General features: G+C 36.8%; 53 protein-coding genes and 1 tRNA gene (1 of these 54 running past the window's edge). 38 read left to right on the forward strand and 16 right to left on the reverse strand.

Annotation, left to right across the window (positions count from 1 at the left end; genetic code table 11):
- From BLW28_RS12460 to BLW28_RS12470, 3 genes are all read left to right on the forward strand, one after another.
- The coding region (locus BLW28_RS12460) for an integrase core domain-containing protein (RefSeq protein ID WP_143036878.1) at positions 1–228 on the forward strand (228 nt) is incomplete at its 5' end.
- An 87-nt stretch (positions 229–315) separates the two neighbouring features.
- Entirely contained in the window at positions 316–1,362 is a 1,047-nt protein-coding gene (locus BLW28_RS12465; RefSeq protein WP_083540804.1) for a nuclease domain-containing protein, read from the forward strand.
- Positions 1,355–1,591: a hypothetical protein gene (locus BLW28_RS12470; protein WP_073220741.1), complete on the forward strand. Its 237-nt coding sequence runs from the start codon at positions 1,355–1,357 to the stop codon at positions 1,589–1,591. Before BLW28_RS12465 ends, BLW28_RS12470 begins: the two co-directional genes overlap by 8 nt.
- A 123-nt stretch (positions 1,592–1,714) precedes the next feature.
- Here the strand turns inward: BLW28_RS12470 and BLW28_RS12475 are convergent, their stop codons facing one another.
- The 3 genes from BLW28_RS12475 to BLW28_RS12485 form a co-directional block, all read right to left on the reverse strand.
- Complete coding sequence (locus BLW28_RS12475; protein ID WP_073220744.1) at positions 1,715–4,297, reverse strand: T9SS-dependent choice-of-anchor J family protein; 2,583 nt, start codon at positions 4,295–4,297, stop codon at positions 1,715–1,717.
- Positions 4,298–4,327: 30 nt separating this feature from the next.
- The gene (locus BLW28_RS12480) at positions 4,328–5,821 is read right to left on the reverse strand and encodes a T9SS type A sorting domain-containing protein (protein ID WP_073220747.1); all 1,494 of its coding nucleotides are present in this window, start codon (positions 5,819–5,821) and stop codon (positions 4,328–4,330) included.
- 193 nt (positions 5,822–6,014) lie between these two features.
- Positions 6,015–7,673 carry a tetratricopeptide repeat protein gene (locus BLW28_RS12485; RefSeq protein WP_073220750.1) on the reverse strand — a complete coding sequence of 553 codons (1,659 nt, stop codon included), beginning with the start codon at positions 7,671–7,673 and terminating at the stop codon, positions 6,015–6,017.
- A 561-nt stretch (positions 7,674–8,234) separates the two neighbouring features.
- On the opposite strand from BLW28_RS12485, the gene BLW28_RS12490 reads away from it, so the two are divergent.
- Both BLW28_RS12490 and BLW28_RS12495 read left to right on the forward strand, forming a co-directional pair.
- The gene (locus tag BLW28_RS12490; RefSeq protein WP_143036879.1) at positions 8,235–8,507 is read left to right on the forward strand and encodes a hypothetical protein; all 273 of its coding nucleotides are present in this window, start codon (positions 8,235–8,237) and stop codon (positions 8,505–8,507) included.
- Positions 8,508–8,920: 413 nt separating this feature from the next.
- Positions 8,921–10,144 carry a Bcr/CflA family multidrug efflux MFS transporter gene (locus BLW28_RS12495; RefSeq protein ID WP_244885848.1) on the forward strand — a complete coding sequence of 408 codons (1,224 nt, stop codon included), beginning with the start codon at positions 8,921–8,923 and terminating at the stop codon, positions 10,142–10,144.
- Positions 10,145–10,251: 107 nt separating this feature from the next.
- Here the strand turns inward: BLW28_RS12495 and BLW28_RS12500 are convergent, their stop codons facing one another.
- A complete protein-coding gene (locus BLW28_RS12500) occupies positions 10,252–10,899 on the reverse strand; it encodes a transposase (protein ID WP_234946498.1) in 648 nt (215 codons plus the stop codon).
- Positions 10,900–11,103: 204 nt separating this feature from the next.
- Positions 11,104–11,880 carry a DUF1206 domain-containing protein gene (locus tag BLW28_RS12505; protein WP_073220760.1) on the reverse strand — a complete coding sequence of 259 codons (777 nt, stop codon included), beginning with the start codon at positions 11,878–11,880 and terminating at the stop codon, positions 11,104–11,106.
- A 249-nt stretch (positions 11,881–12,129) separates the two neighbouring features.
- On the opposite strand from BLW28_RS12505, the gene BLW28_RS12510 reads away from it, so the two are divergent.
- Together BLW28_RS12510 and BLW28_RS12515 are read left to right on the forward strand one after the other, a co-directional pair.
- On the forward strand, positions 12,130–12,903 hold the full coding sequence (locus BLW28_RS12510) for a DUF805 domain-containing protein (RefSeq protein ID WP_073220763.1): 774 nt from the start codon (positions 12,130–12,132) through the stop codon (positions 12,901–12,903).
- A complete protein-coding gene (locus BLW28_RS12515) occupies positions 12,893–15,532 on the forward strand; it encodes a hypothetical protein (RefSeq protein WP_073220766.1) in 2,640 nt (879 codons plus the stop codon). The genes BLW28_RS12510 and BLW28_RS12515 overlap by 11 nt, the downstream gene beginning before the upstream one ends.
- 175 nt (positions 15,533–15,707) lie before the next feature.
- On the opposite strand, the gene BLW28_RS12520 is transcribed toward BLW28_RS12515, so the two are convergent.
- A tRNA-Phe gene (locus BLW28_RS12520) sits at positions 15,708–15,780 on the reverse strand.
- A 146-nt stretch (positions 15,781–15,926) separates the two neighbouring features.
- Between BLW28_RS12520 and BLW28_RS12525 the strand changes: the two genes are divergently transcribed.
- The 18 genes from BLW28_RS12525 to BLW28_RS12610 all read left to right on the forward strand — a co-directional run bounded on the left by BLW28_RS12525 (position 15,927) and on the right by BLW28_RS12610 (position 32,690).
- Positions 15,927–16,655, forward strand: coding sequence for a type III pantothenate kinase (locus BLW28_RS12525; protein WP_073220768.1), 729 nt, complete (start codon positions 15,927–15,929; stop codon positions 16,653–16,655).
- Positions 16,655–17,893 (forward strand): BamG family beta-barrel-assembly machinery protein, encoded by a 1,239-nt coding sequence (locus BLW28_RS12530; RefSeq protein ID WP_073220771.1) that lies wholly within the window; start codon positions 16,655–16,657, stop codon positions 17,891–17,893. The genes BLW28_RS12525 and BLW28_RS12530 overlap by 1 nt, the downstream gene beginning before the upstream one ends.
- Positions 17,894–17,912: 19 nt before the next feature.
- Positions 17,913–19,277 (forward strand): tetratricopeptide repeat protein, encoded by a 1,365-nt coding sequence (locus tag BLW28_RS12535; RefSeq protein WP_073220774.1) that lies wholly within the window; start codon positions 17,913–17,915, stop codon positions 19,275–19,277.
- A gap of 20 nt (positions 19,278–19,297) precedes the next feature.
- A complete protein-coding gene (gene lptC, locus BLW28_RS12540; RefSeq protein WP_234946499.1) occupies positions 19,298–19,858 on the forward strand; it encodes an LPS export ABC transporter periplasmic protein LptC in 561 nt (186 codons plus the stop codon).
- The gene (locus BLW28_RS12545) at positions 19,848–20,045 is read left to right on the forward strand and encodes a hypothetical protein (protein WP_177165892.1); all 198 of its coding nucleotides are present in this window, start codon (positions 19,848–19,850) and stop codon (positions 20,043–20,045) included. The genes lptC and BLW28_RS12545 overlap by 11 nt, the downstream gene beginning before the upstream one ends.
- A 71-nt stretch (positions 20,046–20,116) precedes the next feature.
- Positions 20,117–21,370, forward strand: a complete 1,254-nt coding sequence (locus tag BLW28_RS12550) for a hemolysin family protein (RefSeq protein ID WP_177165893.1) — start codon at positions 20,117–20,119, stop codon at positions 21,368–21,370.
- Positions 21,371–21,567: 197 nt separating this feature from the next.
- Positions 21,568–23,682 (forward strand): peptidylprolyl isomerase, encoded by a 2,115-nt coding sequence (locus BLW28_RS12555; protein ID WP_073220785.1) that lies wholly within the window; start codon positions 21,568–21,570, stop codon positions 23,680–23,682.
- 129 nt (positions 23,683–23,811) lie between these two features.
- Positions 23,812–24,717, forward strand: coding sequence for a tryptophan 2,3-dioxygenase family protein (locus BLW28_RS12560; protein WP_073220788.1), 906 nt, complete (start codon positions 23,812–23,814; stop codon positions 24,715–24,717).
- Positions 24,718–24,751: 34 nt separating this feature from the next.
- Positions 24,752–25,099, forward strand: a complete 348-nt coding sequence (locus BLW28_RS12565; protein ID WP_073220791.1) for a DUF488 domain-containing protein — start codon at positions 24,752–24,754, stop codon at positions 25,097–25,099.
- A 232-nt stretch (positions 25,100–25,331) separates the two neighbouring features.
- The gene (locus tag BLW28_RS12570; protein ID WP_073220794.1) at positions 25,332–26,084 is read left to right on the forward strand and encodes a DUF481 domain-containing protein; all 753 of its coding nucleotides are present in this window, start codon (positions 25,332–25,334) and stop codon (positions 26,082–26,084) included.
- A gap of 97 nt (positions 26,085–26,181) precedes the next feature.
- Positions 26,182–26,520, forward strand: coding sequence for an arsenosugar biosynthesis-associated peroxidase-like protein (locus BLW28_RS12575; RefSeq protein ID WP_073220796.1), 339 nt, complete (start codon positions 26,182–26,184; stop codon positions 26,518–26,520).
- Between the two features lie 92 nt (positions 26,521–26,612).
- The gene (gene arsS / locus BLW28_RS12580) at positions 26,613–27,689 is read left to right on the forward strand and encodes an arsenosugar biosynthesis radical SAM (seleno)protein ArsS (protein WP_073220799.1); all 1,077 of its coding nucleotides are present in this window, start codon (positions 26,613–26,615) and stop codon (positions 27,687–27,689) included.
- A 61-nt stretch (positions 27,690–27,750) separates the two neighbouring features.
- Positions 27,751–28,251, forward strand: coding sequence for a rhodanese-like domain-containing protein (locus BLW28_RS12585; RefSeq protein WP_073220802.1), 501 nt, complete (start codon positions 27,751–27,753; stop codon positions 28,249–28,251).
- Between the two features lie 132 nt (positions 28,252–28,383).
- On the forward strand, positions 28,384–29,070 hold the full coding sequence (locus tag BLW28_RS12590; RefSeq protein ID WP_083540812.1) for a TIGR04282 family arsenosugar biosynthesis glycosyltransferase: 687 nt from the start codon (positions 28,384–28,386) through the stop codon (positions 29,068–29,070).
- Between the two features lie 18 nt (positions 29,071–29,088).
- Positions 29,089–29,898: a purine-nucleoside phosphorylase gene (locus BLW28_RS12595; RefSeq protein WP_073220805.1), complete on the forward strand. Its 810-nt coding sequence runs from the start codon at positions 29,089–29,091 to the stop codon at positions 29,896–29,898.
- A gap of 256 nt (positions 29,899–30,154) precedes the next feature.
- Complete coding sequence (locus BLW28_RS12600) at positions 30,155–31,057, forward strand: sterol desaturase family protein (protein ID WP_073220808.1); 903 nt, start codon at positions 30,155–30,157, stop codon at positions 31,055–31,057.
- A gap of 14 nt (positions 31,058–31,071) precedes the next feature.
- Complete coding sequence (locus tag BLW28_RS12605; RefSeq protein ID WP_073220810.1) at positions 31,072–31,860, forward strand: DUF547 domain-containing protein; 789 nt, start codon at positions 31,072–31,074, stop codon at positions 31,858–31,860.
- Positions 31,861–31,931: 71 nt separating this feature from the next.
- Positions 31,932–32,690 carry a TIGR04283 family arsenosugar biosynthesis glycosyltransferase gene (locus BLW28_RS12610; protein WP_073220813.1) on the forward strand — a complete coding sequence of 253 codons (759 nt, stop codon included), beginning with the start codon at positions 31,932–31,934 and terminating at the stop codon, positions 32,688–32,690.
- 81 nt (positions 32,691–32,771) lie between these two features.
- Here BLW28_RS12610 and BLW28_RS12615 read toward each other — a convergent pair whose 3' ends face one another.
- Positions 32,772–34,376 carry a DUF4139 domain-containing protein gene (locus BLW28_RS12615; protein ID WP_073220816.1) on the reverse strand — a complete coding sequence of 535 codons (1,605 nt, stop codon included), beginning with the start codon at positions 34,374–34,376 and terminating at the stop codon, positions 32,772–32,774.
- 146 nt (positions 34,377–34,522) lie between these two features.
- Between BLW28_RS12615 and BLW28_RS12620 the strand changes: the two genes are divergently transcribed.
- The 3 genes from BLW28_RS12620 to BLW28_RS12630 all read left to right on the forward strand — a co-directional run bounded on the left by BLW28_RS12620 (position 34,523) and on the right by BLW28_RS12630 (position 38,132).
- Positions 34,523–35,830 carry an NAD(P)/FAD-dependent oxidoreductase gene (locus BLW28_RS12620; protein ID WP_073220819.1) on the forward strand — a complete coding sequence of 436 codons (1,308 nt, stop codon included), beginning with the start codon at positions 34,523–34,525 and terminating at the stop codon, positions 35,828–35,830.
- Positions 35,831–35,907: 77 nt separating this feature from the next.
- The gene (locus tag BLW28_RS12625) at positions 35,908–36,468 is read left to right on the forward strand and encodes a transposase (RefSeq protein WP_073220822.1); all 561 of its coding nucleotides are present in this window, start codon (positions 35,908–35,910) and stop codon (positions 36,466–36,468) included.
- Between the two features lie 77 nt (positions 36,469–36,545).
- Positions 36,546–38,132: a 4Fe-4S binding protein gene (locus BLW28_RS12630; RefSeq protein WP_073220825.1), complete on the forward strand. Its 1,587-nt coding sequence runs from the start codon at positions 36,546–36,548 to the stop codon at positions 38,130–38,132.
- Positions 38,133–38,198: 66 nt separating this feature from the next.
- Here BLW28_RS12630 and tyrS read toward each other — a convergent pair whose 3' ends face one another.
- Positions 38,199–39,497: a tyrosine--tRNA ligase gene (tyrS, locus tag BLW28_RS12635; protein WP_073220828.1), complete on the reverse strand. Its 1,299-nt coding sequence runs from the start codon at positions 39,495–39,497 to the stop codon at positions 38,199–38,201.
- A 193-nt stretch (positions 39,498–39,690) separates the two neighbouring features.
- Here tyrS and BLW28_RS12640 point away from each other — a divergent pair, with 193 nt between their 5' ends.
- Positions 39,691–40,701, forward strand: a complete 1,011-nt coding sequence (locus BLW28_RS12640; RefSeq protein WP_073220830.1) for an NAD-dependent epimerase/dehydratase family protein — start codon at positions 39,691–39,693, stop codon at positions 40,699–40,701.
- 28 nt (positions 40,702–40,729) lie between these two features.
- Here BLW28_RS12640 and BLW28_RS12645 read toward each other — a convergent pair whose 3' ends face one another.
- The 3 genes from BLW28_RS12645 to BLW28_RS12655 form a co-directional block, all read right to left on the reverse strand.
- Positions 40,730–41,125: a DUF4296 domain-containing protein gene (locus BLW28_RS12645; protein ID WP_073220834.1), complete on the reverse strand. Its 396-nt coding sequence runs from the start codon at positions 41,123–41,125 to the stop codon at positions 40,730–40,732.
- Positions 41,125–42,465 (reverse strand): dihydroorotase, encoded by a 1,341-nt coding sequence (locus BLW28_RS12650; RefSeq protein ID WP_073220837.1) that lies wholly within the window; start codon positions 42,463–42,465, stop codon positions 41,125–41,127. The genes BLW28_RS12645 and BLW28_RS12650 overlap by 1 nt, the downstream gene beginning before the upstream one ends.
- Positions 42,466–42,556: 91 nt before the next feature.
- Positions 42,557–43,306, reverse strand: coding sequence for a polyprenol monophosphomannose synthase (locus BLW28_RS12655; RefSeq protein WP_073220841.1), 750 nt, complete (start codon positions 43,304–43,306; stop codon positions 42,557–42,559).
- Positions 43,307–43,395: 89 nt separating this feature from the next.
- Here BLW28_RS12655 and BLW28_RS12660 point away from each other — a divergent pair, with 89 nt between their 5' ends.
- Together BLW28_RS12660 and BLW28_RS12665 are read left to right on the forward strand one after the other, a co-directional pair.
- A complete protein-coding gene (locus tag BLW28_RS12660; RefSeq protein ID WP_083540810.1) occupies positions 43,396–44,091 on the forward strand; it encodes a DUF4271 domain-containing protein in 696 nt (231 codons plus the stop codon).
- Positions 44,092–44,106: 15 nt separating this feature from the next.
- Positions 44,107–44,856 carry a uroporphyrinogen-III synthase gene (locus BLW28_RS12665; RefSeq protein WP_073220843.1) on the forward strand — a complete coding sequence of 250 codons (750 nt, stop codon included), beginning with the start codon at positions 44,107–44,109 and terminating at the stop codon, positions 44,854–44,856.
- A gap of 72 nt (positions 44,857–44,928) precedes the next feature.
- On the opposite strand, the gene pckA is transcribed toward BLW28_RS12665, so the two are convergent.
- Positions 44,929–46,530, reverse strand: coding sequence for a phosphoenolpyruvate carboxykinase (ATP) (pckA, locus tag BLW28_RS12670; protein WP_073220846.1), 1,602 nt, complete (start codon positions 46,528–46,530; stop codon positions 44,929–44,931).
- 71 nt (positions 46,531–46,601) lie between these two features.
- Positions 46,602–47,000, reverse strand: coding sequence for a DUF423 domain-containing protein (locus BLW28_RS12675; protein WP_073220849.1), 399 nt, complete (start codon positions 46,998–47,000; stop codon positions 46,602–46,604).
- A gap of 69 nt (positions 47,001–47,069) precedes the next feature.
- Here BLW28_RS12675 and BLW28_RS12680 point away from each other — a divergent pair, with 69 nt between their 5' ends.
- Positions 47,070–48,443: a saccharopine dehydrogenase family protein gene (locus BLW28_RS12680; protein ID WP_073220852.1), complete on the forward strand. Its 1,374-nt coding sequence runs from the start codon at positions 47,070–47,072 to the stop codon at positions 48,441–48,443.
- Positions 48,444–48,541: 98 nt separating this feature from the next.
- On the opposite strand, the gene BLW28_RS12685 is transcribed toward BLW28_RS12680, so the two are convergent.
- Positions 48,542–49,237 (reverse strand): zinc metallopeptidase, encoded by a 696-nt coding sequence (locus tag BLW28_RS12685; protein WP_073220854.1) that lies wholly within the window; start codon positions 49,235–49,237, stop codon positions 48,542–48,544.
- Between the two features lie 120 nt (positions 49,238–49,357).
- A complete protein-coding gene (locus BLW28_RS12690) occupies positions 49,358–52,414 on the reverse strand; it encodes a leucine--tRNA ligase (protein ID WP_073220857.1) in 3,057 nt (1,018 codons plus the stop codon).
- 142 nt (positions 52,415–52,556) lie between these two features.
- Between BLW28_RS12690 and BLW28_RS12695 the strand changes: the two genes are divergently transcribed.
- From BLW28_RS12695 to BLW28_RS12720, 6 genes are all read left to right on the forward strand, one after another.
- A complete protein-coding gene (locus BLW28_RS12695) occupies positions 52,557–53,435 on the forward strand; it encodes a cell division protein FtsX (protein WP_073220860.1) in 879 nt (292 codons plus the stop codon).
- 144 nt (positions 53,436–53,579) lie between these two features.
- A complete protein-coding gene (locus tag BLW28_RS12700) occupies positions 53,580–53,849 on the forward strand; it encodes a DUF3098 domain-containing protein (RefSeq protein WP_073220863.1) in 270 nt (89 codons plus the stop codon).
- Positions 53,849–54,643 (forward strand): undecaprenyl-diphosphate phosphatase, encoded by a 795-nt coding sequence (locus BLW28_RS12705; protein ID WP_073220866.1) that lies wholly within the window; start codon positions 53,849–53,851, stop codon positions 54,641–54,643. Before BLW28_RS12700 ends, BLW28_RS12705 begins: the two co-directional genes overlap by 1 nt.
- Complete coding sequence (gene truB, locus BLW28_RS12710; RefSeq protein WP_073220869.1) at positions 54,644–55,333, forward strand: tRNA pseudouridine(55) synthase TruB; 690 nt, start codon at positions 54,644–54,646, stop codon at positions 55,331–55,333.
- Between the two features lie 71 nt (positions 55,334–55,404).
- Positions 55,405–56,127 (forward strand): hypothetical protein, encoded by a 723-nt coding sequence (locus tag BLW28_RS12715; RefSeq protein ID WP_073220872.1) that lies wholly within the window; start codon positions 55,405–55,407, stop codon positions 56,125–56,127.
- A 28-nt stretch (positions 56,128–56,155) separates the two neighbouring features.
- Positions 56,156–56,725 (forward strand): DNA-3-methyladenine glycosylase I, encoded by a 570-nt coding sequence (locus tag BLW28_RS12720; RefSeq protein ID WP_073220874.1) that lies wholly within the window; start codon positions 56,156–56,158, stop codon positions 56,723–56,725.
- 61 nt (positions 56,726–56,786) lie between these two features.
- Here the strand turns inward: BLW28_RS12720 and BLW28_RS12725 are convergent, their stop codons facing one another.
- Positions 56,787–57,671 carry the 3' end of an OmpA family protein gene (locus BLW28_RS12725; RefSeq protein ID WP_073220877.1) on the reverse strand. Its footprint extends 984 nt past the window's final position, so the window shows 885 of its 1,869 coding nt (coding positions 985–1,869); its start codon lies off the right edge, out of view; the stop codon is at positions 56,787–56,789.

Genomic DNA, 57,671 nt, shown 5'->3' on the forward strand with positions numbered 1-57,671 from the left:
CCAGGAAAACCAACTCAAAATGCTTTTATAGAACGTTTCAACGGCTCATATAGGCGTGGGGTGCTAAACAAATATATTTTTGAAGACCTACACCAAGTGCGTGAACAAACTCAAATTTGGATGGATGATTATAACCATAAAAGACCACACGATAGCTTAGGGAAAATACCACCAGTAAAATATGCTGAAAACAAACGTGTCGCTGCCGCTAGGCTCATTTTAAAATAAAATGGCTTTAAAGAAACGATATGAAGAGAAAGCCATTCTATTTTAAAACGTAAAAAATTATATATTTGGAAAAACTAACAGTTCTAAATAGGGGAAGCTTACAGGTTCAACTATAATCGCTCTTTCTCGGGTAAAAGTAATTATCCTAATGCAGGAAGTTGGACAACTACACTGCGACCTGATTACACACTTTCATTTTGGCCTTTAGGTATTTCGGAGCAAGAAGCCGAAAAGCAAGAATTAATCGTGCATATTCATTTTGATGCCAAGTATAAGATTGCAAATTTCACTCATTTAATAGAAAAGAAATCTGATACGGAACTGGATGATGAGAAAGTAGAAAATCTAAAGGGTATTTACAAAAATGCCGATTTAATGAAAATGCATGCTTATAAAGATGCTATTAGAAGGACAGGCGGTGCATATGTTTTATATCCTGGCGATAAATCTGTAAAACGCAAAGGCTTCCATGAGATTATCCCAGGTTTAGGTGCATTCCCTGTACGTCCTTCGAAGACAGATGATGGTATTACCGATTTAAAAGGCTTTATATTAGAAATAATAGAACACTTCATAAATAGAGCTTCTCAAAGAGAAAAAATAGCATCCAGAACTTATGATATTTTCAAAAGTAAACCAAGTGAAGAAGATTGTGTAAAAGAAGTTCTACCCGAAACTTATGGCAAGAATCGCGGTTTACTTCCTGATGAAACTTTTGTATTAATCGGTTACTGTAAATCTAAAGAACATCTTGATTGGATTAATAGTAGACTACTTTATAATTTCAGAATGAACAATAATCGAGGAGCATTAAAACTCACTCAAGAAACTTTAAACGCAAAGTATTTACTATTACACATGAAAGGTGAAGAATCATCATCAAGATTATATCGTATTCCAAAACCTGAATATAGAGTAACAAATAAAAAAACTTTAGAGCGCTTAAACTACCCAGAACCTCGGCAACAAGCCTACTTAGTACTTAAATTAGAACGATGTACTGACATAGAATTTAAAAATATAACATGGAGTTTTAAGGAGTTAGAAAAATATAAATCAGGAAGAGCCGCTGCAATACCTTATACCGCAAGTCTTTCGGAACTAATGAAAGTAAAAGCAGTTCCAGATGAATAAATTTAACTCCCACACAGATTACATTACCCCCAACAGAACGCTCGAAACCATAAGATTCGATGGGAGCGACACATACTTATATATTTATAATTACAAAGGAGTTCATTTCCGTTTATTTATGGACCTAGTACAATTAGCTCAGTTTTTTCAATTGGGGACAGAGCCTAAATATGATTTTTCGGAGGAGGGGGAGTTGGATTTGTTTATAGAGGAACACGTTTTTGTGTAAACCTATTTTAGGACAAGTTGTTATATACAACGCGCTGAATATGATTAAATAAGAAAGGCCAAAGCAGAGTTTGCTTTGACCTTTTTTATTTAAAAATTGGGGAGGTTTATAGAATCGAGGAAATTATTGTTTTACCAATTTCTGAACTATTTTAGAACCATCTTCAAAAGTCGCATTCATGAAATATATTCCATTGGAAAAGTTTGAAATATTTAATTGAAGAACATTTGCATCTACTGCAACTTCTTTAAGAATTGCTCCATTTATTGCGAAGAATTGAACATTGCTCATCCGTTTATTACTATGTATAATAAAGCTATTTTGAACTGGATTTGGATAGTAGGTAAACGACAGCAAATTTGATTGGTCTACAGACAGTGTGATAGTGCTGAAAGAATGGGGGCCTTCAAAATCACTTTGGGTATTGGCGTCGCATAAAGCGCGCACGAATACATCATAAGCTGAATCTACTTCCAAATCTGTTAATATTTCATTTGGCACTCCATCATTATCAAATACACTTTCTCCATTAACTAATGGGTCAAAACCCGTTGGTCCGTATTTAATTTCCCATTCAGTTTCATCTCCAACAGGAGTCCAATTAACTAAGGCTGTTGTAGCTGTGATATCAGAAACCGAAATATTTGATGGGGTTATACAGTCTACACCATCGTCTTGTACTTCTATACAAAAAGTTCCTTCAAAAGTACCCTCTCCAAAACTTTCAAAGCCGTTAACTTGAATAAAGTAAGTATTCCCTTCAACTAGATTTGTTAAGGTTACGACTGATAAAAAGCCATCGCCTATAATACCTCCATCTTCATCGCAACCTATTTCGGTTCCTAAAGTATCAAGGTTGTTACAATCTGTGGCAGATTCAAAGACTGCTACTTCTGTATCTTCTAATGTTCCTCCTTCAAAATCTGTAGTAACAGTTACATTACCGCTGCTTGGGGCAACAAAACTAAACCATACTGTTTGGCTTCCTGCAGCATCATAGCATGAGCCTTGAGGTTCGTCTCGCTGTAAAGTAGCTCCAACATTGGTATATGAACCATTGACGCATAAGCCATCGACAGTAAGTGCGGTAGCATTACACAAATCGTCATTTATTGGTGTAGTTTTAAGGGTAATTGGTCCAGCAAAAAAACTATTACCATCAGTTCCGCCACAAAGAGATTGAACAAAAACACTGTAAATATTTGCAGGTATTAGGTTTGTAATTGTGGCATTCGGATTACCATTAACTTGCAATGATGAACCTTCAATAATAGGGTTAAAGCCCGGTTCTCCATATTTAATTAACCATTCGGTTTCACTGTTTTCAGGATTCCAACTAATAGTAGCTGTATCTGGTGTGACATTATCTATTTGAAGACTTGTTGGTTTAAGACAGGTTTGACTTTCAGTAATAGAAATATCGTCTACCGATAAATAAAATGGAAAAAAACCTGAGATTAAATGCCCTCTAATACCTATATAAATGACTCCTGAATTGGCTGACATAAAGCTACCGCTTACTTCTTGATAGTCACCATTGGTTATTTCGGTTGTTGGAAATATTTCGTGGATCATATCTTCAGCGTTTTCAGAATTACCATAGCTAGCGGCAATATCTGCTCCTTCTGTATTACTTTGTCTAGCGTGTAAACTTAGTGTGTAGCTTATCCCGCTTTGTACTTCTATAGGGTAAAACATCCACGTATCGCTACCTTTCGGCAAATAAATATTAAAGAGGCCTGTGCGTGGGCCTCTATTTCCAGCGACAATTGAATTATTTACTTTCCAATGTGTATTTGAAATAACTTCTTGGGACCAGCAATTTTCAAGATTGGCTCCATTTAAATAATTTTCTTCAAATCCTTCAAGAAATGGAAGAGTAGCGGGTGTACAAAGTGTTTTAAAAGTAAAAGGTCCTGCCATTTCGCTTTCTCCTTGTGTACCACAAATAGCTTGAATATAAACATCGTAGCTATTTGCTTCTTCTAGGTTATCAATGAATGAGTTAGGAGTTCCAGTAACTGCGATTAGGTCTCCCTGTGTTTCTGGGTTAAATCCTTGGGGTCCATATTTTACACTCCATTCATCTTCGTTACCTCCGAGGTTCCAATTTAAATCGACCGAACTATCTGTTAAGTTCTGTATATTTAAACTTGATGGTTTTGGGCATCTAGGCAAAGCATCTACGGTAAATTCGTCAAGATATAAACGAAATGATCTTGTAGAAGTAGCTACAACAGCAACATACACCTCTTGTCCGTCAAAAGCGGATAGGTTGTAAGCATAGTTTACATAATCTCCTTGGGTATCTACATTGGCAATTGTAGTTTCAGAACCGAGCACTGTATTGAAATCTGAGGGATTAGCACCTGTGGTAGATACTTTCACCTCAAAGGATTCAAGAAAATTAACTCCAGAGCCACCTGCATAGAACGAGATATGGTCTGTAAGACCTGAGGTGACTATAAACTGGGGTGATATGAGGTAATCATCATGCTCAAAATCTTCTTGGTATATCCATAAGCCCCCATCTCCAAGATATCCATTACCGGCGTGGAACTGCCAAGATGTTCCTTGTCCATCATTATCTATAACTGTCCATTCTGATGGTATATTGGTATCAAAGCTTTCAGTGAATTGAGCTTCAGCTTGCCAATAAGATAAGCTAAGCAGGATTGTTATAGTAAGGAATATTGTTTTATTCATTAGTATCAATTTAATTATGAAACTTTTTGATTAGTTTTTAATTATTTTCTTTGATACTGATGAACCGTCTTCGAAATTAATTTCTAAGAAGTACATTCCGTTGCTGTAGTTTGATGTATTTAGGACACTAAAATTAGTATTAAGATTAGTAAATTCTTGTAAAAGTGTGCCATTTACACTGTACACACTGTAAGCAGAAATCATTTTTGAAATACTTTCAATTTTAATATCTGTACGTGTAGGATTTGGATATAACTGAATAAGATTACTATTGATTTCATTATCTGTAACTCCTAATATGTCTGTATTCATAAAGATATAAGCGGCACCAGCATCCCCCATTTCGTTGTCACCATTTGCATCGAAGTCTACCCTCGGAGCTCCAACAATCATTTCATTGTTGAACATGGCAATACTCCATCCATAAAAATCTTCACCTACGGTATCATCACCTTGTATTATTTGATCTTCTATCCACGTTCCATCAGCATCTTTTTTATAGAAATAAACTTCGGCCACTTCATTGCCATAAATATGGGGTGCTGTTACGGCAATATAATCTTCATTAATAGCAGTGGCCCATCCAAATTGCACTCTGTCTGTTGACGGGTTAGCGTTTAGAATTTGTACTTCTTCAAAAGTACCTTCGGTATTCTTTTCAAAAATATATGCTGTTCCTACTTCTAAGTCGGTGCCATAAGCCCCCACTACTATTTTATCATCTTGGATAGTTACTGAACTTCCAAAGTAATCTTCCACTTCTCCATTTGAGGCTGCAATTGTTTGGTTGTATTCCCAAAGGCCGCTTGCATTTTTAATGTATAAATAGGCTACTCCTACACGGTCGTTAACGCCTTGTGCTCCTACTAATAATTGATCGCCTGAGATAGAAACTCCTATTCCAAAAATATCATTTGCTAGCGGGTCTGGGCTCATAATTTTTTGAGTTTCTTCCCATACGCCATCAACCTTTGTAAATACATATACTGAGCCTGTCCAAGAGTCTTCTCCAGGAGCACCTGCAATGATTGTATTCCCTTCTACATCTAGTGAGGTTGGGTTCATCGCTAACTTGGCATCGCCACTTAAATCGGACGCAACTATTTTTGTGCTGAATTCCCAGCTATTATTTTGATAATCGTATACGTATAAGGCACCTGCTCTAATTGTACCATTTACATCTGCTCTACCTGCCGCTACTACTAAATAATCGTCAGAAAATTTTACACCACCACCGTATTCTGCACCTTCGTTCGAATCATCAGCTGACAATGTTTGCGTATAGGCCCAAGTACCTTGAGTGTCTTTACTATATATATATGCAGCACCAGAGGCGCCATTTTCTCTTGAAGCTCCAACTATTGCGAAGTTTTCTTTAAGCGCTACTGAAGTACCATATTCAGCTCGACCTTCTCTATTTTCGCTTACAATTTTTGATGTTTGCGTAAACTGAGCATTTGCAGATGTGATTCCAAATAGGCAAGCAAGAATAAGCATGCTCTTAATAATATTGATTTTTTTCATTTGATAGTTTTTTAGAATTAGTTGTTTTTAAATAAAATAGAATAGAAAGAGAATAGATACAGGTTTTATAACATTCCCTTATACACTTTATGCGCAATAAATGATTCGATAAAAATAGACAGAAGCAGAATTATTGTCCAAAAAAGCAGGTGGACATTATGTGACATGTAGTGTTTAAATACGTGACAGGACTCTAAATACGGGAAAGATAGCTGTGAAGCGGAAGATTTTCAGGAACTTCCATTTTTTTAGAAATACGCTCTTTTCTCTTTCGGCAGGATTGTGGTGTAATATTTAATAGGGATGCAATTTCTTTATAACTTAAATTCATATAAAGGAATGTGATAAACCGAATATCATTGGTTGTTAATTTTGGGTGTTTTGTTTTTAATCTATCTAAAAAACCTTGGTTCAATTCTTCGAAATGCACAAAAAAACTATCCCATTGAGTATCTTTTTTTAAGTACTTTTTTAAATCGTTTATTTGATTTTTTAAAGATGTGTTGGTTGCTATTTGGTTGTTTATTGACAACGATTGAATTACTTCTTCTATAAGCTCATTTTTACTGGCTAGATACATTGCCTTTGCTGTTAATTCTCTGTTTTTACTATCTAGTTCATTTTTAAGTCGCTCTTTTTCCAACAAAACTAAAGCTTCTTTCTCTCGATGTTGTCTTTCCACTAACAGGTGATCGCTTTTCTCTTTAGCCAATTCTAATTCGATAATCTTTTTTCGCTGTTTATGTTTTAAGGAGTTGTTTTTATACACCCAAACTAAAAGTCCCATAAATAGAACGACACAAATAATCAGTGTATAGAAAAACTGTTTTTCTCGCTTGAGTGTTTTTTTGCTTTCTAAAAGTTCGTGTTGGTAATTCTGGATTTGGAATTTCACCTTATCACTTTTAAATAATGCACTATTCTTAATAGAATATAAGGTATCTGTGGCAATGATAACTGAATCTTTATAAGCCATTGCCTTTTGGAATTCGTTTGTATTGCCGTAGAGGTTTGCCAGACTCCCGTAAATAGCTATACGCCCCTCGATATCTTTCTGAGCATCTCGGGCCAGTAGGGCATATTTTTGGGCTGTTTTGTATTGATTTTGCTGTTCATAAATCTTGCTAATAATAAGCAGGAGCGTAATTTTATCATTAACCGTAACGCTTTCCTTTAAGAGGTATAGGTTGTTTATTTCTGGCAAAATTTCTAATGCGAGTTTTTCGGCTTGCAAAAATTTGTTTCGGAGGAGGAGATTTTCAGCTTTTGCAGTTTTTGCGAGTAAAAGAACGTTGGGTTTATCTTTCAATAATGGCAGCGCCTCTTCAATATATTTTTCAGCGAGATCTAAATCGCCCATTCGGTTTAACACCAAGGCCAGATTAATACCGTAAGTACCTATCTGTTCATCTTCGTCAAGCTTTTTAGCAATTTCATATGCTTTAAAAAAAGATTCCATAGACTTTTGTACCTCTTTTTCTTCAATATACAATCCACCTATATTATTGAATACCGCCATCTGTTGGCGTGCACCTAGATGTTTAATCGCAATTTCATAAGCTTGTAGGTAATATTGAAATGCCTCACCATAATCCAACATTAAATAATAGTTGGTTCCTATATTCAAGGTTGCATTAAAAGCTTGTGAATACCATCCATTTCTGACTGCTGCTTCTTTTGCCTCAAGCAACTCTTCAATAGACTTAACATGGTCTTTTTCTGACAAGTATTTTACTCCCAGATTAATACGGTCTATAACGTCTGATTGGGTTTCGGTTTGAGCTAGAAGCTGAAAAGGTAATAATAGAGCTAGCAATAAAGGAACAGCATAATAAATCCTTTTTATTCTCATTAAAAAATTAAATATTAGTAAATAGATATGCTTGCTTTTTAGGGATAGATTAAGATTATGAAGACTATAGCTTATAGCCAGAACTAATTTAAGAATAGACTAACATACTATTGTGTTGGAAATTCTTGTAAATATATTAAATAAAGGATTAAGATTCAATGGTGCTTTGGACTGTAACCTACTACGCTTTGTTATAATTTATTGGGGTTCAGTATTTCTGAAGGGAATTATTTTTGGCAAAATAGATAGTGTACCCTATAGGATTAATATAAATAAATCGAGGTATGGACAGGTCGCGAAGTACCCACCCCAAATGGCGCGCTTTTGAAAAACATGTCTATTTATTGTTGCATTTGTAATGCATATCACATGCTTTTGACACTGAGAATATAATTATTTTTGGTATTACTCATACTTAAACTCTTGCTGTCTGTAGTTTATACAAGGTTTTTTTAACGTTTGATTTATAATGGAAAGAATATCTAAACTATCCTGCACACAAGTGTAAGATAAGCATTGTATGTTTTTTTGAAATGCGAATCTTTATTTGCTTTTTAGGTTTTGAGCACAGCCCACTTGGAGAAGCTTGGGGAGCGTAGAAATGAATTGGGGAGGAATTGGGGAGGAATTGGGGAATTGGGAGAATTGGGGAATTGGGGAATTGGGACAGCTCTCGAGCTGTCCGTACGGGATATCCAAGATTTGGAAATGAAAGATTGGGTGCAAAGGCTTATTTATTCTATCGAAATACAGGATTTTGCACAGGAGATATTGGATAGACTATCTTGTTTAGTATTTGTGAAATTGTGGCTCCCAGCCAGCATTAAATTATAAAAAATAATATCCTTATAATTTTTAAGTGCAAGTAAGAGTTACAATATATTCCCCGATTAATTGATGGAAAGCCGCCTCTATAATTAAACTGAGACGGCTTTTTTCATTTTTATTTAATGGTATTGAGTATTCAAAGCCCTTGTATTCCCAACTACATATCGACCGACCCATTTTTTCTCCTCGCTTAATGTTACAAAATAAGTATTGACAGAAAAGCTTGTATGTCCGCTACAGTCTTTTTGACAATGGTCTTTTTTATTAGTCCTTCGCAGAAATACAGGTGCAATATGAGGCAAGAAATACAAATCTCAACATTAAACCACATACCTTTAAGGAGGCTTGCGACAACATCTTTCCGGAATCTATTTCCCACAATTTCCATACAGCTATATTAATGTGGGGACTTAACAGGAATGGCTTTTGTAGGTTTGCAAACTTTTAAAAATGCAATGCAAAACAATAAACGAACTCTTGTAATCCTCATCCTGGGCCTGCTTTCTGCGCTTGGACCATTTTCTATAGATTTATACTTGCCAGGATTCCCAGAGATAGCACGCGATTTAAATTCTACTACTGGCCGGGTGGCACTTTCCTTATCGAGTTATTTTATAGGTGTGAGCATTGGACAAATGATTTATGGCCCTCTACTAGACCGATTTGGTAGACGGATTCCGCTATTGATTGGCCTGTTTATTTATTTATTTGCTTCTGTGTATATTGTATATGTTACGTCTGTAGATTCCCTGATCCTCGTCCGATTTGTACAAGCACTAGGAGGATGCGCCGGAATGGTGGCTGCCCGAGCTTTGGTTCGCGATCTTTTTCCTGTAACTGAAACAGCAAAAGTATTCAGTCTGCTGATGCTGGTAATTGCTGTTTCGCCAATTGTTGCCCCTACCCTAGGCGGATTTGCAACGGCGCATTGGGGCTGGCATTCTATTTTTATAATTTTAGCCGTGTTGGCGGCAATCAATATTCTTCTGGTCTATTTCTGGCTTCCCCTAGGGGCACAACCAGATACCACAATGTCTTTAAAACCAAGGCCGATCATTACCAAGTTTTGGACTGTGTTTAAAACACCCCAATTCTACACATACACTCTCACGGGATCGTTTGCTGCCAGTGGACTATATGCCTATATCGCCGGATCGCCACATGTGTTTATGGAACTTTATGGGGTTTCTGAAAAACAATATGGATGGATTTTTGGGATTATCGCCTTGGGATTGGTTATTGCTAGCCAAGTAAATACTGTTCTTCTCAAAAAATACACAAGCCAGAAAATTGTAAAAACTACTCTTATCTGCCAAGTTTTCGCTGGTGCACTTTTGTTTTTTGGTACTATACTCAACCTTATTGAAATGTACTCGATGATCGTCCTAGTTTTTCTATTTCTCAGCACTCAAGGTTTCGCTTTTCCAAATACCTCAGCGCTGTCATTAGCACCTTTTGAAAAGAACGCAGGAACAGCTTCTGCACTTATGGGGGCGCTCCAACTTGGAATCGGGGCGATGATTACTGCTTTGGTTTCTATGCTGAGCAATGAAACGGCTCTCCCGATGACAGGGATTATGTTTTTATGTGCGCTCGCGGCTTTTGGTATGCTGTATTGGGGACAACGGAGGGTAAAGGAATGAGGAAAGGGAGGAAGAAATGGCGAAAAAGAGGAGAAAAAGAGGAGAAAGGGAGGAGAAAGGGAGGACAGCTCGCGAGCTGTCCGTACGGGATTCGGCGGGGGAGGCAATTATGATGTGGGGAAAAATTTGTCGGTTTGCCATTTTGATGGATTCTGATCGATGTAATCTGAAATTATTTGATAACTCTTATCACTCCTTATAATATGATCGTGAAATGAGCGATGCCACGCAAAACTTGAAAACCCTGCTTCGTGTATCATTTTTGATGATGTTGTTTTAAAAGCACCTACCAAACTGGATAAGGATTTTATTTTTATCGGCTTGTCAACAACTTTCGAACTGTCAATTTCTATTATCGCATGTACGTGATTGGGCATAACCACATAATTATGCAACACTACATAACGGTATTGTTCTGCCAACCACAGCAATCTGTTTTTAACTATTTCGCCATATTCATTTAACTCATTTATTTGATTTTGGATTTGTGTGGAGGAAGTAGGGCTTGGAAGATGGTGGTTTGAAGAGGAGCTGCTTGGGGAGGAGCTGCTTGGGGAGGAGCTGCTTGGGGAGGAGCTGCTTGGGGAGGAGCTGCTTGGGGAGGAGCTGCTTGGGGACAGGTCGCGACCTGTCCGTACGGAGGGAGTGATATTTCCTAGGCAGCAGAGCATTTTCTTCACGCAGATAGTGATGAAATATAGATCGTCTTGGGAGTAATCATATCCCTTTAATCTATTTCTCTTTCTGTTCTTCATGATAATTCTTATTGGAATTTGTGCTGCTTCTTAGTATCGACAGCTTTCTCTAGTTTTCACTATTTTAGATTTATTCCCCTTATTTTTGACAGCTCTCGAGCAAGCTAGGACAGTTCTGCCTGTGCCTCGTGGATTTATGCCCCTTTATTTTGGACAGCTCTCGAGCTGTACGTACGGGATATAAATATATGAAATTTTGGTATTTTAATCCTCCTCAAAAGACCGATACCGTGAAAGTAGGATAAAGAAAAGTCCGTAGGAAATAAACCCAATAGCCGTTAAAGCCATTAATATCCTTCCTGTTAGCGATTGATCTAAAAATGAAAAAGCATCGGCAATACCTTTAATTTCATGATTACCTGAATAAATACCTGCTCTTAAAAAAAAATAAGCGATTATAAATACGATAAAAGCCCTGGAGTAAAAGCCAAACTTCCCTCCTAACCGAATTAAATGAGAGCCGCTACGCCCCTCTAGATTAAATTGATCCAACACTCCGCCTTTAAAAACACCAATTACTAGGATAACCGCTTGCGCCGCCAAAATAATACCTATTAAAATAAAAAGTATAGATACAGTTACAGGCCCCAAGAAATCTAAATATTGCCCTTGAGAAGCTTCCCCAGAGGGACCAAAAAGATGATAAAAAGCTAAGAGCGCTAAAAAAGTATATACGAGTCCGGTGATAAAAACTCCAATTCGCATCATCACGTCCATGCTATCACCACCCATGTTTTCTGGGTTTTTTATGCTGCGAACAAACATCCAATATGAATAACACAGCAATCCTATTCCGAGGGCAATCAGTAGAAATTGACCGAACATCTGTTTTTTAACAAATAGTAACGCCTGACTGGTTCCAGAACTCTCTCCTCCCAAATTTAGTGCTGCTAATAAAGAAAGAACACCTACTATTACATAAACAAATCCTTTGGCTATAAAACCAATAATAGCGGTTCGTTGCATCGACTTTTTTACCATTCCAAATCAAGGTTTTTATAAATTGTGAAAATACAATTTGTTTTGAAAAAAAGGGTGTGAAATTTGGTGGTTTGGGGTTAGTACGTATTAACAGTGGTTAGAGGTTAGAGGTTAGAGGTCAGGAAAATAAAAATAGTCGATACTAAATTTGAGATTTTGTTTTTTGTTGTTTTATTTGGGAGTTTGGAATTTGTTATTTGGAATTATTTTGGAGGATTGTTTTATATTGCACATTAGTTGTTTTAACAAATGTTTAAAAATCCTTTTTCATTTCGGGGCAGAATTCGCAGGACGGAGTTTGGGGTTAGCTATGTGATAGTGCTGGTGAGCATTTTCAGCATGGTTTTTCTCGTGGATTGGCTAGAAATTACCGGGGTACACCTGTCTATCCACTTGGCTACTATTTATTGGTTCTCGTTTTCTCAAGGAGCTAAGCGCTGTCACGATATGGGAAAAAATGGTTTTTATCAACTTATACCCTTTTACATATTTGTAATGATTTTCTCAAAAGGGGAAAACCGACGAAACAAATATGGCCAAGATCCCATTTTGACCGAACTCCGTGATAAGGAATCCCCACCACCAGTTAAGTCACAAAAAATTATCCTTCCCCAAGGAAAACAAATGCAGGCGCTGGGAAGTGAACTCTTAAGCGGCGTATTGTTGACCGTATTGGCAGTGGCGTTTGTGATTTATTTTTATGACAAAATAGGATGGCTGTATTTCATACTGCAGTCAATATTAATAATGGGAGGCTACTATTTAGTACTTATTTTCAGTTTCCGAACTATAGCGTTTTCGCAATTGACTAAGTTCTTTTTAATCCATCGTGCGCTATTCAGCTTGGGATTTTATCTGTTTCTTAGAAGTTTTGAAAGCTATAGCTATCAAGTTACCGATTTCAATTTTTCAACACTTGCAGGTGATATTAGTAATTTCATTGCCATATTCACCCTCACCTATTTGCCGTATCTAATTTTTAAACCCAAGCAAACACCAAGTCTTATCCCTCTTGAAGCCTAAGTACCACATCCTCATTTCAATTATTGCCTTAGCTTGTTTGCTAGGCTTAGCCTATGCCAAAAAAGCAGAGGTCACTCGCAGTATTCGATGGAGCGAACGGCTTTTAACTTGGGATGATTTCCCTATCGTAGAGAGTATTTCGGGAGATTATAACGCAATGGTGTATTCAGACATACAATTTGAAGGAAACAGGGAGGATAATTCGCTTCGCATCTACGCTCAAATGCTGCCTCACCAATCTGGACGTGTACCCCTGCATGAAACGAAAAGCGAACAATTACTAATACACGAACAGAATCATTTTAACATCACCGAATACCACGCCCGTCTGTTTCGAAAGGAAGCTATTGCAGTAGGAAAAGAGGAGTTAACGAATGACGATTTACAACGACTGGGGAAAAAATATTTAAAAAGGATTGCACTAATGCAAACTATGTATGATAAGGAATCGGACCATAACCTTAATATGCCCAAACAACGCTATTGGGAATTGTACATTGCTGGATTACTTAGAGAAACCGCTTATTATTCTGAAGAAGACATTTATCAATACCAAGAATTTACAAAAGGAAACACTCATTGGTTCCGAAAAGTATATGTAACCCTTCAAGGTGAACTCCTAACCTCCTATCCCGAAAACAACAAGAACAGCATATATGGCGAAGTATATAAAGTAAAAAAATCAAAAGACAGTATTGTAGTCAGCTTTTATAAGAATGGAAAGCCTACCACTGGAGGTTATTTTGAATCGCCAATATGTATAATGACATATCCAAGCGAAAAAGTCCTCGAACAACATTTCTTAGATGCAGACGGAGCTTACTATTTATCCAAAGCAACAGCTCCGATAATTCGCATCCAATGGGATTCGAACGGCAATATCACACATACTTATTTTAACGAAAAAAGAGGGCGAATTTCGCATAAAGGCGTATTCACCAAAAAAGGAAAATGGGACGCAAAACAACAAAGTTATTACTTCAGCTACTACAATGATAGTGAAGAACAGATAACCTATGACAACGCTTTTTACGAATTGCGGGAAATAGGATATAATAAAGTTACAAAAAGAATATCGTATTTTGACAATGAAGGGAAACCTACATACGACAGCAATTTCATTTCTATATACGAATATGAAACCGATAATAATTTTACCATATCACGGGCCAAATATTATGACAAAGAAGGAAAACTCGCGGTATTTAAAGACGGCTATCATACCGTTTATGAATATAACGAAAGGGGGAAAATTGTAAGTGTGAGTTATCACGATAGACGGGGCGACAATATAGCAGATATTAACGGTATTCATAAATACACTTATGCGTATGATATATATGACAACGAAACAGACATGCGGAAATTTAATACCCGAAAGCTTGCTTCAAATGGCGAAGACGAGTATCACCACGCTGTAAACCTATACGATAGCTTGGGCAGAATTCGTTTTGCCGCCAAATATCATCCCGACTATATTTTAAAATTCAGCGAAGAAAAAGAAGGCGCATTGGTGTATGAATATTTAGGAGATTCAATCATAAAGATTAAAAACGAAGATGTATTTGGAATAGAAACCAATAATAATTCTGGGGTTTGCTTAACCAAGAAAAAACTCAATTCAAAAAAAGAAGTACTTACAACACAGTTTTATAATGCCGATGGTTATTGGGCAAAAACACCCGATTCGGTAGCTACCTACGCGTATAAATACGATGAGCGCGGAAACCAAATTGAAATGACTGCTTTAGATTCCTTAGGAAAACCTCAAAACTGGACCGAGGATGTCGCAACAACTAGATGGGAATACGACGAACGGAACAACAAAATAAAAACCACCTATTTTACAAGTGAAAACGAATTAGCCAATGCCACTCAAGGCACAACCTACAATATATTTAAGTACGACAAAAATGACGTCATAATCGAGACATCCTACTATGACAAGGCTATGAAACCCACTCTTTTTGATGGGGCACATAAAAAAATATATTTGTTTAACCAATTTGGAAGGGATTCAATTATTAAAAAGTATGATACTGCAAACCGCTTGATAAAAGGCACTGGGAATACTAAATACCTATACACCTACCATGGATTTGCGATATCCGAAGCTTATTTTGACGAAAACGATACACCTATATTAAACAGCGATGGTGTTCACAAAATAGTTTACAACTACGATAAAAACTGGAGGTATATTGGGGATAGCTTCAAAGGCAAATACGGAGAAAGTGTAAATGACAATCGAGGCATATCAAACATTGTCTTTACTCTAAATCCTTCTGGGTATTTGTGGATTCTTTCATACGGAGACAAAAATAAAAAAGAGGTTATAGGTCCTGAAGGATTTCACTCCATGTACAACCACTATAACGATATGGATGTGGTGCAACGAACTTCATTTTTTGGCGCAGATAAAAAATTAATTAACGATGAAGATGGAATTGCAGATTATGTTTACAGTATTAATAGCAGTGGTCAAACAACCCGTATCTCCTTTTACGACGCCGATTCCAATCTTACTGAAGATTCGGAAGGCGTGGCAGAATATTACTACGATTCTTCTTTGAACGGTTTATACTACTTGGATAAGAAATTAAATGCGCAAGGAGAAGAACTGCCTTAACCTATTTAATAACATATAATTTCTTCTATTTAGGTTAACTACAATTTTTGCAAAAACACAACAATTGTCTTGATTCCCTGATCCTTGATCCTCAGTTCGACAGCGGGTTATTTTAAATAGAATTTGAACCAAAAAAGAAAACCCCGTAAATCTAGGATTTACAGGGTTTCTAAGGTGGTGCCTCCAAGAATCGAACTAGGGACACATGGATTTTCAGTCCATTGCTCTACCAACTGAGCTAAGGCACCTTTTAATGAGACGGCAAATATAAAGCATTTTTCGTTTTCACAAAACAAAATTCGAAAAATATCAATTATTTTTTTTAGTCAATTTAATAACATCTTAACAAAGAGTTAGATAACCAAACAGTAATTTTATCGGCTTAAATAAAAAAATGAATCTCGTAATAGATGTAGGCAACACCTTTATCAAATTCGGTGTTTTTGACGTACAACAATTAAAACATAAGAAAAGCTGCGTAAAGAATGACTTTTTACTCGTTCTCGAGGAGGTATCTCAAAGTTTTCCCGATATAAAAAACACAATTATAGCTTCTGTAGGCAAGCTTGAGAAGGAACACTTAGCAAAACTAGAGCTGTTATACGATGTTTTGCAACTAGATCAACATACAAAAGTACCGTTTTTTAATAAATACAGCACACCCACAACCTTGGGCGTTGATCGCATTGCCGTAATTAGCGCTGCCGCACAACAATTTACCAACAAGAACGTTTTGGTGATTGATGCTGGTACTTGCATTACTTACGATTTTATAAATTCAAAAAACGAATATTTTGGAGGCGCCATTTCACCAGGGATAACACTTCGATATCAAGCACTTAATTCATTTACTGCCAAATTACCTTTATTGGAAGCGCAACATCCACAAAATCTAATAGGCAACAGTACCGTAAGTTCTATTCATTCGGGAGTTGTAAATGGAATTTTATTTGAAATTGATGGCATTATAGAAACCTATAAAAAGGAATTCACCGATTTAACAGTTATTTTAACAGGTGGTGATACACATTTTTTGCGTGATAGTATAAAAAATGACATCTTTGCCAACTCAAATTTTCTATTGGAAGGTTTGAACCAAATATTGGAATATAACATACGTTGATGTTTAGAAAAATAATAGTAGGAGTATTTTTACTGATTTCGGCCAGTTTGTTGGCACAAGAAGGAACCACATCGCCCTATTCTTTTTACGGCATTGGTATTCTCAAGTTTCGTGGAACAGCCGAAAACAGGACAATGGGCGGTGTCGGTGTTTTTTCAGACAGTATCCACCTGAACCTCCAAAACCCAGCCTCTTATGCTGGACTAAAGTTGATTAACTTTTCAATGGGGGCAAGTCATAAAAATACAAAACAGAAAACAGCCACCGATGACCAACGTGTTTCAGCTACTTCGCTAGACTACATTGCTATGGGAATTCCAATGGGCAAACTAGGTTTAGGGTTTGGACTTATGCCCTACACGTCTGTTGGGTATCACTTTTATTCAAACCAAGAGGATGGAGTAACAGAATATTCTGGTAGCGGCGGACTTAACAAGGCTTTCCTTTCGTTGGCATATCAAATTACACCCGAACTATCACTTGGAGTTGAAAGCAATTATAACTTCGGAATGATAGAGAATACCGGTACTTCTAGCAAAGAAAATATAGAATACGGAACACGCGCCTACAATAGCTCAGAACTATATGGTTTCAGTTTTAACATTGGAGCTATTTACAAACGAATGATTACCGAAAAACTAGAGTTATCAGGTTCTGTTACGTATACACCAGGAACAAGTTTTAACTCAAATAACTACAGAAAATTGGCTACTGTTTCTATAAGACCTACTGGGATTTTTACGGTAGATGAACGAGAAATAGATATGCCAAATACAAGCTTTACCTTCCCTTCTCAATTTACAGTAGGTGTAGGCATTACAGAACAAAAATACTGGGGAATTGGGGCAGAATACACCCTACAAGAAACAAGTAATTTTAGCAATAGAGCTTTTGAAACCGAAAACGTAAGTTACTCCAACGCCTCTAAATTTCGGTTAGGAGGATATATAATTCCAAATTACAATTCGTTTGGTGACTACTTTAAACGTATGTCTTACAGAGGAGGAGTGCGATTTGAACAAACAGGCCTAAGGATAGATGGACACGAGATTAACGAGTTTGGCATATCTTTTGGAGTTGGAATGCCAGTAGGCCGATTATTCTCAAACTTTAACTTAGGATTTGAAATTGGTCAACGCGGAACAACGGATTCTGGATTAATTCAAGAAAACTTTTTCAATACTTTCTTAAGCTTTTCTCTAAACGACCGTTGGTTCGAAAAAAGATTATACGATTAATACCACTAACATTACTATTATGAAATTTAGAACCCTAGTATTCCTTTCAACTTTATTCCTTTCTTTTTCAGGAAGTACATTTGCTCAGGCGCCAGACGACTGTGCAATTACTCTATCTTACTTTATTGAGCCTGCAAAATCGAAGAATTATGAAGCAGCACTTCCTCATTATGAAAAGGTAATAAAAGAATGTCCTAAGGCTAGTTTGGCTACCTACCAGTATGCTGTTAGAATGTTCGAGTATTTTATCGACGAAAAGAAAGACACTTCTAAAATCAATGATTTAATTGAGGTTTGGAACCTTCGTTTAGAAAACTTCCCTGAAAAAACTTCAGAAGGTGAAGTGTTAATGACTATTGCTCAATTAAAATACGACCACAATATGGGCACCAAAGATGTCCAATACAAAGCTTTTGACGATGCTTTTAAAAAGGATCCAGAGAACTTTACAAGTGGTAAAAGCCTGTACACCTATTTCTCTTTAGCTGTTGATCTTTTTAACGAAGGAAAAATGGAACTTCAGGATATCTTCTCGCTATACGATGTTGTTATTTCTAAAATTGATCAGGAAAAGAACAACCTTGCCGAAAAACTGACTCCTTTAATGGATAAAGAAGAAGCAGGAACAGACCTAAGCAGTAAAGAGCAACGTGCAAAACGCGTTTACGAAAACAACTTAGGAGTTTATTCTACTGTAGAAAGCAGTGTTAACGGAAAGCTAGGACAGCTTGCAGATTGTGAGAACCTTATTCCTTTCTACGAGAAAGATTACGAAAACAAAAAAGATGATATCGATTGGATAAAAAGTGCAAGTAACCGTCTTGACTCTAAAGAATGTGAAACTCCACTTTCATCTAAATTAGCTGTACGACTTCACGAATTAGAGCCTAGTTCTACTTCTGCTTACCTATTAGGAAAGCAAGCCGAAGCTGAAGGAAAAGCATCTAAAGCGTTAGAGTATTTTACACAAGCGGTAGATCTTGAAAAAGACAACTCTAAAAAAGCAAGAATCTATTACAGTCTTGCCGAAAACTACCGTAAAAAAGGAAGCTACGGAACTGCTAGAACGTACTACAACAGAATGCTAGAAGTAAAACCTTCTGCCGGGATGGCTTATTACAAAATAGGAACAATGTATGCTGACAGTGCTGACAACTGTGGTAGCACAGTATTTGAAAAAAGAGCAATGTACTGGTTGGCTGCAGATATGATGGATAAAGCAGCTCGGGTTGATGGCACATTATCATCAAGCGCAAAAGCAGCAGCAAATAGCTACAGGCAACGTGCTCCACAAAAAAGTGATATCTTTAGCGAAGGAATGGCCGGCAAAACCATTAAATTTAACTGTTGGGTTGGCGGAAGCGTTCGAGTACCTAATCTATAATAATGCATAACACATTAAACATGTATAAAAGCGTGATGGCCCTGTTTTTAGCCGTCACGTTTTTTGCATGTGAAAGCAATTACCAAAATGTAAAAAAGTTAAATCTTTCAGACGGTGCGCCCATTGCAGTAGGCAAGAATGTTAATTTTAAATATACAGATTCGGGCAGATTGGTAACCAATCTTTTAACCGAAAAATTATTAGACTACTCCAATCTTGAGTTTCCGTACAAGGAATTTCCCAACGGAATAGAAGTCCATTTTTGGGACGAAAAAAACAAAGAAAACATAGTTACTGCCGATTACGCAATCCAATTTGACGGCACTGGATTAGTGGACCTTCAACAGAATGTAGTTGTAACAACCTCGGATAGCGTAATTTTAAAAGCCGATCAACTATACTGGGATCAAAAAAACGCTTGGATATTCACCGACCAACCGTATCAAATTATTTTTAAAGACGGCTCCTATAACCGCGGCGCCGTAGGGTTTGACAGCAATCAAGACTTCACCTTCTTTTTATCGCGACGAAACCAAGGAGTGCAATTAATAGATCAAAAAATAACAGAAAATGATAAATAAAATATATAAAGTTGTAGAATACTTATATTTGGTAATGGCAGTTTTCTTTGCTTATGAAGCTATAAACAACTGGTCCGAAAACCCTACTAGAGCCTATCTATTTCTTGCCTTTGTAGGAGTTTCTATCTTTATGTTTTTCTTCAGAAGAAATTTTAGAAAGAAAATGGAAGAACGAAATAAAAAATAGTCCAACGCAAAGCGTTAAAATAAAAACTAGAACAATTCATAACGCAGACCTAATAACTAGAAACTTCAAAATTGGATTACAGTATATTAATAATAGTAAGCATGCTTATCCTCTCCGCATTTTTCTCGGGGATGGAAATTGCTTACGTTTCCTCTAACAAAATCCATATCGAGATTGAAAAGAAACAAAATAGTTTCTTAGCTGGCATTCTCAAAAAAATAACCAGACGCCCTTCAAAATTTATTGCCACAATGCTCGTGGGAAATAATATTGCGCTGGTGATCTACGGATTCTTTATGGGCGATTTACTCATGAAATTCGTGCCATTAGTCGGATTTAGCGGGTTATTAGTTCAGACTATTATTTCTACTTTAATAATACTACTAACGGCAGAATTTCTTCCAAAGGTATTTTTTCAGATATATGCCAATAGCCTATTCAAAGTCTTTGCCGTTCCAGCATATTTCTTTTATGTATTGTTTTCGTTTATTTCTGAATTCATAATTTGGATTTCAGACCTTTTACTTAAAGTTGTATTTAAATCGGAAGGCGATACGGTACAATTAACTTTCAGCAAATTGGAGTTGGGGAATTACATTTCTGAACAAATGGACATTGTTGAAACTAAAGAAGAAATAGATTCCGAAATACAGATATTTCAAAATGCATTAGACTTTTCAGAAATTAAAAGTCGCGAGGCAATGATTCCCCGAACTGAAGTAGTAGCTGTCGACATTGAAACCAGTACCAAAGAACTGGTAAAAATATTTACAGAAACAGGACTTTCAAAATTATTGGTCTATAACGACAATATTGATGATATCTTGGGATACATCCATTCGTTTGAGCTTTTTAAAAAACCTGCGTGCATCAAAGACATATTGATGCCTGTTATTTTTGTGCCCGAAACCATGCTCGCAAAAGATGTCTTGAACATTTTAAGTAAAAAAAGAAAAAGTATTGCCGTGGTAATTGATGAATACGGAGGTACAAGCGGCATTATTACCGTTGAAGATATTATTGAAGAGCTGTTTGGCGAAATTGAAGACGAACACGACAGCATAGCCTTAGTAGAAGAAGAGCTTGGTGAAGGCCATTATAAGTTTTCTGCCCGTTTAGAGGTCGATTATCTAAACGAAGAATACGATTTAGACCTAGAAGAAAGTGAAAATTATGAAACGCTCGGTGGGCTTATCGTTAACCATACCGAAGAAATTCCAAACAAAGGAGAGACAGTAAAAATAGACGATTACATCTTTGTTATCCTTGAAGTTTCTAGCACAAAAATCGAATTGGTTGAACTAAATATTCCAAACCAAAATTAGTTTTTTAACTCTTGATTGTTTTTTTCCATTATACCTTTTTATTAATGACAGGAAAATGGTATTTTCGCCCCCTGAATAATTGAAAGGAAACTCCTTAGAGCCCTCTTTTCAGTTCTAGGAAAACGAGTGATTCACAACCAAAACCTTTTCCATTTATATGATTTAGATGGGAAAAAGAATAAAAATTCGAACATCAAATGGCAATCTTAAACAGCATTAGACAAAGAGGAATTTTCCTTATCCTTATTATCGCATTGGCACTTTTCGCCTTTATTTTGAGTGATATTTTAACAACTGGGAATACTGGCCCAAAAGGACAGAACAATATTGCCACCATAAACGGCACCGATATTCCTCGCCAAAGTTTCATGGAAGAAGTAGAAATGGTTCAACGAAACTATGGCCCAAATGCATCAACCACCCAAGTAATGAATATGGTTTGGGAGCAAGAATTACGAAGAGTAATTCTTCAAGAGCAAATGGAAAAAGCAGGCATCGCCGTTGAAAAAGCACAACTAGACAATGCACTAAAATCTTCTCTTGCAAACAACCCAACTTTTTTAAACGAAGCGGGTCAAGTTGACGATGGCAAAATCCAAGAATATATTGCTAGTATCAAAACTTCTTCTCCACAAATGTACCAACAATGGATTCAGTTTGAAGAAGGAACTGCCGAAGGTGTAATGCAGAATACTTATTTCAACCTAATTAAAGGTGGTTTAAGAAGCACAATTGCCGAAGGAGAACAAGAATATCATTTCCAAAATGACAATATCGACTTAAGCTATGCTTTAGTTCCTTATTCTTCTATTGAAGATGCAGACATCACAATTACCGACAGCGAAATAGAAAAGTATGTAGCTGCTCATAAAAACCAATATCAAACTGAAGCTAAAGCAGACATTCAATATGTTCTTTTCTCTGAAGAGCCATCAGAAACTGATATTGCAGACGCGAAAGAAGCTACCGCAGTACTTTTAAACCAAAAAGTTGAATTCAACAACCAAACAAAAACCAACGATACTATTTCTGGGTTCAAAAATGTTGAAGATTATGAAGACTTCGTAAACCAACATTCAGACGCGCCTTTCTTTGACCAATGGTTATTTAAAAAAGATTTAACCCCTTCAGTGGCCGATACACTTATCAATCTAAATAAAGGTGATGTTTACGGTCCTTACAAAGTTGACAACACCTTTAACTTGACTAAAGTTATTGATACGAAAAAAATGCCTGATTCGGCTGAATCAAAGCATATCTTAATTCGTTATGTCGGTACTATGCGTGCTCCAGAAACTGTAACGCGCACCAAAGAAGAAGCACAAAAATTAGCCGACAGCCTTTTAACTGTTGTGAAAAAAGACAAGACTAAATTCGCAGATCTTGCAACAGAATTTTCAGACGACGGCTCGAAAGATAACGGCGGTGACCTTGGAAATTCAACTCCAGGTAGAATGGTTCCTCCATTTGATGCATTTATTTTTAACAACCCAACGGGAACCATTGGTTTAGTTGAAACCGATTTCGGATTCCACGTTGTAGAAGTTGGCAAACAATCCGAGCCAAAGAAAGCTATTAAAGTAGCTACAGTTGTTAAAAACATCGAAGCCTCAGAAAAGACTATGAACAACATCTTTTCAGAAGCTTCTAAATTTGAAGTAGCAGTAAGCAAAGCAGATTTTACTGAAACGGCTACAGCGCAAAACCTTGAAATAAAGCCAGTAAACAAAATTGGTATTATGGATGCAACTATTCCGGGTATTGAAAACAACCGTACAATAGTTACTTGGGCTTTTAACGAAGACACTAAGGTTGGAGATACCAAGCGCTTTAACGTTAACAATGGTTACGTTGTTGCACAGTTAACCCGCAAAAACCCAAAAGGTCTTATGCCAGTTTCAGAAGCCTCTGCTACGGTTAAGCCTATTCTTTTAAAAGAGAAAAAAGCTAAGAAAATTCGTGAATCTATTTCGGGAACTACCATTGAAGAAGTTGCAAAAAATCAGAATGTATCTGTAAAACCTGCAAAAGGAATTAACATGGCAAACCCTAGACTTGGTTCTGCATCTGAACCAAAGGTTGTAGGAATGGCTTTTGGAACTAAAGCTGGAGAAACTACGCCACTTATAGATGGTAATGAAGGTGTTTATATGGTAAAGGTAACAGCCTTTAATCCTGCACCTAAAATGGAGTCGTACGTAAACCAAGCGAACCAACTTAATACCAAAGCAGCTCCAGCAGCACAAGGTAAAGTACTTGAAGCACTTAAAAAGAAGGCTGAGATTGAAGATCACCGAGCTAACTTCTACTAAGCCGATATATTAACAATTTTACGAAAACCCTGTTCCTTTTGGATCAGGGTTTTTTGCTTTAAATTTTTTATTCAAATTATGGTTGAATAGAGAATTATAAACTAATTTTAGACATTAATACCCGAAATTATGAATCAAGACGACCTAATAAAATCTATAAACGAGAAGTACAAAGACCTAGGCGAAAACCCAGATACCTATTTTGCAGGGCTTTTACAAACCAAACCCATTACGTATTGGGATTATATTCAAGTGGACACTTTACTCTCCCTTCAAAAAACGCAAACTGAATTTAAGGATGAGAAAATATTTGTGATGTATCATCAGGTTACCGAACTCACCTTAAAAATGATGATTCACGAAATACAACAACTTTCGGAAGGCGAAAACCTCCCTGAAGATGTTTGGATTACAAAATTAGACAGATTGAAAAGATATACCCGTATGCTTATTACTTCGTTCGACATCATGAAAGACGGGATGAGCTATGAGGACTACAATATATTCCGAGCTGCATTAACCCCTGCTAGTGGCTTCCAAAGCGCCCAATTTAGAATCTTAGAGCTCTACACTACCCGCCTAAAAAACCTGATTAATTCGCAAGGAAGAGAACGACTCCCAGAAGACCCAGGATTGGATGACTATTTTGACAATATTTATTGGAAAGATGCTGGATTAAACAGAAAAACGGGTAAAATGTCGTTAACACTTCGTCTGTTTATCGAAAAATATGAAGCCGATTTTAAGCGACTTGCTATAGAGGTTAAAGGAAAAACGCTAGAAGAACGTGTGGAGCAAATGGAAAATCCCTCGGAAGAATTGAAAGAGAAGTTGAAGCAATTTGACCATTTCTACAACGTTGCTTGGCCTATCGTTCACTTAGATACTGCCCAACACTTTTTAGACAGTAAAGGCGAAAACAAAGCCGCTACAGGAGGCTCGGAGTGGAAAAAGTATTTACACCCTAAATACCAACAACGTAAATTTTTTCCAAATCTATGGACAGCTGAGGAAATTCAAAACTGGGGAAGTTAGGTCTTAAAAAAAACCTGACTTTCCATTTAATACTATGGAAATAGAGATTAAACGTGTTTATGAAGATGCCGAAAATGATGATGGCATCAGAATTCTAGTTGACAGGATTTGGCCAAGAGGTTTGAGCAAAGAAGAAGCTCAATTAGATGATTGGATGAAAGAAATCGCCCCTTCCACCGAACTTCGAAAATGGTTTAACCACGAGGAAGATCGTTTTCCTGAATTTTCTAAAAAGTATAAAAAAGAACTCGAAAGTCATAAAGACTTAACCGAAACCTTGCTTAAAGAAGCCAAAAAACACAAACTCACTTTGGTTTATAGCGCTAAGGACGAAGCACATAACCAAGCCGTTGTATTAAAGGAGTTTTTGGAAAAAAGCTAAACTTTTTGCCCCTTACAATCTTAGGTGAGGAACGTTGTCACAAAGTCTCCAATCGTTCTTTATACTTACGATAAGCTTAACAACAGCGCACTCGGTATAATTGTCTGTACAAACCGTTCAAATAGAATGGTCACATTTCGGAAGCGTCCCTATCCCCTATCTTTCTTCTCCAGAATACATTAAATTTGCAAATCATAAATACAAATTATTAAGACCATAAATTTGCATCCTGATGAAGCATTTTGCATTATTTCTTATTCTTTTAACTTCTTTTCAAGCTACCTCTCAAGTCCTCAACGCCGAATCTTTACGAAAAGTAACAGACACCTCTGGTTTTACCGGCTCTGCAAGTTTAGATTTTTCTATTAAAAAAGATGTAAACGACTATTTTGGTTTTCGAAGCAATGTTCATTTACAATATAAAATGAACAATCATTTGGTATTACTGAAAAACGATATTGAATTTCAGAGAATAGAAGGCAACAAATTTTCAAACAGTGGAATAACCCATCTACGCTATAATTACAAAATTTTTCCAAAAGTTCGTTGGGAAATTTTTGGACAAGCGCAGTACAATAAAGTCTCAAAAATTAACTTTAGAGGATTAATAGGCACAGGTCCTAGATTTAAGCTCAGCAATTCGGAAGCTTATAATATTTACCTCGGAACGTTGGTAATGTATGAACAAGAAGAGCTCGACGACGGGGTTACACCACTCCAAAGAGATTTTCGTGGCAGTGCATATTTCTCATTCTCACTATATCCTCGAGAAAACATTACTATTATAAGCACCACCTATTACCAACCACGCATAGATTTAATAAGTGATTACAGAGTTTCAAGTCAGTCGTCATTATTGATAAAAATGTTTGATGATTTTTCCTTCAAAACCACATATACATTTATTTATGATCGGTTTCCAGCGGTTGGTATCCCCAATTCCCAATACAACTTTTCAAGCGGAATTGCCTATATTTTTGATTAATTCGTTAAAACATTCGTAAGTTATCCTAAATCTGTAGACTACCTACCTATATTTACTTATCTAAAAAATAACGCTTTTAAAATATTACAATTCTACTATGGCATCTAAAAACTACTATGACCCAGCTGATTTAAGAAAATTTGGAAATATTACAGAATGGAGCAAAGAGCTCGGTGAAAAATTCTTCGAATACTACAACAGTGTTTTTCAGGAAGGCGCCTTAACAGCCCGTGAAAAATCGTTAATTGCGCTTGCTGTCGCACATACCGAAATGTGCCCGTATTGTATTGATGCCTATTCTAAAGACGGACTACAACGCGGTATTACCAAAGAAGAAATGATGGAAGCGGTTCACGTTGGTGCGGCAATAAAAAGCGGTGCGAGTTTGGTCCACGGAGTTCAAATGATGAATAAAATCAACAAATTAGAAATGTAGATACACAATGCTTTGTGTATCTACATTTCTAGATCATACTAAATAAACGATGCATCGCGTATTCACATTTTCAAAAAAATCAGAAAGATTTTATGTTAAAAGAAAAAAAACCAACATTACAATCACTTCATAAAAGAGAAAGCAATCTCGCCAAAGGAAAAGCTCAGCTAGAATACTTATCCAATGGCATCTTTGCAAATGGAGAGCTCCCTACATTTGCGCAAAAAATAAAGGAAAGCGATGATTTTCCGCTTCGACCTAATTCTTTAGAAATTCTGCAAATTAACTTGGGGTATATGTGCAATCAAGTTTGCGCGCATTGCCACGTGGACGCAGGACCTGACCGAAAAGAGATTATGACCATAGAGACAATGGAGCAATGCTTGGAAGTAATCAAAAACACCTCGGCCCACACGCTTGATTTGACAGGTGGAGCACCCGAAATGAACCCTAATTTTAGATGGTTTGTAGAGGAAGCGAGCAAAGCTGGCATAAAAGATTTTATTGTCCGAAGCAATTTAACCATCATCCGCGCCAACAAAAAAAATTACGATCTCCCCGAATTTTTCAAACAACACAACGTTCATGTAGTAAGCAGCATGCCCCATTGGACACGTGGAAAAACAGATAAACAAAGAGGTTCTGGAGTTTTTGATCAATCTATAAAAGCACTACAAGAATTAAATGCCGTGGGTTATGGCATGCCAGAAAGCAATCTTAAATTAGATTTGGTTTACAATCCGAGTGGCGCATTTTTACCTGGAGATCAAAAAAGCATGGAGCAGGATTTTAAAAAAGCCCTATTAGAAGATTTCGGAATTCATTTTCACGAGCTTTTCGCAATTACCAACCTTCCTATTTCACGGTTTTTAGACTATCTTATCGCTTCAGACAACTATGAAGATTATATGTATCAATTAGTAGAAGCATACAATCAAGCAGCAGTTAAAAATGTAATGTGCCGCAATACACTTTCGGTAAGTTGGGATGGCTTTTTATACGACTGCGATTTTAACCAAATGCTAGAGCTGAAAGTCGCAAGCAAAACGCAACACATTTCAGAATACAACGAAAGTTTATTACAAAACAGAAATATTATAATTTCTCAACACTGCTATGGATGTACGGCAGGGGCAGGAAGCAGTTGCCAAGGGGCAGTGACAAATTAGCACTTACATAAACCTAGATAACCCCATAGGTCTTAAAGACCTTTGGGGTTTAAAACACCTTATGAGACATTTCCTTTTTTTACTAATTTATATCTTCTTCCTCGGAACTGCTTCAGGACAAGAGTCTTTAGAAAAAGTTTTAGACCGTTATAATTCACATAGCATTCCTTATATTTCAGTTGAAGAACTTGTGATGTTTCAAAAGACAAGCAACCTAGTAATTCTGGATGCACGCGAAAAAATTGAGTTTGACGTAAGTCATATTCCATCGGCAATATATATTGGTTTTGATAATTTCACTGTTAATGACAAACATCTACAAAAACTAAATAAAGATTCTCAAATAATTGTTTCTTGTTCCATAGGAATCCGATCTGAGCAGATAGGGGAAAAGCTTAAAAAAGCGGGATTCACTAATGTTAAAAATCTATACGGCGGCATTTTTGAATGGAAGAACAAAGGGCTTCGTGTGGTTGACTCTATAGGGCTGCCAACCGAAAACGTGCACACCTATTCCAAAAAATGGAGTAAATGGTTACGCTCCGGGAATCCTGTTTATTGAAAGACTTAGGATGATGGTCAACAGGTTTTTAAAAACCGATATTTGAAAACTGATTTTAAATAAACACGCTCCTGCAAGGTGTTCCGCGCTTTTTCTGCGAAGCTCCTTGCAGGTGTTACATCAAGAAACAAAATGGCTTTATTAACTTCAAAAGATACCAACAGCGATAAGGAAATGGCATTTGATTTTCATTTCCCGACTTCTAAAAAAGCGTTGATTATCTTCACTAGAAACCCTGAATTGGGAAAGGTAAAAACTCGTTTAGCAAAAACAGTGGGCGATGAAAGTGCCTTGAATATCTATAAATTCCTATTGAAGCATACTGTTAAAATCACCAAGAACTTGCACGTGGATAAGTATGTTTTTTATTCAGATGAAATTCACAAAAACGACATTTGGGATGCTGATATTTTCAGAAAAAGAGTACAGTCTGGGGAGGATCTAGGCGAAAAAATGCACAATGCCTTTATAGAGATTTTTAATATGGGTTACGAAATGGCAATTGTAATTGGGTCTGACATGTTCGAACTAAACTCAGAAGACTTAAACGGTGCTTTTACTGTATTACAAACCAATAATTTTGTTATCGGCCCTGCCCAAGATGGCGGATATTATTTACTTGGAATGAAGAGTCCAATAGAGAAAGTTTTTCAAAAGAAAGATTGGGGCACAGCCACCGTTCTGGAACAGACTTTGAAGGATTTAGAAGGCGAAAAGTTCGTACTTTTAGAGGAACGAAATGACATTGATTATTATGAAGATATTGAAGGAAACAAAGCCTTCGAACAATTTTTACCAGCTATTATAAAAAAGAATTAGATATAAAATTTAAGGTTTATGAAATACACAGAAGAAGCTGCTAGCTACTTAAAACAGCGAGGTTTTGAAAATCCTGAAATAGGAATTATTCTAGGAAGTGGTCTTGGCAGAATGTTAGAATATATGAAAATTGAAAAGGAAGTGAGTTATAACCACATTCCAAATTTCCCAACTGCAACAGTTGAATTTCACCGAGGCAAGTTAATTTACGGCACTTTGGAAGGAAAGAAAGTCGTGGTAATGCAAGGACGTTTTCACCTTTACGAAGGATATTCGCTACAAGATGTTACTTTTCCAGTTCGTGTAATGCGATCGCTTGGTATTAAAAAACTTTTGGTTAGTAATGCGGCAGGAGCAATTAACCCAAATTTTAAAAAAGGGGAATTGATGCTTATTGACGATCATATTAACCTTCAAGGAAGTTCTCCTCTTGCTTTTAAAGGCGTGGAACATCTGGGGGAGCGGTTTGTAGATATGAGTGCACCTTATAACGCTACTATGAATCAGCGATTGCAGCAAATAGCCGATGAAAAGAAAATTAAACTCAATAAAGGGGTGTATGCAAGCGTTGTTGGGCCACAATTAGAAACACGTGCCGAATACCGTTATTTAAAAATTATCGGCGCGGATGCCGTTGGAATGAGCACAGTGCCCGAAATAATCGTTGCCAACCATCTTGGATTGCCAGTTGTGGCCATTTCGGCATTAACTGATGAGTGCGACCCTGACAACCTAAAACCTGTGAACATTGAGGAGATTTTGGAAATGGCAGCCAAGGCCGAACCCAATTTAATTACGTTGTACATGGAATTGTTAAAGGGATTTTAATGAAAATTAGTCGTGTCCGCCTAAGATGTAAGACCGCTGCGCTAAAAGACGTAAGACATAAGACTTGCTTCTTAATAGGTTGATAATTGGGTCAAATTGATTAAGCATACTTTTTAATTCTTAATTTCAATGGTAAACTTAATAACAAGCTTTCGCTTAATAAAAATGTAAAATAACAAAATCTGACAGGTCTCCCCTTGTCTTCCGAAGCTTCTCAGCGTAGGAGGAAGACCTGTTAGGTCTGAGTAAAAATTAAATGGAAAAATACTTCACCATATTCAAAGATTCCTATTATGGATATTTTAATTATCTGTGGAATGAAATAACCCATTTTCATTGGGAAAATTACTTCTACGGATTGATTCTAGTATCTCTATTGGTTTGGGGTTTGGAACTGCTCTTCCCGTGGAGAAAAGATCAAAAAGTGTTTAGAAAAGATTTTTGGTTGGACACTTTTTATATGTTTTTCAATTTCTTTTTGCTGAATTTAATCGTATTGATATTTCTTTCTAATGCAACAGCAGAAATATTTAACGATATTCTTGGTCTTGTAGGAATGAAGCTCTCCGACTTTCAAATTGTAGATTTAAATGCCTTTCCGTTTGGTTTCGGATTATTGATTTTCTTTTTAGTTACCGATTTTGTACAATGGAATACGCATAGGTTATTGCATCGCGTGCCTTTTCTTTGGAATTTCCATAAGGTGCATCATTCAGTCACCGAAATGGGATTTGCCGCACATCTTCGCTATCATTGGATGGAACCCGTAGTATACAAATCTATACTTTACATTCCTTTGGCGATTATTGGCGGATTTAACGTGGAAGCGGTGGCGATTGTCCATTTTAGTTCGCTAACCATCGGACATTTAAACCACGCCAACCTTGGGTGGGATTATGGAATACTGAAGTACATTTTCAACAATCCAAAAATGCACATTTGGCATCACGTTAAAGATTTGCCTAAAGAAGCAAAACACGGAATAAATTACGGAATAAGCCTTAGCATCTGGGATTACATTTTTAGAACAGATTATGTACCCTACGACGGCAGGGATATTGAATTAGGCTTTGACGGAGATGACGAATTTCCTAAAAATTTTGCAAACCAGATTATTTACCCAATTAAATCTAAACCCTCAAAACTGGATAAAGATTGAAAATACATTTCAAAATGATAAAAATCTTTAATATTGGCACTTTGTTTTTAGCCACTTTAATTTTATACAGTTGTAGTCTTTTTTCAGCGGGACACATTCAGCCAATAAAAGAAGTAACAACCGAACTTATATCTACTACCTCAAATTCGACCGTAAATTTGGACCATTCCCAATGGGACAAACTGCTTAAAAAACACGTGAACGAAGAAGGGTTTGTAAATTATGCGGGCTTTAAAAAAGACGTTGCTCTATTGGATTCCTATTTAAATCTACTTTCCAAAAACGAACCTAACAAAACTTGGAGTGTTCAAGAATTGTTAGCCTACTACATAAACCTTTACAATGCTGGTACTGTTAAATTGATAGTTGAAAACTACCCCATAAAAAGCATTAAAGATATAAGTCGGCCCTGGGGGAAAAACAGGATAGCTGTTGGCGACAATACGATTTCTTTAGATACTATTGAACACGATATTCTTCGCAAGATGAACGAACCGAGAATTCATTTTGCCTTAAATTGCGCTTCTATTTCCTGTCCAAAACTTTTGAATGAAGCTTTTACAGCAAGTAAAATAAACGAACAACTGGAGCGCGCAACCAAAGAGTTTATCAACGGCAATAAAAACGATATTTCTGCTTCTAATCCAAAAATCTCTTCACTTTTTGATTGGTATAAAAAGGATTTTAAAGTGAATGAAAAAACGGATGTTATTGGGTTTATAAATCAATATTCCAACGTCAAGATAAGTGCAGAGGCGAAGATTTCGTATATGAAATATGACTGGAATTTGAACGGGGAATAGTTACCGCTACAAACCCTAAAGGTCTTTGAGACCTTTGGGGTTTTAATCAACCAACTGATTAATTTTACCACATGTTATCCATCATTATTCCCATTTTAAACGAATCTGAAACTATTGAGGAAACAATTGGTGCGGTAATAGAAAATCTTTCAGGGGAAATTAAAACTGAAGTGATTTTGGTTGATGGCGGTAGTACTGATGGGACTATTGAGAAAATTGAGGCCATACTATCGAACCGAAAAGGTCCAAAAAAGTCTTTTTCAATTTGTCTTCTTCATTCCCCAAAAGGTCGCGCAAGGCAGATGAACTTGGGAGCTAAAAATGCCAAGTTTGAAGTTCTGTATTTCCTCCACGCAGATTCATTACCGCCGAATAATTTTGACAAATACATTTTAAAAGAAGTCGAAAGTGGAAATCTGGCAGGTTGTTTCCGAATGCGATTTGACAGTACGCATTGGTGGCTACGGCTGGCTGGCTGGCTAACGCAATTCAACTGGAAAATCTCTCGTGGTGGCGACCAAAGCCAGTTTATCACCAAATCTCTTTTTGAAGAAGTTGGTGGTTTTGATGAGAGCTATATTATTTACGAAGACAATATTTTGATAAGCGAACTATATAAACGAAATAAATTCGTTGTAATTCCACATTCCCTAACTACTTCCGCACGACGTTATAGGGAACACGGGGTTTGGAGACTCCAATATCATTTTTGGCGAATTCATTTAAAGAGGCGGTTGGGAGCAGATGCCTGGGAATTATATGAGTATTACTCAAGACATATTAGTAATAAAAACCTCAACAGACTTCACAAAAAACCCCAAAAGTTTTAAAAACCTCTTATGTTTGAAAGTATTAAAACTTTATAAGAAAAAGACCTCACAGGTCTCGAAGACCTGTGGGGTCTGGGAATTTTACATCCCGGAAATAACCTTATCCTTTGGAAGTTTTACTGAATACGAAACCTTCAACTTCTTGGTTTCCCCTGATTTTATGTTAAGGTTCCAACTCAGTTCACCTTTATCATTATCTACTTTCGCATTGGAGGTTTCCAGAAGTTTGATCTCGATATCCTTTTCTGTCGATAATGGGAATTGTTCTTTCACATCTATATCCACCGACTCTTTTCGAGAGTTTCTAATGGAAATCTCATAGGTGTAAACTCGCTTTTGAGAAGTTCCAAAAAAGGAAGTACTCCCCTCTTCATTGATTCGTTCGCGTTTGGTTACAATGCGTTCGTCTCTTCCCAAACTCAGTGTCAACGTATCTTCTGTGGAATTAGGATTTATGTAAGAACTTCCAGCAAAATTATTGTCGATAATCAAATTGGCATTTCCTGGCAGCAGATTGTATTTTGCCCAATCGGAAACCTTTGCAACCAAGAAAGCGGCATCGTCTAACCTAGGAGCCGTGAAGTAAGAATATTTTGCTGGGAGTTGATATTGTTTCAACTGCACCGCTTGGGGTTTTTGATTTGAATAAACATCATAAGGTGTATTTACAACAAAAGAGGTTGTCAATTGATTTTCTTCAACTACTGCCATATCGTTACTTGGAGCAGTGACTACCGCATTTTCGATTTGAACACCCGCAGCTTTGCCTTGCAACATCATTTCCACAGTAACCTCTTGTTCTCGCTGAAAACCAACCCACCAAGGGTTTAACTGTGGTGCATTGTTATTTCGTCTCGGATTTCCACTTGAAAATGCCATTTTTATCTGCTTCCAATCGATTCCTGTATTTTGGGAAACATTGGCTTTATAAACGAGTTGCACTGGTTCGTTCAGATTATCAACTCTAATCTCATAAAAAGGAGTCCAGTACACATTATCTGTAAAGTAATTGATATCAAAATTCGTTTTTACTGCCTCATTTGCGTTTAATCGAACGACTAATTGTCCTGCGTTTTGACCACTTCCGCCAGCTTCTTGCATTTGTTTTTTTAGTTTATCGACAGTTTTTTGTTGCTCTTGTTCAGTGGATTTAAGTTCTACAATATTGGCCGCCAAAATTTTATATTCCGCTCGGTAATATTTTATCATTGCTGCCAAACTGGTTGGCGAAACACCATTTTGTCCTCCGAATTTGCGGTTTTCCTCCAATAACGCCAACGTACTCTCCTCCCCTTTTCTAGCATTAGTCATAGCATCAAGAATTTCTTTTGCATCTTCATATTTCTTCTTTAGTTCCACATATTGCGAGCTCATGTTCTCGCCCTTCACCAAATAATCCCGTTCAAATGAAACAGATAGAATTGTTATCTGATTGCTTTCACTCGTTACACGAATACTCTGTGGATTTACATTTTGCGCGATTTGGTTGATGACCAATTCAGAATTTCCACTTGGAATGGATAGTTGTTTGGCAGTGTGATGCAAGCTGGCACCCCGACTATAAATAGTGGCATCCAATAAGGAAGCGTTGGTTTCTAAAACTGTTTGTGCGGAGGTGAATTGTAAACCAGAAACTAAAAAAAGAATGATTAAAATTGGAGAAATAGACTGCGAAAAGGTTTTCATAAAATAGATGATTTCAAATTATTGAATACGTAAGTCAAATTTTGTGCCGAGTATAAAAGAGCCTAAGTTAACATAACAATTAAAGTACACCACTAGAAAATGCGTACTTTTAAAACTTAGTAAAATTCTTCACATATTTCAAACTTATGGAACATATAGTCATAATCGGAAATGGTATTGCAGGAATAACTGCTGCTCGACACATTCGAAAACTTTCCGACAAAAAAATAACTATTATTTCCGCCGAAACCGATTATTTTTTCTCGCGCACCGCACTTATGTACGTATATATGGGACATATGCGCTGGCAAGACATTAAACCCTATGAAGATTGGTTTTGGAAAAAGAACCGATTGGAATTAAAAAAAGGATATGTAGAATTTGTAGATACCGACAATAAAACGCTTCATTTTAAAGAAGGCGATAAACTTATTTACGACAAACTTATTCTTGCAACTGGCTCCACCACGAACACCTTTGGATGGGAAGGCTTAGCCCTTAACGGAGTACAAGGAATGGTTACCAAGCAGGATTTAGAAATGCTGGAGAAAAACGCACCGAATAATAAGGTTTGTCCTGAAGCAGTAATTATCGGTGGTGGTTTGATCGGGATTGAAATTGCTGAAATGCTTAGAACTCGAGACATTAAAGTTACAATGCTCATTCGGGAACCTGCTTTTTGGGAAAATGTACTTCCTCTTGCAAATGCAGAAATGATTTCCCGACATATAGAATCGCACGAAGTTAACTTAAAACACAACACGCAACTAGACAAAATTCTTGGCGATGAAAACGGAAATGTTCGTGCTGTTCTAACTACTTCGGGAGAAGAAATTCCCTGTCGCGTGGTTGGTATTGCCACAGGTGTAAAACCCAACATTTCGTTTTTAAAAGATTCAAAAATTGAAACGGAGAGAGGGACTTTGGTAAATCGGAAATTGGAAACAAATATTCCAGATGTATATGCCATAGGTGATTGCGCGCAACAACGAGTACCAATTGATCTGCGACCACCTATAGAAGCCGTTTGGTACACGAGTAGAATGATGGGCGAAGCTTTAGCACAGACCATCTGTGGCAATCCGTTTGAATACAATCCCGGCCATTGGTTTAACAGCGCCAAGTTTTTCGACATTGAATACCAAACCTACGGATGGGTATTTTCAAATGAAAGAAGAAAGGAAAACGAAGCGCAGTTTCATTGGAAATGCGATAGTGATTTAAGAGCTATTACCTTTTCATACCATAAAGAAACTGGAGAATTCCTAGGAATAAACACTTTCGGGATAAGGATGAAACACGAAGTTTTTGATATGTGGTTGAGTGAAAAGCGAAGTGTGGACTATGTAGTTGAAAACCTGAAAGAAGCTAATTTTGATCCTGAGTTTTTTAGGAGGTATGAGGGAGAGGTTTTGAAAGAGTATTTATTATTAAAGCAAACGGTTAGATCGTAATGACCTCACAGGTCTCAAAGACCTGTGAGGTCTGGCGAACAGTGATATTTTTATTGTGTGATAAAAAACTATAGATTATGAAATACGAGCCTATAACTTCTGAACAATATTATCATATTTATAATCGGGGAAATAACCGAGAGGATATATTTTTGGAAGAAAAGAATTATTTCTATTTCCTAGACCTGATGAAAAAACACGTCCATCCCATCGCAGATATATTGGCGTATTGCTTATTGAAGAATCATTTCCATCTGCTTATCTGGACAAAACCAGTCGAATCAGACGATATGATTTCCAGAAAATTCTCCAATTTTTTTAATGCTTATGCCAAGGCCATAAACAAGCAATATCAAAGAAGTGGTAGCTTATTTCAAGATCGATTTTCAAGAAAGATTGTTACGGACGAAAAGCAATTGAGAAACTTGATATTGTATATTCACACCAACCCCACACACCACGGATTTGTAGAAGATTTTTCAACTTATAAATACTCTTCGTATCATTCGCATCTGTCCCATCAAAAAACTTTATTAGACAGGGAGTTTGTATTGGATCAATTTGATGGAAGGGAGAATTTTAGATATGTTCATCAATCTAAAAACTTTGATATAAATGAAGACTTGACCTTGGAGTAAGGACGGTAATAAGACCTCACAGGTCTCGAAGACCTGTGAGGTCTTACTAGGAAATTTAGGTCTAAAAACCAACAAAAATGAGTACAGTACAAAGAAACATGTCCCTTACTGGGGAGCCGCCAAAGACGATTAATACACAGCAGAAAATAGCATCTGCTATTGGGTTGTTGGGGTTAACAATATTGGTATTGGCTATTTTTAATGTAGACTTTCCAAATAAAAGTTTGTGGCTTACCGCTTCATTGACCGCTATTGCGGCAGGGACTATCTGGTTTTCCATTGCTGCATACGCCAATAAGCACGAAGGAATTAAAAACGATGGCATCTACTTTAAATCGCTCACCTCGAAAGGATTTTGGGCTTGGATTCTAGGAATTGGACTTACCCTTTTTTACGTGCTCCTATATTGGTTTCCACAATATTTAGGCTTGTCCGGAAATGGTAATAACACGGGACTGGTCGCTCTTTTTGACCCTTTAAGTCAATTTATTAGCGGGAATCCCGCTAGCCAATGGTTTGTTTATGGAACGCTTTATACCTTGGCGATTTTGGCTTTTGGAATAAAATTCCTAATGAAATATCGCCACAGTAGATATCAAAGGCTTCGGACTTTTTCTGTTATGTTTTTCCAACTTGGATTCGCATTTTTAATTCCGGAATTAATGTCGCGTTTAAATAGCGAAACCTTTTCCCTTCCGTATTACGATCTTAAAAACATTTGGCCGCTCAACCATTATAATTTTGAACAATACAGAGTTGATGCGTTTATTTCCGCTGGCAACATAGGAGTTGGTTTATTGATATTTGGAGTTGCTTCCATTTTGATAATAACTCCCATTCTAACGTATAAATACGGCAAGCGATGGTATTGCAGCTGGGTTTGTGGATGTGGAGGCTTAGCCGAAACTGCTGGAGATCCGTTTAGACATTTAAGTGACAAACGGGTTGTGGCTTGGAAAATAGAACGCTGGGTGGTTCACAGTGTTTTGGTGTTTGTGGTCGTAATGACTACAGCAGTTATTTATAGTTATTTAGGTGACGACACTTCAAAGTATTGGTTTACGAAAAACACTTTTTTAATAAGTGTGACAGTATTGCTCACCGCTATTTTTCTATGGATTTGGATTTATAAGCGAGAAGAATTAAAGACAGATGCCAAGATTGGCGCTGTGGGATATTTCGTTATTATTATTGCGCTTATCACGCTACACTACAGCACTGGAAACAAACTATTTCTCTTTGATGCCGAGACATTGCGGTCTTCGTATGGCTTTTTAATTGGAGCTGTATTTAGTGGGGTTATAGGAGTAGGATTTTACCCAATCTTCGGAAATAGAGTTTGGTGCCGATTTGGTTGCCCGATGGCGGCAATATTGGGGATTCAGCAACGACTGTTTTCAAAATTCAGGATAACCACAAATGGAGGACAGTGCATCAGTTGTGGTAATTGCTCCACGCATTGCGAAATGGGAATCGACGTTCGCGCGTATGCCCAAAAAGGAGAGAACATTGTTCGTGCAAGTTGCGTGGGTTGTGGAATATGCTCTGCTGTTTGTCCACGAGGGGTTTTAAAGCTTGAGAATGGTCCTTTGGAAAACCGCATTAATCCCAATGAAGTATTGTTGGGAAATGATGTTGATTTAATGCAATATGTAAACAAATAACCACGAATAAAATCGTGAAAGATTTTACCCGTGGTTATTACCAACTAACGCCTACTAAAACTTTTATTATTTTACGGAAATAATGAAGTAGTTTCGTTTTCCTCTTTGAAGAAGTACAAATTGTCCATTTATTAAATCGTTTTCAGAGATTTGAAAATCGTCTGAAACCTTCTCTTTATTTACTGAAATTGAGTTTTCCTTTAAAGCTCTTCGTGCTTCGCCATTAGATTTCAAAAAGCCGGTCTTTTCTGCTAAAGCACCTATAATATCGAGTCCGTTTACTATTTCTTCTTTTGAAATTTCTGCTTGTGGCACACCATCAAAAACATCCAGAAAAGTTTTTTCGTCTAGCGTTTTTAAATCTTCTGAGGTAGAATTACCAAACAAAATTTGTGAAGCTTTTTCTGCTTTTTCCAATTCTGCTTCGTTATGAACAGTTGTTGTTACTTCTGCTGCCAATCGCCTTTGAAGCAAGCGTTGATGTGGCGCTTCCCTGTGTTCGGAAATTAATTGTTCTATCGTTTCTTGATCTAAAAAAGTAAAGATTTTAATGTATTTTTCGGCATCTTCATCACTACTGTTCAACCAGTATTGGTAAAATTTGTAAGGGGAGGTTTTATTGGCATCTAGCCAAATATTACCGCCTTCGCTCTTTCCAAATTTGCTGCCATCACTTTTTGTAATTAGTGGACAGGTAAGTGCGTATCCTTTTCCACCTTCCATCCTTCTAATCAGTTCAGTTCCCGTGGTGATGTTCCCCCATTGGTCGCTTCCGCCCATTTGAAGACTACAATCTAGACTTCTGTATAAATGAACAAAATCGTACCCTTGAATTAATTGGTAGGTAAATTCAGTAAAGGAAAGCCCATCGGCACTTTCGCCACTCAATCGGGTTTTTACAGAGTCCTTTGCCATCATATAGTTGACAGTAATGTGCTTCCCAACATTTCGAATAAAATCGAGGAAAGAAAACTCCTTCATCCAATCGTAATTATTTACCAATACTGCAGGGTTCTCTATATTGGATGAAAAATCCAGGAATTGAGAAAGCTGATTCCGAACGCCTTCTTGATTTTTTCTCAATGTTTCCTCGTCAAGTAAATTACGCTCACTATTTTTCATTGAAGGATCCCCGATCATTCCCGTAGCGCCCCCAACTAATGCAACTGGTTTATGTCCGCAGCGTTGATAAAATGACAATAACATTATAGGCACTAAATTGCCTATGTGCAACGAATCAGCAGTTGGATCGAACCCAACATATGCAGAACGCATACGCTCCATTAGGTGTTCCTCTGTTTCGGGCATTACATCGTGAATCATGCCTCGCCATTTTAATTCTTCAACGAAATTTTTCAGCTTCATTTTATTGTTATTTTACTTTAGCCATGCTGGCTTTAAATTATGAGGGTGCAAAGATAATGTTCTAAATTAAGAATTAGGACGGATGCTTTCAGATTTGACAGACTTTAGTAATTATTTGGGTTTTTATAATATCTGAGCAATTTCAATAGGAACAATATTTATTTCATCTACCAAAAAGCAGTATTTTCGTCGTATGATTTTAGTTACTGGCGGAACTGGTATAGTTGGCTCACATTTGCTGTATTCTCTTTTAAAAGAAAACAAGCAAGTGCGCGCCATTCATAGGGCAAATAGCGATATTGAAGCGGTAAAAACGGTTTTTAAGTGTTATACTACTAATATTGACGCTTTATACGATAAAATTGAATGGGTTGAAGCCGACATCACGAACATTCCCGACTTAACAGTAGCTTTTGAAAATGTTACACAAGTTTATCACTGTGCCGCGTTTATTAATTTTGATCCTTCAAATTATAAAACATTAAAAAAGATTAATGTTGAGGGCACGGCGAATGTTGTAAACCTCTGCTTAGCCAAAAAAGTTGAAAAAATATGTTACGTTAGTTCTGTTGCTACTTTGGGGAGTGTTCCAAAGGGACAACTGATTAGTGAAGAAACTTTCTGGAACCCTGACAAAAAAAACAATGTTTACGCTATCACGAAATACGGGGCGGAAATGGAAATATGGCGAGGTACACAAGAAGGATTGGACGCGGTAATTGTAAATCCTGGAATTATTTTTGGAATATCCCCCAATGCCGAAGGAAGCGGAATTATAGCCAAGCTTGGAGCCCGAGGCGTTTCATATTATCCTACTGGTGGTATGGGCGTAGTAGACGTTCAAGATGTGGTAAAAGCGATGGTTGCGCTAATGGAATCTTCAATTAAAAATGAAAGATATATTCTTGTAGGCAAAAACGTATCATATCACGAAATACTCACCAAATTTGCTCTTTTATATGATAAAAAGCCACCAACAAAGAAGTTGTCGAAAACAGCAATGTTATTTTTCAGCTTTCTGGATTGGCTTTCAAGTAAAATTTTTAGAACAAAAAGAAGATTAGTAAAAGCCACCGTACGGTCTATGTTTTCTAATTCTATTTATGATTCTTCTAAAATAAAAGAACAATTGGATTTTAAATTTACTCCTGTAGAAGTAACGTTAAAACGAATTTTCAATGCGAGCAAAAAACCGTCGAATTAGGAAGTCGTTTTAGTATCGCGCCTAATTTCTACTTTTCATCTACAGCTCTATTTGGAATGCTGTCGTTTAGTTTAATTCCGGCGTTACGGATACTATCTAAGTGTTTCACTTTATTGTCGAGCCTTGTTTCAACCTCCTTAAAAATATCTATATACATATTTACATCGGCAGCGTAGTAAGCATTACTTTTCGCAAACTGAAGGCTATCAATTCCAAATTTTGAATACAGCAAAGAATCCATTTTAATCCCCTCCTCCAGAATGGAATTGTTGTTTATACTCCGTGCAGCGTTAGTAAGATATGCTTCGGTTAAAACGTCAATCATCTTATCTTTTGCAATAAGATTTTTTGGCTTTTCGGGTTTTTGCACATTCTGGCAAGCCCCGAGACCTATAGCAAATATCAAAATTAACCAGTACTTCATTATCTATTAAATGTTAGTCTTTCTGCTTTGCCCTTGTTTGGGAATTTTGAGTTTTCATAAACCACTGTTCCGTTAATTAACGTATGGGTAACGCGTGATTTGAATGTTATGCCTTCAAAAGGTGACCAACCACATTTATATAAAATATTTTCTTTTTTTACTGTTCGCGGCGAATTCAAATCGACCAAAACTAAATCGGCTTTATACCCTTCTCTAATAAATCCCCTATCTTTTATTTGAAATAGAATAGCTGGATTATGAGCGGTTTTTTCAACTATTTTTTCTAGAGAAATCTTTCCTTTATGATGCATTTCCAGAAGTGCAACCAATGCGTGTTGTACCAATGGACCACCTGAAGGAGCATTACTATAATTATTTGTTTTTTCTTCTAACGTATGGGGAGCGTGATCTGTGGCAATAACGTCTATTCGATCATCCAATAAAGCCTTAAGCAATCCATCTCTATCGTTTTTTGTTTTAACCGCAGGATTCCATTTAATTTTAGACCCTTTCGTTTTATAATCTTCATCCGAAAACCAAAGATGATGAATACATACTTCGGCAGTAATCTTCTTTTCTGCAAGCGGTTTCTTATTTGAGAAAAGATGTGTTTCCTTTTCTGTTGAAACGTGAAAAACGTGAAGTCGAGCCCCGGTTTTTTCAGCTAATTTAATTGCACTAGATGATGATATATAACAAGCTTCCTCGCTTCGGATAATAGGGTGACACTCCATTGGGATATCATCGCCATATTGAGCTTGGTGTGCTGCTAGATTTGTTTTAATGGTTGCTTCGTCTTCACAATGAGCCGAAATTAACAACTTCGTTTTGCTGAAAATATTCTCTAATGTTTTTGGATCGTCAACAAGCATATTTCCGGTAGAGGAGCCTAAAAACAACTTCAATCCAGCTACTTTTTTAGGATCCACCTTTAAAATTTCATCAAGATTATCATTTGTACCTCCAAACATAAAGGAATAGTTTGCCCAAGAGGTTTTTGCTGCAATTTCAAATTTTTCTTCCAACAATTCTATAGTTGTAGCCTGCGGGTTGGTATTGGGCATTTCGATAAACGAGGTTATACCGCCGGCGACCGCAGCTTTTGATTCCGTTTCAATAGTTGCCTTATGAGTAAGTCCTGGCTCTCTAAAGTGAACCTGATCGTCTATCATTCCTGGTAACAAATAGCATTCATCTGCATCAATAATCTTTGTGTCGGCAGATTTCATACTAATGGTGCTAGAAATTTCTGCAATCCGATCTCCTTCTATAAGTACATCACCTTTAATTATTTGTCCTTCATTGACAATTTTTGCATTCTTGATCAAAACTGATTTCATCAGGCTGTTATTTTATTTTATTGGTTGGAATAACCTAAATTCGATATAAAGGTTTGGTGTAAAATTTATTAATCTGAACTTTTATTCAAATTCAATGAAACGATGTTCTGTTGAATTTTCGTTTACGGAATATGCTTTTAAACTTTAAAATGAGTACCCCAAAAATAGCTTCGGAAATAATCCCTGAACTCATTTTAGATTCTCCTTGTGTTCTGTCCCTAAAAATTACTGGAACTTCCTTTATTTTAAAATTACTTAAATGAGCTTTAAACTTCATTTCAATTTGAAAAGCGTATCCCACGAAACGAATGTTATCCAAATTTATTTTTTCGAGCACTTTTCTTTTGTAACAAATAAATCCAGCGGTTGTATCAAAAATATCAATCCGCATTACAAATTGAACGTATTTTGAAGCCAGCCACGACATTAAAACCCTGCTCATTGGCCAATTAACTACGTTTACTCCTTTAACGTATCTCGACCCAATAGCCATGTCATAATCATCTTTGTAGCAGGCATTAAATAGTCGGATTAAATCGTTTGGATTGTGCGAGAAATCGGCGTCCATTTCAAAAACATAATCGTATCCATGCTGCAAAGCCCATTTAAAACCAGCAATATATGCTGTACCGAGCCCTGTTTTTCCCTCTCTATGAATCACGAAAAGTCTGTTGGGGTAATTTTTTATGTTTTCTTCTACACATTGTCCTGTGCCATCGGGAGAGTTATCATCAACAACCAAAATGTGGAACTCGCGTTGCAAAGAAAAAACAGTGCGCAACAAACGTTCTATATTTTCAATTTCATTGTAAGTCGGTACAACTACCACCGCCTTGGACATACTCCCATTTTTGCGCAAATGTACCTATTTCTGAGGAATTAAGTGTAAATGAAAATCCAATTTGAGTAAGAAAAGAAAATATTAATTTGATGTACCTTTACCCCAAAATTGATTCCTTGGACTACACTGAAAGAATAATAGAAACCAATGATTGGGCTACTTACCTATTGGTCGGTTGTTTTCTACTTCTCGCTGTGGCCAAATACTTCTACCCAAAACGCTTTGATGAATTTGTGCTAATGCCATTAAGCAATAAGTATTTGAGCGTTTATGGAAAAGATGACGCTATTTATCACCCTTTTAGCATGATTTTATTTGTAGTTCAGGTGGTATGCGTATCTATTTTTATCTATCTTCTTTTTGAAGCTTTCAACCCTACAGAAGCACAGGAAAACCCTTGGTTATTTGTTCAAATAGCTACAGGGTATGCAACTTTTGTCCTCATTAAACTTTCGATAGAGAAAATAGTTGCTAATATTTTTTCAATGGATGCTATTATAGATCAATATCTGCATCAAAAACTAAGTCATCGGAATTTTTTAGCGCTTTTAATATTTTTAGGAAATCTATTTTTTCTTTATTTCTATCCCGGAACATCGTTTTCATTACTCATTTTTGCGCTCACGATCCTACTGTTTAATACAATTGCGCTAATTTCCAGCTATAAAAAAAACGGAAATTTGGTTGTCTCTAATTTCTTTCATTTTATTGTGTATCTTTGCGCACTTGAAATATCACCGTATATTATCCTTTATAAAGTGTTCTTTACAGAGGTTAGTATCTAAAAATCTGGAATAAATATGAAAGTGAAAACCATTTTGGTTTCCCAGCCAGAACCTAAAGTCGAAAATTCTCCCTATTTCGATCTAATAGAAAAACAAAAAGTTAAGATTGATTTCGTGCCATTCATTCACGTAGAAGGGATGTCTGGAAAAGATGTCCGTTCTCAAAAGATTGACTTGGCACAATACACAGCTATTATCTTAACCAGCAGAAATTCTGTAGATCATTTTTTTAGGATTACAGAGGAGTTACGCTTTAAGGTTCCAGACAGTATGAAGTACTTTTGCTTGAGTGAAGCGGTTGCTTACTATCTTCAAAAGTATGTAGTTTACAGGAAAAGAAAAATCTATGTGGGAAAAAGAACTTTTCCTGAATTAGTGCCGCTTATTAAAAAGTACAAAAGCGAGAAGTTTTTACTTCCTTCTTCTGACAAACTCAAAGCAGATATACCTATTATTCTGAATGAGCTTAAGGTGGATTGGAAAGAAGCTACCTTTTACAAAACAGTAATTAGTGACCTTTCTGGATTACGTGATGTTTACTACGATGTTTTGGTGTTTTTTAGCCCAAGCGGAATTGAATCATTGTTTGAAAATTTCCCAGACTTTAAACAAAACAAAACACGTATTGCCGTATTCGGAAACACTACTGTAAAAGCTGCAACAGAAATGGGGCTTAGAGTTGATATTCAAGCACCCACTCCTGAAACTCCGTCCATGACAATGGCTTTGGAGAAATACATCAAGGAGGTGAATAACAAGAAGTAATTTTATTTTATTAGTAACAAAAAAGGCTCGCTAAATTTATTCAGCGAGCCTTTTTTGTTATTATAATCGAAATTATTCTGAAATAGGAGCTCCAGAAAGTATTTCGTCGTTTGCGTAAGATTCGTATTTAGAAAAATTCTCTTTAAAGGATTTTGCCAATGCTTTTGCCTTCGCATCATATTTATCCTTATCTGCCCAAGTTTCTCTAGGGTTCAACACCTCAGAAGGCACATTAGGACAAGATTTAGGCATCATTAGGTTGAATATAGGATGCTTTTCAAACTCAACATCCTTCAATCCTCCTTCAAGCGCAGCTGCAATCATAGCGCGGGTGTATTTAAGCTTCATTCTGCTTCCTACACCATAAGGACCACCTGTCCATCCAGTGTTCACCAACCATACATTTACTCCAGCATCTTTCATTTTTTTGCTGAGCATCTCTGCATACTTAGTGGGGTGAAGTGGCATAAACGGAGCACCAAAACAAGCTGAGAAGTTTGGAGTTGGTTCGTTTACTCCTTCTTCAGTACCTGCAACTTTAGCTGTATATCCACTTATAAAATGATATGCTGCTTGGCCTGGGGTTAGTTTAGAAATTGGAGGCAATACACCAAAAGCGTCTGCTGTTAGAAAGAATATATTCTTTGGATTATGACCAACTGATGGTTCTTGAATGTTATTTATATGGTAAATTGGATAACTAACTCTTGTGTTTTGTGTTATTGAAGTGTCGGCAAAATCGACATCTCCATTTTTATCTAACACAACATTTTCGAGTATAGCTCCTCGTTTTATTGCATTGTAAATATCTGGTTCGTGTTCTTGAGAAAGGTTAATTACTTTCGCATAACAACCACCTTCAAAATTAAAAACACTGTTTTCGGAAGTCCAACCGTGTTCGTCGTCTCCTATTAACTTACGGTCAGGATCTGCAGAAAGTGTTGTTTTACCTGTTCCTGAAAGGCCAAAGAAAATAGCCGTTTCACCGTTATCTCCCACATTTGCCGAACAGTGCATTGGCAGGGTGTTTTTATCTACTGGCATTATAAAGTTAAGTGCCGAGAATATACCTTTTTTAATTTCGCCTGTATATCCAGTTCCACCAATAAGAACGATTTTTCGGGAAAAGTTTAAAATAGCAAAGTTATGTTGGCGTGTACCGTCTATTTCCGGATCTGCCATAAAGCTAGGAACATTAAGAATTAACCACTCTGGGTCAAAATCTTTTAATTCTTCTTCTGTTGGGCGAAGAAACATATTATGAGCAAACATATTTGCCCAAGGGGTTTCTGTAACCACTCTAATATTCAATCCGCGGGTTCTGTCAGCACACGCATAACTGTCGCGCACAAAAACCTCTTTTCCAGAAATATATTTCGCAACCTTGTCGTAAAGCGCATCAAATTTTTCGGGAGAAAAAGGAATATTAATATTTCCCCACCACACTTTATCTTCAGTAATACTGTCCCTAACGATAAATCTATCCTTCGGACTTCTTCCGGTAAATTCACCAGTATTTACGGCAACAGCACCGTTAGCGGCTTCTACTCCCTGTCCTAATTCAATTGTTTTGTCGTGTAGTTCTTGTGAAGAAAGTTGGTACTGTACCTTTACGTTTTCGATTCCATACTCTTTTAATGAAACCGTTTTTGTAGTCTGATTATTATCCACCATTTCCTTATTTAGATTTTGTAGATCACAAAAATAAGAAATCTAAAACAGATTCAAGAGTTTAAAAAAGACAATTATTCTTTTCTTGATTTTATCATCCCAAAGCCCCAATAGAGCCATCCAACGATAAAAAGCACCCCTCCTATTGGGGTAATAAACCCAATTTTTGCAGCATTAAATGGCAAAACTGAGTTTAAAGAAAGTAAATATATTGACCCCGAAAAGAATAAAATTCCTACTATAAATAACAAAAAGATTGTTTTTTTTAACCTTGACGAAATCCAGGGTGCAAAACCGAGTATTAAAATTGCCAAAGCGTGATACATTTGATATCGCACTCCTACTTCAAAAGTATCCAAAGCTGCTCCATCGACTAATTGCTTTAACCCATGTGCCCCAAAAGCCCCAATTGCAATGGTAAACGCCATGGTAAAGACTCCCGTTGCTACTATATTTCTATCAAAAACCTTCATTAAAACAATGTATAATTAGTAAATTCGCCAATCTTAAAATTATCTTCAAAGTTAACGAAAAACCCCTACATGAGAAACATATTAATAATAGGCGCAGGTCGATCAGCAACAAGTTTAATTCGATACCTATTGGAAAAAAGTCGGCAAGAAAATCTGTTTATTACCATTGGTGATATTTCTGAAGAAGCTGCTCAAAAATTTACAAAAAACCATAGTAACGCTCGTGGAATACAACTAGATGTTTTTAATGAAGCACAACGAAAAGAGGCTGTAAAAAGCAGTGATTTGGTAATCTCTATGTTGCCAGCACGTTTTCATTTTGAAGTTGCAAAAGACTGTATTGAATTTGAAAAACATATGGTAACTGCTTCATATATTAGCAAGGAAATGGAATCCCTTAATAACGATGCAGTAAGAAAGGGACTGGTAATGATGAACGAAATTGGATTAGATCCAGGCGTAGACCATATGAGCGCTATGCAAGTTATAGACCGCATTCGGGCAAAAGGAGGGAAAATGCTTTTATTTGAATCATTTTGCGGCGGATTAATCGCTCCTGAAAGTGATAATAATTTATGGAATTATAAATTCACTTGGAATCCAAGAAACGTGGTTTTGGCCGGTCAAGGCGGAGCAGCTGAATTTATCCAGGAAGGAAAGTTTAAATACATTCCGTACCACAGACTTTTTAGAAGAACCGAATTTATCAATATCGAAGGGTACGGGAAGTTTGAGGTTTTAGCCAACAGAAATTCTTTAAAATACCAATCGGTTTATGGCTTAGAGAATGCACTTACGTTGTATCGCGGTACTATTAGACGTGTAGGCTTCAGCAAAGCTTGGAATATGTTTGTGCAATTAGGAATGACTGATGACACCTATACTATTCCAGATTCTGAAAATCTTAGCTATCGCGAATTTGTAAACTTATTTTTAGCGTATTCGCCCACAGATTCAGTAGAGTTAAAACTTCGGTATGCTCTAAAAATTGACCAAGATGATTTAATGTGGGAAAAACTGGAAGAGTTGGATATATTCAACAACAAAAAAACCATCGGAATCAAAAATGCTACTCCAGCCATGGCACTTCAAAAAATATTAGAAGACAAATGGACATTAGCTCCTGAAGACAAGGATATGATAGTAATGTATCATAAATTTGGGTATGAGTTGGACGGAAAAAAACACCAAATCGACAGTCAAATGGCGTTGATTGGTGAAGACCAAACCCATACTGCAATGGCCAAAACAGTAGGACTTCCCGTGGCCATAGCGGCTTTAAAAATCCTAAATGGAGAAATTACAACCCCTGGCGTACAACTTCCAATTGCTAAAGAAGTATACGAACCAATTTTAGAAGAATTGAAAGAAAACGGAGTAATTTTTACAGAAGAAGAGGTTACGTATTTAGGATATAACCCAGAGAATCTTCATTTGGGATAATTTGCAGCTGGTTATCGGTTGTCGGTTGTCGGTTGTCGGTAAAAATAAAAAAGGTTCGCAAAATTGCGAACCTTTTTTAAAATATCGTAAATGGTACATTAATCATTCCCTCTTCCCAAGAAAATTGAGATAAAGTACAGCAAAGTAGCCAGAGAGCCTAATGCTGCCACGACATAAGTTCTAGCTGCCCATTTCAAGGCATCTTTTGCCCCTTCGTGCTCTTGTGGTGTTACCATATTTTCACTTTCTAACCATACCAAAGCGCGCTTACTAGCATCAAATTCTACTGGAAGGGTAATAAATGCAAAGGCAGTAGTTATTGCAAAAAGCAATATACCGATTCCAAAAATCCAAGTTCCAAAAGCCGATCCTGTAGCAAAAAGAATTATACCCGCCATTATTACAAAGTTTGACAACTTACTAGAAACACTTACCGCTGGAACAATAGTAGATCGAAGTTTCAACCAACTATAAGCTGTAGCGTGTTGCACAGCGTGTCCGCATTCGTGTGCCGCAACGGCAGCCGCGGCAGCATTTCGTTGCATATATACCGCTTCACTCAAGTTTACTGTTTTATCTGCTGGATTGTAATGGTCTGTTAATTGGCCTGGCACAGAAATAACCTTTACATCGTAGATTCCGTTATCAGCCAGCATTTTTTCAGCAATTTCCTTCCCGCTCATTCCATTTTGAAGATGGATTTTGCTGTATTCCTTAAACTTAGATTTTAGCTTGTGGCTTACATACCAACTCACCAAAAAGATAATTCCTGCAATTAAATAATATCCTAACATATTTTATAGTTTCTTTTTTATTTATTTTTAATTGTGCTCTTTTTACCTCTATCAGTCCAATTGGCGGTTTGATACAGACGTTTAAAGCGCAAATTATATTGCAAATAACGTGCAAAATTTTTAACCTACAATATTTACAATTTTCCCTGGCACAACAATAATCTTTTTAGGTGTACGGCCTTCTAAATATTGGGCTGTCTTCGCATGTGACATTACGGCAGATTCTATTTCATCCTTAGTCAAATCTAGTGGTAATTCTAGTGTGAAACGCATTTTTCCGTTAAAGGAAATTGGATATTCCTTATTACTTTCTACCAAATACTTTTCCTCAAATTTTGGATACGGTGCTGTAGATACACTTTCTTTGTTCCCTAAATTTTCCCATAATTCCTCGGCAATATGAGGAGCATAGGGTGCTATAAGGACTATTAAAGGCTCCAATATTTCTCTGGAAGTACATTTTTGCGAAGTCAGTTCATTCACCGCAATCATAAAAGTAGAAACCGAAGTATTAAAACTAAACGCTTCAATATCTTCTTGTACTTTTTTAATTGTTTTATGAAGTGTTTTTAAACCGTCTTTAGATGCTTCTTCTTCGGAAACATAAAAACTATCGTCGGGTCCGGAATGATATAATTTCCAAAGTTTTTTAAGGAAACCGTGAACACCCGTTATACCCGCAGTATTCCAGGGTTTAGCTTGTTCTAGCGGCCCAAGGAACATTTCGTACATTCGTAATGTATCGGCGCCATATTTCTGACAAATTTCATCGGGATTTACAACGTTATATTTCGATTTGGACATTTTTTCAACTTCGCGACCTACAATGTATTTTTCATTATTATCCCTAGTTATTTCCAGACCATTTTCACCAATTAAAACTGCTTTTTCAAATTCTTTTTTGGACTCGAGACTTTGGTATAATTTAAAAACCTCCAATTCATTTGAAACGGTTACAAAGTTTACATCAACGTGAACAGGAACAATTTTTAATCTCAATTTGTCTAGTATATCACTCTTAAACGTCACTTTTCTCTTTACGTGTGCTATAACAATATCTTTTGGAGAATCACTTTTATAAATTTTATGAGAGATAAACAAACTCTTGATTGTATCGAGTAATACATTAAGGTCTTCTTTTTCTTCTGAAGAATAATTTTTCTGATTCTTTACAAGAATTTCTTCCACTTGATCATTGTCGAGGTACACCCTATAAGCGAATGCACTTTCGCCCAGAATCATCCCTTGATTAATCAATTTTTTTATCGGCTCTTCAACAGGTACCAACCCACGGTCGTGCATGAATTTCACCCAAAAACGTGCGTAAAGCAGGTGTCCGGTAGCGTGCTCACTACCCCCAATATATAAATCCACGTCCTTCCAATAATTCATTGCATCTTTTGAAGCAAAAACCGTATCGCGGTTTTTCTCTTCCATATATCGGAAAAAATACCAGCTACTTCCTGCCCAACCTGGCATGGTATTTAACTCAAGTGGAAATACGGTTTTGTTATCTGCCAATTTATTGCCAACAACAGCGCATTTTTCAGTATCCCAACTCCAAATGTCGGCACGTCCTAACGGTGGCTCTCCGGTTTCTGTAGGCAGGTATTTTTCTACATCCGGAAGTCGCAATGGTAAATGTTCGGTAGGGATGGCTTGTGGCATTCCGTCTTTATAATAAATCGGGAATGGTTCGCCCCAATAACGCTGACGACTGAAAACAGCATCGTGCAAACGATAATTTACCTTGCCTTTTCCTATACCTTTTTCTTCCAAAACTGCGATAATTTTATCGGTGGCTTGAGAATACGTCAGGTTGTTTAAGAAATCACTATTCGTAATTACTGTATTTTCTTTTTCAGAATATGCTTCTTCAGAAATATCTACATCTTTAAAAATATTTGGAATAGGAATATTGAAGTGCTTCGCGAAATCATAATCCCGTTGGTCACCACAAGGTACACTCATTACTGCGCCAGTTCCGTAACTTGCTAATACGTAATCGCCAATCCAAATAGGCAGCGCTTCTCCAGTAAAAGGATGTTCAACATAAGCTCCTGTAAACGCTCCTGAAATGGTTTTAACATCGGCCATTCGGTCGCGTTCACTTCGTTTTGCCGTTTTTTCGATGTAATTCTTAATTTCTTCTTTCTGTTCAGCAGTAGTGATTTTTGAAACCAATTCGTGTTCTGGCGCTAGAACCATAAAGCTCACACCAAAAATAGTGTCCGGGCGCGTTGTAAAAACAGGAATTTTGAATTCTGAATTCTTGACTTTAAACTCAACAGAGGCCCCTTTGCTTCTTCCAATCCAGTTAGTTTGAGAATCCTTTAAAGGTTGTGGCCAATCTAGTTTGTCTAATCCGTCGAGCAAACGTTGTGCGTAGGCAGTAATACGCATACTCCACTGTTTCATTTTTTTACGAACTACAGGGAAACCACCCCGTTCAGAAACACCGTTTACTATTTCGTCATTTGCCAAAACGGTTCCTAATTCTGGACACCAGTTCACTTCGGTTTCGGCCAAATATGTCAATCTATATTTTAAAAGTATCTCTTGTTTTTCAATGTCAGAAAAACTCAACCATTCTGAAGCTGTAAACTTCACAGTATTTTCATCACAAACGGCATTGATTTTCACATTTCCTTCCGCAGAAAAAATACTACGTAATTCATCAATAGCTCTTGCTTTGTCCTTATCAATATCATACCAACTTTCAAAAAGTTGTAGAAAAATCCATTGCGTCCACTTGTAATATTCTGGATTACTCGTTCTCACTTCACGGCTCCAATCGAAGGAAAAACCAATTTTGTCGAGTTGTTCACGATAGCGCGCAATGTTTTCCTCTGTGGTTTCCGCAGGATGTTGCCCTGTTTTAATAGCGTATTGTTCGGCAGGAAGCCCAAATGAATCATACCCCATTGGGTGAAGGACGTTGAAACCTTGATGGCGTTTGAAGCGCGCATAGATATCACTAGCAATGTAACCTAGTGGATGCCCGACGTGCAGACCAGCGCCTGAAGGATAAGGAAACATGTCTAATACGTAATATTTCGGCTTTTCGTTATCTCCTTCGACTCCGCTCAGGGTAGGGTTTTCAGCTTTGAACGTCTGGTTTTCGGCCCAATATTTTTGCCATTTGGCTTCTATTTCGTTGAAGTGATATTTGCTCATTTCTCTTTTTATTAAATGTCTACTACTATAATTGTTAGACAGGCGCAAATTTACGTCTATTGTACTAAAGACAAAACTTTAAACGTTGTTTAGCGTAGGATACAAAATTACTTGTATTTTTACCTCCAAATTTAAAAAACGTATGAGTTCCAATTTTGAAAAATATCAAAAGCGTCGTTTAATATCGTCGTATTTTTCAGTTGTCATCAGTATATCGCTGGTGCTTTTCTTGTTGGGGCTATTAGGACTCTTGGTTTTGAATTCGAAAAAAGTGGCTGATTATTTTAAAGAACAAATCGCTATTACGGTTTTTCTAAAAGATTCGGCTAAAGAAGTAGAAATCACTCAACTTAAACAAAGTCTTGCCCTTGCAGAATATACCAAAAGTGCAGCATTTGTTTCTAAGGAAGAAGCAGCTAAAGCCCACCAAGAGACTCTAGGAGAAAATTTTATAGAGTACCTAGGCGAAAACCCATTACAGAATAGTATCGATGTTTATATTTTGGCAGATTTTGTTACGCCTGGAAAAATGGAAGAGATTACTAATGAACTGAAAAGCAAGGCTTTTGTAGACGATGTAATTTACGACAAACCGCTGATTGCTCAACTTACCGAAAACGTTAGTCGCATTAGTTTTTGGATATTAGTCATAAGTGGAATTTTTACTTTTATAGCTGTTTTATTAATAAATAGTAGCATTCGACTTTCCATTTACTCAAAACGATTTACCATTAAAACCATGCAAATGGTGGGTGCTACCAAGACTTTTATACGCCGACCTTTTGTTTGGAAAAGCGTAAGATTAGGAATTTTAGGTGCAATAGTAGCAATGATAGGAATGGGGCTTGTGCTTTATTATTTTAACAAAAGCTTTCCGCAATTACAAATATTGAGAGACCCACTATTGCTGGGAGGGCTTTTTGCTTTCATTCTTTTAATGGGTGTAATTATAACCTGGATTAGCACATTTATAGCTACCCAACGATTTTTGAATTTACGCACAGACGATTTGTATTATTAGTCCCCTTAACCCCCAAAGGGGAAATGAAGATTATAAAACTGAAATTTAAAAAAATAAAGATCACATTTGAAATGATTGCGAGATTAATTATGTGACAATCGATAAACTTGAAACCTGAAACATTTAACCTGAAATCATTCAATAATGGGAGAAAAAAAACGAAGAGAAGAAGAAGTGGGAATGCAAGAATTTATTTTTCATCGCAAGAACTACAAGTTTATGCTCATTGGTATTGCGGTTATCGCCTTAGGCTTCATTTTAATGGCCGGAGGTGGTAGTGATGACCCCAACGTTTTTAACCCAGAAATTTACAGTTGGCGACGCATTCGATTAGCTCCCGCCCTAGTGCTCATTGGGTTTGCAATTGAAGTGTATGCTATATTGTTGAATCCTGATTCTAAAAAAGAAAATTAGTGGATTATCTAGACGCCATCATCCTTGGGGTTGTTCAGGGTTTTACTGAATTTTTACCAGTTTCCTCTAGCGGTCATCTTGAAATTGGAAAAGTGATTTTAGGAGACACTTCATTACCGGAGGAAAGCTTATTATTTACTGTAATTCTCCACTTCGCCACCGCCTTGAGTACAATTGTAGTTTTCAGAAAAGACATCATTCAAATTATTAGTGGAATCTTTAAATTTGAATGGAATGAAGAAACACAGTTTTCTTTAAAAATTGTCCTTTCAATGATTCCAGCTGTACTAATCGGTTTATTTTTTGAAAAAGAATTAGAATCGTTTTTCGGAGGAAGTATTGCTTTTGTCGGTGCTATGCTAATAATAACAGCTCTGTTATTATGGTTGGCGGATCGGTCAAAAAACACTGGAAAACCTGTAACTATTAAGGATTCAATAATAATAGGTGTAGCACAGGCCATTGCTATGCTGCCAGGTATTTCGCGAAGTGGCGCTACAATTTCAACTTCTGTACTCTTAGGAAATGACAAAACGAGAGCAGCCAGATTTTCATTTTTAATGGTTGTACCCCTAATTTTTGGAAAAATAGCTAAAGATATTCTTAGTGGCGATATTACTACAGAAAGCGCTAATTTAGGAATTATGGGCGTTGGATTTATTGCTGCATTTATTAGCGGACTTATTGCTTGTACTTGGATGATTTCCCTTGTAAAAAAGAGCAAACTTCGATATTTTTCAATCTACTGTGTAATAGTTGGTGTTATTGCAATAGTAGCCAGCTTTTACATATAAATGACAGGAGAAGACTACAAAGAAGGTCAAGTAATTCTAATTGACAAACCGCTTGAATGGACATCGTTTCAAGCTGTTAACAAGGTGCGGTGGCTTATTAGAAAACAGTTTAATATTAAAAAAATTAAAGTAGGTCATGCAGGAACACTCGATCCGTTGGCGACCGGACTTTTAATTATTTGTAGCGGAAAATTCACCAAACAGATAGAAACCTATCAAGCCCAAGAAAAGGAATATACAGGAACTTTTACGTTGGGAGCAACAACCCCTAGCTACGATTTAGAAACTGAAATTGACCAAACTTTTGAAACCTCCGAACTTACTTCAGAAAAAATACACGCGGCTACAAAACAGTTTCTTGGTGAAATACAACAACAACCTCCTGTCTTTTCGGCTTTAAAAAAAGAAGGAAAACGACTCTATGAATACGCTAGAAATGGTGAAGAAGTAGCAATTCCAACCAGAAGTGTGACAATTTCAGAGTTTGAAATAACCAAGATTGACCTACCAAAGGTAGATTTTAGAGTTGTTTGTAGCAAGGGTACTTATATTCGTTCATTGGCAAATGATTTCGGAAAAGCTTTAAACAATGGCGCACACCTTTCGGCACTACGCAGAACCAAAATTGGTGAGTTTTCTGTAGAAAAAGCTTTGGGAATCAGCGAGTTTGAAGATTCTCTTACAAGTTAAAGTATCGCTAAGGCCACCTAGATTTCGCAGGTTTTTGTGGAATTTTGCATAAAAATTCAGTACTTGCATTCATGAATTTCAATTATTCATACAGATCTTTTCTAATAACTTCTTTGTTAACGGGTATTTTAGTGCTGTTTCTGGTTAGCATCAAGCTTTCAAAAGCACCCGATGCATACGAAGAAGAAACCTACGATATGATCATTGCTCCTAAGGAATTAATGGAGGAAAAAGACGTTGCATCGGCCACATCTGAAAGGGCAGAGATAGAGACCAACAAGGCATATAATGAAGCGGAGAAGTTTATTTCTTCTATTGAAAACGAAAACCGACAACTCACAGAAACAACTGAAGGAAAGCTAAAGGAAATGAATGAAGCTATGGAAAATTCCAAACTCGATTATGAAAGTGACGGAAATGCGGCTATTGCCAAAGCTGAATTTAAGAAAACGCAAGATTTCTCTAATAGCGAAAGTGAAAAACAACAACAAGCAATTGTGGAAGGTGGTAATAAAAACACGACCATAAGCTATCGCTTGGTTGGAAGACAAGACTTAAACCTTCCCAATCCTGTTTACACCTGTTTTGGTTCGGGCAGAGTTGTGATAAATATTGAAGTAAACGATCTGGGGAATATAACAAAAGCAACGTATAATAAAGCAGCTTCTACAACTTCTAACGAGTGTTTGATTGATGCAGCAATCGAGTACGCCCTTGAAGCTACATTTTCTAGCGATGCATCGCGTAAGGAGCAATTGGGCTCTATTACTTTTAATTTTCCTGGACAGAAGTGATTTTTTAGTAACCAGCAATAAGTGAAATATGAATTCAGAAAAGATACGTTGTGAGTGGTGCGGGAACGATCCACTTTATGTAAAATATCACGATGAGGAATGGGGTGTTCCTGTAACAGATGACGCTATATTTTTCGAATTTTTAATTTTAGAAACTTTTCAGGCGGGTTTAAGCTGGATAACTATTCTTCGGAAAAGAGAAAATTTTAGAGTAGCTTTTGACGATTTTGATTATAAAAAAATCGCAGAATACGATCAAACTAAAATTGATTCATTACTTCAAAACGAAGGAATTATTCGCAATAAATTAAAGGTTAATTCGGCAATTTCAAACGCAATTGCCTTTATGGAAATCCAAAAAGAATTTGGAAGTTTTTCCCAATACATTTGGAAGTTCGTCGACCATAAGCCAATTAAAGGTATTTGGAAAACTCATCAAGAAGCTCCTGTAACTACTAAAGAAAGTGATGCATTGAGCAAAGATTTAAAGAAACGAGGATTCAAATTTGTAGGAAGTACAACTATGCTTGCTTATATGCAAGCCACAGGACTAGTAAACGATCATATTAAAAGCTGTTTTCGTTACAACCAAGTTTAATAAAACGACCTCTATTTGTTATTAATTACAGCAAAAAATCAATTCTTCTATAAACTAACTTCTACTTCAAAATTAAGAACTCACAGCGTCTATTTATAGAGTGCTCTGCTTCTGAGCAATTTCCGCCACAAGCTACCAACGGTTTAGTTTCACCAAATCCTTTTGATTTAAGTCGGTTTCTGTCAATTCCGTTTTCAACAAGATACTCAAGAGTTGCATTTGCCCTTCTGTTTGAAAGTCGCAAGTTATATTCTTCCGAAGCCCGAGAATCTGTGTGTGCTCCTAATTGAATTTCCATCCGAGGGTATTTGTTTAACAAATCTACTAAAACATCAAGGGTTCTGGCTGCTTGTGGTTTTATGTCCCATTGATTTAGATCGAAATAAATATTTTCTAATTCAATATAGGTATACCCATCATCTTTGGTTACAACAATACTTTCGGCATCGTCATACGATTCTATTTCCAGTTCAATACTAAATACGAGTCTTCCGTCATCATCGGTGTAAAACTCTTCAATCGTTGGTATGTAAAGAGCTCTATGGCCTTCAATTTTATATTTTGTATTCGGTTTTGTGTTGAAAACATATTCTGCGTTTAAGCCCACAACCATTTCGCCAACTAATATATCATTCTCATCAAACAAAGTAACAGTGGTACCTGGGAGCAGTTTTTTAGTATGTTTATCGCGCACGTCTCCTTCTACTATAAAACGTCTTTCATTATCCATTCGTTTAAAAGCATACAGATTATCCGCGCCCTCTCTATTGGACGCCAAATAGCCTTTTTCTAATATCTCGCTATACACAAAACCAAAATCGTCTGCTTCAGAATTAATAGTTTCACCCAAATTTAATGGTTTGACGAAGCCTTGATTCCGAAGCTGGCTCATAAAAATATCCAAGCCTCCCATTCCCTGATGACCATCTGAAGCAAAATAAAGCGT

The sequence above is a fragment of the Aequorivita viscosa genome (genome assembly GCF_900106795.1).
GTDB lineage: Bacteria > Bacteroidota > Bacteroidia > Flavobacteriales > Flavobacteriaceae > Aequorivita > Aequorivita viscosa.

Excerpts from the sequence above, each read along its gene's own strand:
- BLW28_RS12470 (WP_073220741.1), top strand. The coding sequence starts at position 1,355 with ATGAATAAATTTAACTCCCACACAGATTACATTACCCCCAACAGAACG.
- BLW28_RS12475 (WP_073220744.1), bottom strand. The coding sequence starts at position 4,297 with ATGAATAAAACAATATTCCTTACTATAACAATCCTGCTTAGCTTATCT.
- BLW28_RS12480 (WP_073220747.1), bottom strand. The coding sequence starts at position 5,821 with ATGAAAAAAATCAATATTATTAAGAGCATGCTTATTCTTGCTTGCCTA.
- BLW28_RS12485 (WP_073220750.1), bottom strand. The coding sequence starts at position 7,673 with ATGAGAATAAAAAGGATTTATTATGCTGTTCCTTTATTGCTAGCTCTA.
- BLW28_RS12495 (WP_244885848.1), top strand. The coding sequence starts at position 8,921 with ATGGCTTTTGTAGGTTTGCAAACTTTTAAAAATGCAATGCAAAACAAT.
- BLW28_RS12500 (WP_234946498.1), bottom strand. The coding sequence starts at position 10,899 with ATGAAGAACAGAAAGAGAAATAGATTAAAGGGATATGATTACTCCCAA.
- BLW28_RS12505 (WP_073220760.1), bottom strand. The coding sequence starts at position 11,880 with ATGGTAAAAAAGTCGATGCAACGAACCGCTATTATTGGTTTTATAGCC.
- BLW28_RS12510 (WP_073220763.1), top strand. The coding sequence starts at position 12,130 with ATGTTTAAAAATCCTTTTTCATTTCGGGGCAGAATTCGCAGGACGGAG.
- BLW28_RS12525 (WP_073220768.1), top strand. The coding sequence starts at position 15,927 with ATGAATCTCGTAATAGATGTAGGCAACACCTTTATCAAATTCGGTGTT.
- BLW28_RS12530 (WP_073220771.1), top strand. The coding sequence starts at position 16,655 with ATGTTTAGAAAAATAATAGTAGGAGTATTTTTACTGATTTCGGCCAGT.
- BLW28_RS12535 (WP_073220774.1), top strand. The coding sequence starts at position 17,913 with ATGAAATTTAGAACCCTAGTATTCCTTTCAACTTTATTCCTTTCTTTT.
- lptC (WP_234946499.1), top strand. The coding sequence starts at position 19,298 with ATGTATAAAAGCGTGATGGCCCTGTTTTTAGCCGTCACGTTTTTTGCA.
- BLW28_RS12545 (WP_177165892.1), top strand. The coding sequence starts at position 19,848 with ATGATAAATAAAATATATAAAGTTGTAGAATACTTATATTTGGTAATG.
- BLW28_RS12555 (WP_073220785.1), top strand. The coding sequence starts at position 21,568 with ATGGCAATCTTAAACAGCATTAGACAAAGAGGAATTTTCCTTATCCTT.
- BLW28_RS12560 (WP_073220788.1), top strand. The coding sequence starts at position 23,812 with ATGAATCAAGACGACCTAATAAAATCTATAAACGAGAAGTACAAAGAC.
- BLW28_RS12565 (WP_073220791.1), top strand. The coding sequence starts at position 24,752 with ATGGAAATAGAGATTAAACGTGTTTATGAAGATGCCGAAAATGATGAT.
- BLW28_RS12570 (WP_073220794.1), top strand. The coding sequence starts at position 25,332 with ATGAAGCATTTTGCATTATTTCTTATTCTTTTAACTTCTTTTCAAGCT.
- BLW28_RS12575 (WP_073220796.1), top strand. The coding sequence starts at position 26,182 with ATGGCATCTAAAAACTACTATGACCCAGCTGATTTAAGAAAATTTGGA.
- arsS (WP_073220799.1), top strand. The coding sequence starts at position 26,613 with ATGTTAAAAGAAAAAAAACCAACATTACAATCACTTCATAAAAGAGAA.
- BLW28_RS12585 (WP_073220802.1), top strand. The coding sequence starts at position 27,751 with ATGAGACATTTCCTTTTTTTACTAATTTATATCTTCTTCCTCGGAACT.
- BLW28_RS12590 (WP_083540812.1), top strand. The coding sequence starts at position 28,384 with ATGGCTTTATTAACTTCAAAAGATACCAACAGCGATAAGGAAATGGCA.
- BLW28_RS12595 (WP_073220805.1), top strand. The coding sequence starts at position 29,089 with ATGAAATACACAGAAGAAGCTGCTAGCTACTTAAAACAGCGAGGTTTT.
- BLW28_RS12600 (WP_073220808.1), top strand. The coding sequence starts at position 30,155 with ATGGAAAAATACTTCACCATATTCAAAGATTCCTATTATGGATATTTT.
- BLW28_RS12605 (WP_073220810.1), top strand. The coding sequence starts at position 31,072 with ATGATAAAAATCTTTAATATTGGCACTTTGTTTTTAGCCACTTTAATT.
- BLW28_RS12610 (WP_073220813.1), top strand. The coding sequence starts at position 31,932 with ATGTTATCCATCATTATTCCCATTTTAAACGAATCTGAAACTATTGAG.
- BLW28_RS12615 (WP_073220816.1), bottom strand. The coding sequence starts at position 34,376 with ATGAAAACCTTTTCGCAGTCTATTTCTCCAATTTTAATCATTCTTTTT.
- BLW28_RS12620 (WP_073220819.1), top strand. The coding sequence starts at position 34,523 with ATGGAACATATAGTCATAATCGGAAATGGTATTGCAGGAATAACTGCT.
- BLW28_RS12625 (WP_073220822.1), top strand. The coding sequence starts at position 35,908 with ATGAAATACGAGCCTATAACTTCTGAACAATATTATCATATTTATAAT.
- BLW28_RS12630 (WP_073220825.1), top strand. The coding sequence starts at position 36,546 with ATGAGTACAGTACAAAGAAACATGTCCCTTACTGGGGAGCCGCCAAAG.
- tyrS (WP_073220828.1), bottom strand. The coding sequence starts at position 39,497 with ATGAAGCTGAAAAATTTCGTTGAAGAATTAAAATGGCGAGGCATGATT.
- BLW28_RS12640 (WP_073220830.1), top strand. The coding sequence starts at position 39,691 with ATGATTTTAGTTACTGGCGGAACTGGTATAGTTGGCTCACATTTGCTG.
- BLW28_RS12645 (WP_073220834.1), bottom strand. The coding sequence starts at position 41,125 with ATGAAGTACTGGTTAATTTTGATATTTGCTATAGGTCTCGGGGCTTGC.
- BLW28_RS12650 (WP_073220837.1), bottom strand. The coding sequence starts at position 42,465 with ATGAAATCAGTTTTGATCAAGAATGCAAAAATTGTCAATGAAGGACAA.
- BLW28_RS12655 (WP_073220841.1), bottom strand. The coding sequence starts at position 43,306 with ATGTCCAAGGCGGTGGTAGTTGTACCGACTTACAATGAAATTGAAAAT.
- BLW28_RS12660 (WP_083540810.1), top strand. The coding sequence starts at position 43,396 with ATGTACCTTTACCCCAAAATTGATTCCTTGGACTACACTGAAAGAATA.
- BLW28_RS12665 (WP_073220843.1), top strand. The coding sequence starts at position 44,107 with ATGAAAGTGAAAACCATTTTGGTTTCCCAGCCAGAACCTAAAGTCGAA.
- pckA (WP_073220846.1), bottom strand. The coding sequence starts at position 46,530 with ATGGTGGATAATAATCAGACTACAAAAACGGTTTCATTAAAAGAGTAT.
- BLW28_RS12675 (WP_073220849.1), bottom strand. The coding sequence starts at position 47,000 with ATGAAGGTTTTTGATAGAAATATAGTAGCAACGGGAGTCTTTACCATG.
- BLW28_RS12680 (WP_073220852.1), top strand. The coding sequence starts at position 47,070 with ATGAGAAACATATTAATAATAGGCGCAGGTCGATCAGCAACAAGTTTA.
- BLW28_RS12685 (WP_073220854.1), bottom strand. The coding sequence starts at position 49,237 with ATGTTAGGATATTATTTAATTGCAGGAATTATCTTTTTGGTGAGTTGG.
- BLW28_RS12690 (WP_073220857.1), bottom strand. The coding sequence starts at position 52,414 with ATGAGCAAATATCACTTCAACGAAATAGAAGCCAAATGGCAAAAATAT.
- BLW28_RS12695 (WP_073220860.1), top strand. The coding sequence starts at position 52,557 with ATGAGTTCCAATTTTGAAAAATATCAAAAGCGTCGTTTAATATCGTCG.
- BLW28_RS12700 (WP_073220863.1), top strand. The coding sequence starts at position 53,580 with ATGGGAGAAAAAAAACGAAGAGAAGAAGAAGTGGGAATGCAAGAATTT.
- truB (WP_073220869.1), top strand. The coding sequence starts at position 54,644 with ATGACAGGAGAAGACTACAAAGAAGGTCAAGTAATTCTAATTGACAAA.
- BLW28_RS12715 (WP_073220872.1), top strand. The coding sequence starts at position 55,405 with ATGAATTTCAATTATTCATACAGATCTTTTCTAATAACTTCTTTGTTA.
- BLW28_RS12720 (WP_073220874.1), top strand. The coding sequence starts at position 56,156 with ATGAATTCAGAAAAGATACGTTGTGAGTGGTGCGGGAACGATCCACTT.